50 protein-coding genes and 1 pseudogene (2 of these 51 only partly in view) are annotated in these 56,334 nt (G+C 72.6%); 27 read left to right on the forward strand and 24 right to left on the reverse strand.

Annotated features, from left to right (window positions below):
• On the forward strand, positions 1-325 hold the 3' portion of the coding sequence (locus ACIOGZ_RS35230; RefSeq protein WP_400988914.1) for a peptidase inhibitor family I36 protein. Its footprint begins 308 nt before the window's first position; only the last 325 of its 633 coding nucleotides appear in the window; its start codon lies beyond the left edge, outside the window; the stop codon is at positions 323-325.
• 46 nt (positions 326-371) lie between these two features.
• On the opposite strand, the gene ACIOGZ_RS35235 is transcribed toward ACIOGZ_RS35230, so the two are convergent.
• The 5 genes from ACIOGZ_RS35235 to ACIOGZ_RS35255 form a co-directional block, all read right to left on the reverse strand.
• Positions 372-1,073 carry a PIG-L family deacetylase gene (locus ACIOGZ_RS35235; RefSeq protein WP_363581306.1) on the reverse strand — a complete coding sequence of 234 codons (702 nt, stop codon included), beginning with the start codon at positions 1,071-1,073 and terminating at the stop codon, positions 372-374.
• A 207-nt stretch (positions 1,074-1,280) separates the two neighbouring features.
• On the reverse strand, positions 1,281-1,463 hold the full coding sequence (locus tag ACIOGZ_RS35240) for a hypothetical protein (protein WP_363581077.1): 183 nt from the start codon (positions 1,461-1,463) through the stop codon (positions 1,281-1,283).
• Between the two features lie 157 nt (positions 1,464-1,620).
• Positions 1,621-2,919 (reverse strand): glycosyltransferase 87 family protein, encoded by a 1,299-nt coding sequence (locus ACIOGZ_RS35245; RefSeq protein ID WP_363581079.1) that lies wholly within the window; start codon positions 2,917-2,919, stop codon positions 1,621-1,623.
• A 400-nt stretch (positions 2,920-3,319) separates the two neighbouring features.
• Entirely contained in the window at positions 3,320-3,709 is a 390-nt protein-coding gene (locus ACIOGZ_RS35250; protein WP_363630863.1) for a hypothetical protein, read from the reverse strand.
• Positions 3,710-4,152: 443 nt separating this feature from the next.
• Positions 4,153-5,466 (reverse strand): UDP-glucose dehydrogenase family protein, encoded by a 1,314-nt coding sequence (locus tag ACIOGZ_RS35255; protein ID WP_400988917.1) that lies wholly within the window; start codon positions 5,464-5,466, stop codon positions 4,153-4,155.
• Positions 5,467-5,800: 334 nt separating this feature from the next.
• Between ACIOGZ_RS35255 and ACIOGZ_RS35260 the strand changes: the two genes are divergently transcribed.
• On the forward strand, positions 5,801-7,192 hold the full coding sequence (locus ACIOGZ_RS35260) for a sporulation protein (RefSeq protein WP_400988919.1): 1,392 nt from the start codon (positions 5,801-5,803) through the stop codon (positions 7,190-7,192).
• Positions 7,193-7,214: 22 nt separating this feature from the next.
• On the opposite strand, the gene ACIOGZ_RS35265 is transcribed toward ACIOGZ_RS35260, so the two are convergent.
• Positions 7,215-7,808, reverse strand: a complete 594-nt coding sequence (locus ACIOGZ_RS35265; protein ID WP_363581087.1) for a helix-turn-helix domain-containing protein — start codon at positions 7,806-7,808, stop codon at positions 7,215-7,217.
• A 125-nt stretch (positions 7,809-7,933) separates the two neighbouring features.
• Between ACIOGZ_RS35265 and ACIOGZ_RS35270 the strand changes: the two genes are divergently transcribed.
• Positions 7,934-9,061: an FAD-dependent oxidoreductase gene (locus ACIOGZ_RS35270; protein ID WP_400988921.1), complete on the forward strand. Its 1,128-nt coding sequence runs from the start codon at positions 7,934-7,936 to the stop codon at positions 9,059-9,061.
• A 27-nt stretch (positions 9,062-9,088) separates the two neighbouring features.
• Here the strand turns inward: ACIOGZ_RS35270 and ACIOGZ_RS35275 are convergent, their stop codons facing one another.
• Entirely contained in the window at positions 9,089-9,433 is a 345-nt protein-coding gene (locus ACIOGZ_RS35275) for an SDR family NAD(P)-dependent oxidoreductase (RefSeq protein ID WP_400988923.1), read from the reverse strand.
• A gap of 259 nt (positions 9,434-9,692) precedes the next feature.
• On the opposite strand from ACIOGZ_RS35275, the gene ACIOGZ_RS35280 reads away from it, so the two are divergent.
• Positions 9,693-10,388 (forward strand): DUF4190 domain-containing protein, encoded by a 696-nt coding sequence (locus tag ACIOGZ_RS35280; RefSeq protein WP_400988925.1) that lies wholly within the window; start codon positions 9,693-9,695, stop codon positions 10,386-10,388.
• Between the two features lie 8 nt (positions 10,389-10,396).
• The gene (locus ACIOGZ_RS35285) at positions 10,397-10,747 is read left to right on the forward strand and encodes a hypothetical protein (RefSeq protein ID WP_400988927.1); all 351 of its coding nucleotides are present in this window, start codon (positions 10,397-10,399) and stop codon (positions 10,745-10,747) included.
• A gap of 225 nt (positions 10,748-10,972) precedes the next feature.
• Here ACIOGZ_RS35285 and ACIOGZ_RS35290 read toward each other — a convergent pair whose 3' ends face one another.
• Positions 10,973-11,665, reverse strand: a complete 693-nt coding sequence (locus ACIOGZ_RS35290; protein ID WP_400988929.1) for a hypothetical protein — start codon at positions 11,663-11,665, stop codon at positions 10,973-10,975.
• Positions 11,666-11,700: 35 nt separating this feature from the next.
• Positions 11,701-12,375: a hypothetical protein gene (locus ACIOGZ_RS35295; protein WP_363581095.1), complete on the reverse strand. Its 675-nt coding sequence runs from the start codon at positions 12,373-12,375 to the stop codon at positions 11,701-11,703.
• A gap of 418 nt (positions 12,376-12,793) precedes the next feature.
• Here ACIOGZ_RS35295 and ACIOGZ_RS35300 point away from each other — a divergent pair, with 418 nt between their 5' ends.
• From ACIOGZ_RS35300 to ACIOGZ_RS35330, 7 genes are read left to right on the forward strand one after another with little or no spacing between them, the layout of a single operon-like run.
• Complete coding sequence (locus tag ACIOGZ_RS35300) at positions 12,794-13,618, forward strand: alpha/beta fold hydrolase (protein ID WP_363581097.1); 825 nt, start codon at positions 12,794-12,796, stop codon at positions 13,616-13,618.
• A gap of 53 nt (positions 13,619-13,671) precedes the next feature.
• Positions 13,672-14,637, forward strand: coding sequence for a 3-oxoacyl-ACP synthase III family protein (locus ACIOGZ_RS35305; protein ID WP_400809357.1), 966 nt, complete (start codon positions 13,672-13,674; stop codon positions 14,635-14,637).
• Positions 14,634-16,334 carry an AMP-binding protein gene (locus tag ACIOGZ_RS35310; protein WP_400988930.1) on the forward strand — a complete coding sequence of 567 codons (1,701 nt, stop codon included), beginning with the start codon at positions 14,634-14,636 and terminating at the stop codon, positions 16,332-16,334. The genes ACIOGZ_RS35305 and ACIOGZ_RS35310 overlap by 4 nt, the downstream gene beginning before the upstream one ends.
• On the forward strand, positions 16,331-17,326 hold the full coding sequence (locus ACIOGZ_RS35315) for an NAD-dependent epimerase/dehydratase family protein (protein WP_400988932.1): 996 nt from the start codon (positions 16,331-16,333) through the stop codon (positions 17,324-17,326). Before ACIOGZ_RS35310 ends, ACIOGZ_RS35315 begins: the two co-directional genes overlap by 4 nt.
• Positions 17,327-17,360: 34 nt before the next feature.
• The gene (locus ACIOGZ_RS35320) at positions 17,361-17,633 is read left to right on the forward strand and encodes a phosphopantetheine-binding protein (RefSeq protein WP_350876141.1); all 273 of its coding nucleotides are present in this window, start codon (positions 17,361-17,363) and stop codon (positions 17,631-17,633) included.
• Positions 17,630-18,853: a beta-ketoacyl-[acyl-carrier-protein] synthase family protein gene (locus ACIOGZ_RS35325; RefSeq protein WP_400988934.1), complete on the forward strand. Its 1,224-nt coding sequence runs from the start codon at positions 17,630-17,632 to the stop codon at positions 18,851-18,853. The genes ACIOGZ_RS35320 and ACIOGZ_RS35325 overlap by 4 nt, the downstream gene beginning before the upstream one ends.
• Positions 18,825-21,077 (forward strand): MMPL family transporter, encoded by a 2,253-nt coding sequence (locus ACIOGZ_RS35330; RefSeq protein ID WP_400988936.1) that lies wholly within the window; start codon positions 18,825-18,827, stop codon positions 21,075-21,077. Before ACIOGZ_RS35325 ends, ACIOGZ_RS35330 begins: the two co-directional genes overlap by 29 nt.
• 124 nt (positions 21,078-21,201) lie before the next feature.
• Here the strand turns inward: ACIOGZ_RS35330 and ACIOGZ_RS35335 are convergent, their stop codons facing one another.
• The 3 genes from ACIOGZ_RS35335 to ACIOGZ_RS35345 form a co-directional block, all read right to left on the reverse strand.
• On the reverse strand, positions 21,202-21,336 hold the full coding sequence (locus ACIOGZ_RS35335) for a hypothetical protein (protein WP_400809349.1): 135 nt from the start codon (positions 21,334-21,336) through the stop codon (positions 21,202-21,204).
• Positions 21,336-21,761 (reverse strand): hypothetical protein, encoded by a 426-nt coding sequence (locus ACIOGZ_RS35340; protein ID WP_400988938.1) that lies wholly within the window; start codon positions 21,759-21,761, stop codon positions 21,336-21,338. The genes ACIOGZ_RS35335 and ACIOGZ_RS35340 overlap by 1 nt, the downstream gene beginning before the upstream one ends.
• 382 nt (positions 21,762-22,143) lie before the next feature.
• Entirely contained in the window at positions 22,144-22,704 is a 561-nt protein-coding gene (locus tag ACIOGZ_RS35345; protein WP_363622031.1) for a hypothetical protein, read from the reverse strand.
• A 294-nt stretch (positions 22,705-22,998) separates the two neighbouring features.
• On the opposite strand from ACIOGZ_RS35345, the gene ACIOGZ_RS35350 reads away from it, so the two are divergent.
• Positions 22,999-23,907, forward strand: a complete 909-nt coding sequence (locus tag ACIOGZ_RS35350; RefSeq protein WP_400988940.1) for a hypothetical protein — start codon at positions 22,999-23,001, stop codon at positions 23,905-23,907.
• Between the two features lie 206 nt (positions 23,908-24,113).
• On the opposite strand, the gene ACIOGZ_RS35355 is transcribed toward ACIOGZ_RS35350, so the two are convergent.
• Together ACIOGZ_RS35355 and ACIOGZ_RS35360 are read right to left on the reverse strand one after the other, a co-directional pair.
• Positions 24,114-24,863, reverse strand: coding sequence for a hypothetical protein (locus ACIOGZ_RS35355; RefSeq protein WP_400988942.1), 750 nt, complete (start codon positions 24,861-24,863; stop codon positions 24,114-24,116).
• A 51-nt stretch (positions 24,864-24,914) separates the two neighbouring features.
• Positions 24,915-26,225 carry an MFS transporter gene (locus ACIOGZ_RS35360; protein WP_363630886.1) on the reverse strand — a complete coding sequence of 437 codons (1,311 nt, stop codon included), beginning with the start codon at positions 26,223-26,225 and terminating at the stop codon, positions 24,915-24,917.
• A gap of 698 nt (positions 26,226-26,923) precedes the next feature.
• Here ACIOGZ_RS35360 and ACIOGZ_RS35365 point away from each other — a divergent pair.
• Positions 26,924-27,913 carry a hypothetical protein gene (locus ACIOGZ_RS35365; RefSeq protein ID WP_400988944.1) on the forward strand — a complete coding sequence of 330 codons (990 nt, stop codon included), beginning with the start codon at positions 26,924-26,926 and terminating at the stop codon, positions 27,911-27,913.
• A gap of 38 nt (positions 27,914-27,951) precedes the next feature.
• Here the strand turns inward: ACIOGZ_RS35365 and ACIOGZ_RS35370 are convergent, their stop codons facing one another.
• Positions 27,952-29,304 carry a hypothetical protein gene (locus ACIOGZ_RS35370; protein ID WP_363581123.1) on the reverse strand — a complete coding sequence of 451 codons (1,353 nt, stop codon included), beginning with the start codon at positions 29,302-29,304 and terminating at the stop codon, positions 27,952-27,954.
• A gap of 336 nt (positions 29,305-29,640) precedes the next feature.
• On the opposite strand from ACIOGZ_RS35370, the gene ACIOGZ_RS35375 reads away from it, so the two are divergent.
• From ACIOGZ_RS35375 to ACIOGZ_RS35425, 11 genes and pseudogenes are all read left to right on the forward strand, one after another.
• Positions 29,641-30,720 (forward strand): acyltransferase domain-containing protein, encoded by a 1,080-nt coding sequence (locus ACIOGZ_RS35375; protein WP_363581125.1) that lies wholly within the window; start codon positions 29,641-29,643, stop codon positions 30,718-30,720.
• Positions 30,717-32,654, forward strand: a complete 1,938-nt coding sequence (locus ACIOGZ_RS35380) for a hypothetical protein (protein ID WP_400988946.1) — start codon at positions 30,717-30,719, stop codon at positions 32,652-32,654. The genes ACIOGZ_RS35375 and ACIOGZ_RS35380 overlap by 4 nt, the downstream gene beginning before the upstream one ends.
• Before the next feature lie 17 nt (positions 32,655-32,671).
• Complete coding sequence (locus tag ACIOGZ_RS35385; RefSeq protein ID WP_400988948.1) at positions 32,672-33,754, forward strand: 3-oxoacyl-ACP synthase III family protein; 1,083 nt, start codon at positions 32,672-32,674, stop codon at positions 33,752-33,754.
• 29 nt (positions 33,755-33,783) lie between these two features.
• Complete coding sequence (locus ACIOGZ_RS35390) at positions 33,784-34,623, forward strand: SDR family NAD(P)-dependent oxidoreductase (RefSeq protein WP_363630894.1); 840 nt, start codon at positions 33,784-33,786, stop codon at positions 34,621-34,623.
• A complete protein-coding gene (locus ACIOGZ_RS35395; protein ID WP_363581133.1) occupies positions 34,620-35,756 on the forward strand; it encodes a beta-ketoacyl-ACP synthase 3 in 1,137 nt (378 codons plus the stop codon). The genes ACIOGZ_RS35390 and ACIOGZ_RS35395 overlap by 4 nt, the downstream gene beginning before the upstream one ends.
• Complete coding sequence (locus ACIOGZ_RS35400) at positions 35,753-36,073, forward strand: phosphopantetheine-binding protein (RefSeq protein ID WP_363630896.1); 321 nt, start codon at positions 35,753-35,755, stop codon at positions 36,071-36,073. The genes ACIOGZ_RS35395 and ACIOGZ_RS35400 overlap by 4 nt, the downstream gene beginning before the upstream one ends.
• A complete protein-coding gene (locus ACIOGZ_RS35405; RefSeq protein WP_400988951.1) occupies positions 36,070-37,314 on the forward strand; it encodes a beta-ketoacyl-[acyl-carrier-protein] synthase family protein in 1,245 nt (414 codons plus the stop codon). The genes ACIOGZ_RS35400 and ACIOGZ_RS35405 overlap by 4 nt, the downstream gene beginning before the upstream one ends.
• Positions 37,315-37,394: 80 nt before the next feature.
• Complete coding sequence (locus tag ACIOGZ_RS35410; protein WP_363581139.1) at positions 37,395-37,748, forward strand: antibiotic biosynthesis monooxygenase; 354 nt, start codon at positions 37,395-37,397, stop codon at positions 37,746-37,748.
• Positions 37,749-37,875: 127 nt separating this feature from the next.
• Positions 37,876-38,694 (forward strand): maleylpyruvate isomerase family mycothiol-dependent enzyme, encoded by an 819-nt coding sequence (locus ACIOGZ_RS35415; protein ID WP_400988953.1) that lies wholly within the window; start codon positions 37,876-37,878, stop codon positions 38,692-38,694.
• A gap of 118 nt (positions 38,695-38,812) precedes the next feature.
• Positions 38,813-38,962: pseudogene (locus tag ACIOGZ_RS35420) on the forward strand (Uma2 family endonuclease); the annotation flags it as partial.
• 138 nt (positions 38,963-39,100) lie between these two features.
• Positions 39,101-40,564 (forward strand): DUF4157 domain-containing protein, encoded by a 1,464-nt coding sequence (locus tag ACIOGZ_RS35425; protein WP_400988955.1) that lies wholly within the window; start codon positions 39,101-39,103, stop codon positions 40,562-40,564.
• Between the two features lie 117 nt (positions 40,565-40,681).
• Here ACIOGZ_RS35425 and ACIOGZ_RS35430 read toward each other — a convergent pair whose 3' ends face one another.
• From ACIOGZ_RS35430 to ACIOGZ_RS35460, 7 genes are all read right to left on the reverse strand, one after another.
• Positions 40,682-44,986, reverse strand: a complete 4,305-nt coding sequence (locus tag ACIOGZ_RS35430) for a trypsin-like peptidase domain-containing protein (protein ID WP_400988957.1) — start codon at positions 44,984-44,986, stop codon at positions 40,682-40,684.
• Positions 44,986-45,357: a CU044_2847 family protein gene (locus ACIOGZ_RS35435; protein WP_400988960.1), complete on the reverse strand. Its 372-nt coding sequence runs from the start codon at positions 45,355-45,357 to the stop codon at positions 44,986-44,988. The genes ACIOGZ_RS35430 and ACIOGZ_RS35435 overlap by 1 nt, the downstream gene beginning before the upstream one ends.
• A 412-nt stretch (positions 45,358-45,769) precedes the next feature.
• The gene (locus tag ACIOGZ_RS35440; RefSeq protein WP_363581149.1) at positions 45,770-46,939 is read right to left on the reverse strand and encodes a pyridoxal-phosphate dependent enzyme; all 1,170 of its coding nucleotides are present in this window, start codon (positions 46,937-46,939) and stop codon (positions 45,770-45,772) included.
• Between the two features lie 213 nt (positions 46,940-47,152).
• Entirely contained in the window at positions 47,153-47,284 is a 132-nt protein-coding gene (locus ACIOGZ_RS35445) for a hypothetical protein (RefSeq protein ID WP_400988962.1), read from the reverse strand.
• A 378-nt stretch (positions 47,285-47,662) separates the two neighbouring features.
• Complete coding sequence (locus tag ACIOGZ_RS35450) at positions 47,663-48,199, reverse strand: hypothetical protein (protein WP_400988965.1); 537 nt, start codon at positions 48,197-48,199, stop codon at positions 47,663-47,665.
• A complete protein-coding gene (locus tag ACIOGZ_RS35455; RefSeq protein WP_363581151.1) occupies positions 48,174-48,746 on the reverse strand; it encodes an SMI1/KNR4 family protein in 573 nt (190 codons plus the stop codon). Before ACIOGZ_RS35455 ends, ACIOGZ_RS35450 begins: the two co-directional genes overlap by 26 nt.
• The gene (locus tag ACIOGZ_RS35460) at positions 48,740-49,408 is read right to left on the reverse strand and encodes a DUF1963 domain-containing protein (RefSeq protein WP_363581153.1); all 669 of its coding nucleotides are present in this window, start codon (positions 49,406-49,408) and stop codon (positions 48,740-48,742) included. The genes ACIOGZ_RS35455 and ACIOGZ_RS35460 overlap by 7 nt, the downstream gene beginning before the upstream one ends.
• 594 nt (positions 49,409-50,002) lie before the next feature.
• On the opposite strand from ACIOGZ_RS35460, the gene ACIOGZ_RS35465 reads away from it, so the two are divergent.
• On the forward strand, positions 50,003-51,154 hold the full coding sequence (locus tag ACIOGZ_RS35465) for a DNA gyrase subunit B (RefSeq protein ID WP_400988968.1): 1,152 nt from the start codon (positions 50,003-50,005) through the stop codon (positions 51,152-51,154).
• 757 nt (positions 51,155-51,911) lie between these two features.
• Here ACIOGZ_RS35465 and ACIOGZ_RS35470 read toward each other — a convergent pair.
• Positions 51,912-54,164 (reverse strand): MMPL family transporter, encoded by a 2,253-nt coding sequence (locus ACIOGZ_RS35470; RefSeq protein ID WP_400988969.1) that lies wholly within the window; start codon positions 54,162-54,164, stop codon positions 51,912-51,914.
• Positions 54,165-54,283: 119 nt separating this feature from the next.
• Entirely contained in the window at positions 54,284-54,928 is a 645-nt protein-coding gene (locus ACIOGZ_RS35475) for a hypothetical protein (RefSeq protein ID WP_363581161.1), read from the reverse strand.
• A 362-nt stretch (positions 54,929-55,290) separates the two neighbouring features.
• Here ACIOGZ_RS35475 and ACIOGZ_RS35480 point away from each other — a divergent pair, with 362 nt between their 5' ends.
• Positions 55,291-56,334, forward strand: partial view of a polyprenyl synthetase family protein gene (locus ACIOGZ_RS35480; RefSeq protein ID WP_400988971.1) — the 5' end (the start) only. 1,059 nt of this gene lie beyond the right edge of the window; 1,044 of the gene's 2,103 nt are visible here — the first part of the coding sequence; the start codon lies at positions 55,291-55,293; its stop codon lies beyond the right edge, outside the window.

Genomic DNA, 56,334 nt, shown 5'->3' on the forward strand with positions numbered 1-56,334 from the left:
GTCCGCCAGGGGCGCGGACTGGAAGAAGTGCCCGGCCCCGACCAGCGAACCCTCCTACTACTGCTTCTACGCCGACAAGAACTGGGGCGGTAGGAGGCTGCAGTTCAACCTCTTCCACGAGGACAGGCCGGTGTACTTCGCCGACTACGGGTTCCGCGACCAGACCAGCAGCTGGGTCAACACCGCCCGCGGCCTGGAGGTGATCGTGGACAACGACCCGGGCGACGGCCAGTGGCAGATGCTCTGGAAGGAGCCGCCGGAGTCCCTGTCCGCGTCGGTCGGCTTCGACAACATGGCCGACCGTTTCTGGGCCGTTCGTCAGTAGCCCTACCGCGCGCCGGCTGAGCTCGTGGCCCCGACCGGCTACTCGGCTACGCCACCGGCCCCGGCTTGTAGTCCGAGGGGAGCGTGTGGACGAACTCCCGCGGGTCGGAGTGCGACTGTTCCATCCAGACGGGCACGCTGCGGTAGCCGAGGGCGTAGAGGTTCCGCTTGGGGTCCCATGTGTTGGAGGCGAGGATCGAGGCACGCTTCTTCGCCATGTGGGCGTCCGGGATGTCGAGGACGTAGGAGGAGGCGGCGTCGCTGCATGCCTTGTGCGTGGGGTTCCCGTCGAGTCGGCCCGCGGCGAACTTGTGCGAGGCGCCCGGGTACTGCTTGGCGAGCGAGCGGACCTTGGCGATGACCTTCTGCACGAAGCCGTCGAAGTCGCCGCTCGCCTCGTCGGAGAGGTCGAAGTTGATGACCTTGTCGACGCCCAGGGCCTTGGCGGAGAGCTTGAACTCGGCCGTACGGCCGACGACGACCTCAGGGGTCGGCCAGGTCTCGGCCCAGCCGAGGGCGTGGTAGTGCCCAGGGGCGGAGCAGTTGTTGCCCAGGCTCTGGCATGCGCCCTGATTCATGTACTGGGCGAGCCCGCCGTTCTCGCCCCGGGTCACCAGCACGAGATAGACCGGTCGCCCGGAGGCCTTGTGCTCCAGGATCGAACCGGCGAGCCCGATCGCCTCGTCGTCCTGGTGCGGCGAGTCGAAGATCGCGGGAGCCGTCGCCGCGTGGGCGCCAGGCGCGGCCAGTGCTGGCCGGTTCCTTCCGCATCACAGCAGCCGGCGGCCCCGCCGCGGATCGCGCACCGGCAGCGGCGCTTCGATCACCGCCCACTGGGCGTCCGCCCACGACGAGTCATAGGAAGGTCTGCACGAAGGGACACACATGGCGGTGATCTTCGCGGACACCCCGCCGCGAAGATCGCCGCCAGCGCATCACGCCACGATGTTGATCGGTTACCGAACACTTTCCGAGGCGGGAGGGGAGATCGTGCCCGCGGTGACCGGCTCCGGCGTGACCGTGATGTAGGTCGGGGCCGGAGCGGTCTCCCGGGCGCGGGCCGTGTACCAGCCGGCGCCGAACGCGAGGATTCCGATCAGGAGGCCTGCGAGGACCATGGTGACGTACTGCTGTTTCATGGCCCCAAGGGTAGAGCGCCCGTGGTCAACTCCCGTGCCGCCACGGCATGATGGCCACCTCTTGCGTCAAGCGTGGTTGACGCGAGAGGTGGCCATCATGCCGCGGGAGGGAGGAAGGTCACTGTCCGAAGCCGTGTGACCGGGCGATCCGGCGAACCTACGCGGTCAGCGCCGCCGCCCCTGCGGCCGGTTCGAGGTCGCCCGGAGTCCACGAGCGCCGGAACTCCCCGATGGTGGCCCGGAGTACGGCTATCAGCGCCAGCAGCATCAGCGCGCCGTGGGCCGGCATCGACAGGTACGGCGACACGCTGGGGGCGATGAACTTGAGGTAACTGCCGAAGGACGACAACTGGACCAGGACCGGCACGTACCAGAGCCGCCGGGGCAGCTGGAAGGCGATGATCACGCTGATCACGTCCGCGACGTAGAAGTAGCGCTCGTGCATGGACGGCAGCAGGAACGGCACCGCGATCGCGAAGACGGCGGCCAGCAGCAGGATCCCCGTGTCCGTGAGCTCGGGCCGCCCCTCCCGTACCGCCGGTGCCTCCCGCCCGTCCCCGGCCTTCAGCGCCGCCGCCCCGCCGGCGCGGTGGATGGCCCAGACCGCCAGCCCGATCAGCACCAGCACCAGCGCGCCCGCGACCAGCACACCTGCGTGCCGTACGGCGTCCTGCTCCTCGAACGGCACCGAGACGAACTGGTAGACCGATGGCGCGTTGAGCGTGAGGTCCTTGTACGTGTCCGGCTGCCGGGCGTACACCGTCAGCAGCTGCCAGGGGTCGGAGCCGAGCAGGACGGCGGGGATGTCGAGCGCCACGTACACCGCCGGAAGGGCCAGCAGGCTTCGCCACGGGATCCGTCGCGCCAGCACCAGGACGAGCAGGAGCGGGAACAGGAAGACCGCCTGGAGCTTGAACGCCAGCGCGATCCCGAAGAACGAGCAGGCCCACCACGGCCGGTCGCGCAGGATGTGGTAGACGCCGCCGACCAGGAAGGTCGTGAAGATCGCGTCGGCCTGGCCCCACCAGCCGCTGTTGGTCACGACCGTGGGGAGGAAGAGGACGATCACCGCCGCGCCGAGGGCCCGCCAGGGCTGCTGCGGCGACCGCAGGGAGACGATGCGGAACGTGTAGTACGCCAGTGCCAGATCGAACAGGATCGAGACGCACTTGATACCCGTCAGCGCGGCCACCGGAAGGTAGGTGAGCGCGGCCATCAGGTACAGGTAGGGGACGTTGTAGTCCGAGAAGCCGGTGCCGCTGAGAGCGTGGAACCCGCCGTTGTTCGCGATGTACTGGTACCAGGGCCCGAGGAAGTAGTAGAAGTCCGTCGACTCGTTGTCCAGCATCAGGATGCGGACCGAGAGCGCGGCCATCACCGCCGCCATCGCGGCCAGAATCAGGACCGTCGGGTCGGCCGTGCGCTGGCGCGGCTCCTCGGCGGTTATCTCGGACATCGGTCTCCATTCGGGTCGGCGGTGCGGTGGGCCGGCCGGGGTGCGTGTCGTGGGTCGGACGGCGAGGCCGGTACCGCGGCCCTCCGCGGGGGAGCCCCGTCCGCAGGGCGGCAGCCGGACCCGAAAGCCCTCCGTGCCCCACCCCTTGGTCCGCCCCCGTGGCCCGTTCCCGTGATCCGTTCCCGTGAGCCGGCCCCGACGGTGGCATCCGGCGGGTGGTGCGCGAACGGGCGGATCCGCCCCCGGCCGATCATAGGCGCCCGTGTCCACCGGCACTCTGCTGGCCCCGGACCGTCAGGACACGGAGAAGAGCCGACCCGGGCGGCACGGACGACACCGGCCCCGGGGCGGACCCTTCGACGCCGGCCCACAGCGCCTGCGGCCGCCGATCCTCCTACTGCTACTCCGCAGAAGTCGGTGGAGGGGTGTTGAGCTGGGCCGCGTATTCGTCGGTGAGGATGCTGCAGGTGCACCAGTCGCTTGTGCACGGGGCGCCGGCCTCGGCGCCGTAGGGGCCGAGACCGGCCATGAGGTGGAGTACCTCCGTGCGCTCCGGCGCGGAGAGAACGGGGAGCGTCGCAGAAGGCGGCGACTGCTGCCAGACGGCCGGATCATCGGCCACGTCACCGATGACCCGTGCGTCGATGAACAAGGTGTAGAGGGGATGCTCGGGAAAGTCGTTGAGTCGCAGGACCCACCAGTGCCCTTCGACCCGGGCCGCGTAGTAGAAGACACCTGTGCCGGTGCCGCGCCACGTGGCCCCCGGGGGCAGCGCAGGGAGAGGAATCATGCCCGCGTCGTCCGGGCTGCCGTGTCGAACGGGGGCGGACCGGCGGGGTCGCCCGGGTGCACACCGCAGGCGCAGCCGAGTGCCTCTTCGGGGGAACCGGTGGGCAGTCCGGTGGTGAAGCACCGGCACCACGGAGGCTGGGGCTCCTGGGTGGGCAATTCGGCTGCTACGTAGGCGAATCCGGCTCGGAGGCGGACCGTGACGGCGTTCACGTGGGGCCGGCGTTCACGGGCGTGGCCCTTCAGGCACCGACGCAGGTGGTGCTGCATCGATTTCGGTGGGTTCTTCGGCACGGGCCCATCCTGCCGGGTGCGGCGTCGGCCCGCCATGGCCGTCGGCTGTGAGTGATGGCCATGGGGTGGGGCGGTGCTTGCGGCCGTGCTCAAAAGGCAGGTTCGCGAGAGTCGGACGGGATACACGTGGCTGCCGGGGCTCCGCGTTGCTCAGGGGCGGCCGAGGGCGCGGAAGGTCCAGCCGGCCGCACGCCAGCGAGCGGCGTCGAGGGTGCCGCGGGCGTCGATGACCTGGGGGACGGCGATGTGTCGGGCGAGGTCGGCCGGGTCGGCGTCGGAGTACTGGGGCCAGTCGGTCAGGTGCAGCAGCAGTTCGGCGCCGGTGACGGCCTGGGTGGGGTCGTCGGCGTAGTCGAGCCGGGGGTAGGCCCTGCGGGCGTTGTCCATGGCGGCGGGGTCGTGGACGGTGACCTCGGCGCCGGCCCGCTGGAGGGCGTCGGCGACGGCCAGGGCCGGGGAGTCGCGGATGTCGTCGGTGTGGGCCTTGAACGCGGCGCCCCAGACCGCGATCCGCTGGCCGGTCACGGCGTTGCCGAGGACTTCGCGGGCGAGTTCGACGGTGTGCTCGCGCCGGCGCCGGTTGATCGCCGCGACCTGGCGGAGTAGGCCGGTGTCGGCGCCGAGCTCTTCGGCGCGGTAGGTGAACCCGGCCAGGTCCTTGGGCAGGCAGCCGCCGCCGAACCCGAGGCCGGGCCGCATGCCCTCGGCGCCGATCCGGTGGTCGTAGCCCAGGGCGAGGACGATCTGCCGGACGTCGGCGCCGGCCAGCTCGCAGAGCTCGGCCATCGCGTTGATGAAGGAGATCTTGGTGGCGAGGAAGGCGTTCGCGGCGCCCTTGATCAGCTCGGCCGTCGCGATGCCGGTGACGATCAGCGGGGAGCCGGCGGCCAGGATGTCGGCGTAGACCTGCCGGAAGGCGGCCTCGCTGCCGGTGTCACCGTCCTCGACGCCGAGCACGATCCGGTTCGGCTCCAGGGTGTCCAGGAGGGCGAACGACTCGCGCAGGAACTCCGGCGACCAGGCCAGGCCGACGCTCACCCCGGCGCGGAGGTGCTCGTCCAGGGTCTGCCGCAGCTCTGCGACCGTGCCGACCGGGACGGTCGATTTGCCGATGATGACCGCGCCGTCGCCGAGCCGGGGGGCCAGGCGCCGGACGGCGGTGTGGAGGTGGGTGAGGTCGTAGGCGCCGCTGCCGTCCCGCTGCGGGGTGCCGACGCCCAGGAAGTGGACGTCGGCGAAGTCGGCGGCCTCCGCGTAGGAGGCGGTGAAGCGGAGCCGTCCGGTGGCGGTGTGCTCGGCGAGCAGGTCGTCCAGGCCGCGCTCGACGAACGGGGCCTGGCCCTTGTTCAGCGCGTCGACCTTGTCGGTGTCGGTGTCCATGCCGAGGACCTGGTGGCCGAGCTCGGCCATCGCGGCGGCGTGGGTCGCGCCGAGGTAGCCGCAGCCGATCACGGTGAGTTTCACGAACGTGTCCTTCCGAAGGGGCGGGCGGTGTCCGCGCCGGCCGGTCCTGCGATTCCGCGCATCCGGTTGTCACCCCTGAGCGTGAATCGGTGGTGGCCCCGACGGGAGGAGGTTTCCACAGGTCCCGGCGGAGGCCCGGAGCACCAGGCAACCGCCTGGCAGCCCGTGCGGGGAGGGCTCGCAAGGGGGCTCACACATCGTGCATCCGATTCACCATGAGCGACGGATGCCCTACCCTCGGTGATCCGTCCTCGGGTGCCGGACACGCGACTTCTCGTGGCCGGCCGTGTACGACTTCCCCGTGCCCGCGCGGGGACCGACTGAGGGGGACGCCGTGGCGCCGACCACCCGCCGGACCAAGCCGCCGAACGACGCACTGGCCCGGATGATCGACAAGTGCGAGGGCGCCAGCCACAAATCGCTGGCCCACCGCGTGAACCAGCTCGCCCACGAAGCCGGGCTGACCACGACCTACACGCACACGTCCGTTGCGAACTGGACGGCGCGAGGCATGGTGCCGGACTGGCCCGTGCCGAAGTTGCTGGCCCGGGCGATCGGCGAGCGGCTCGGCCGGCCCGTGGAACTCGGCGAGATCGGTATGGCCGATGCCGGGACACCGGACGCCGCGATGGGGTGGGATTTCCCGAGGGACCCCGCCGAGGCCGTGCGCACGGCCACTTCGTTCTGGACCAGCGTGAACCGCCGAGACTTCCTCACCGGTGCGGGCTTCGCCGTCTCCGCGTTCACCACCCCGGTCACCCGCTGGCTGGTCACCCCCGCCGACGACACCGCCGCCCACCGCGGCCGCGGCCGGGTCGGCGCCGCCGACCTCGCCGAACTGCGGGACGCCGCAGACGAGGCCCGGCGCTGGGACTCCAGATACGGCGGCGGGAACTGGAAGGCCGACTCCGTCACCGCCTGCCTCCGGGAACGCGCGGTCCCGCTCCTGAACGGCTCCTTCGGCGACGAGGTCGGCCGCCAACTGTTCTCCGCGACGGCCGAGTTGTCCCGCCTGGCGGGCTGGACCGCCTTCGACGTCGGCCAACACGAGGTCGCTCAACGGCACTTCATCCAGGCCCTCCGCCTGGCCCGGGCCGGCGGCGACGTCCAGCTCGGCTGCTATGTCCTGACCACGATGGCCATGCAGACCCTGCTGAGGGGATTCGCCGGCGAGGCCATCGACATGACCCAGGGCGCCTTCGAGCGGGCCAAGGGCCGGGCAGCCCCCAGGGTGCTCGCGTTCACCAAGCTCATCGAGGCCCGGGCCCACGCCCGGGACGGCGACGCCCGGGCCGCCTCCGCCGCGCTCGCCGCCTCCGAGAGCCTGCTCGACCAGGCCCGCGACGGCGCCGAGGAGCCGGCGTGGATCGACTTCTACCACCACGCGCGGCTCTCGGCCGACGCCGCCGAGATCTTCCGCGACCTGAAGCACCCCGAGGCCGCCCTCGCGTGGAACGCGCAGGCCGCCGCCATGCCGCCCGGGGTGTTCACCCGCTCGGTCGGGATGCGGCTGGCCATCGTCGGAACCGCCCACCTCCAGAGCAAGGAACTGGACCAGGGCCTCGCGTTCGGCCACCAGGCCGTCGACATCCTCGCCCGTGTCCAGTCCAGCCGGGCCAAGGACTACGTCCGCGAGTTCAACACCGCGCTCACCCCTTGGCGCCGCGAGCCGCGGGTCGTCGAGTTCCTCCGGCGGACCGGCAAGGAACTCGGCGTCGCGGCATAGGGCGAGAGGCCGCGTGGCCGGGTCAGGTGCCCGGGCGGGAGGCTGCCCAGCCGTGTTCGAGCAGGGCGAAGGCCTCGTCGGCGGCTCGGCGCGGTTCGGCGTGCCGCAGGATGAGGCTGCGGCTCTCAAGGGCGAAACGGGCGAGGGCGGCGCAGCTGACGTCGTCCTCGGGGGCGTTGACGGCCTCGGCGATGGCTCGTGCCAGGGCGGTTTCGTGGCGCGTCCACATGCGGTGGGCGTAGTCGCGCAGCGCGGGGGTCTCCTGCACCATGCGCGTGAAGTCGGCGAACCGCGGGTCCGCGGTGTGGACGGCGAACTGGGTCTGCGTCAGCAGGAGGTGCTCGCGCAGCGCCTGCGGGATCGACGTGCCGGGGGTGCGTTCGCGTACGGCGGCGACGAGTGCTGCTTCGATGTCGTCCTCCTGGTCGAAGACCAGGGCTTCCTTGCCGGAGAAGTGCTTGAACAGGGTGGTCACCGAGACGTCGGCGGCCTCGGCGACGTCCTTGACGCCGACCTGGTCGTAGCCGTGTTCGAGGAAGAGGTCGAGTGCGGCGTCGGCCAGGGACTGGCGGGTCTGGGCCTTCTTGCGCTCGCGGCGCCCGGTCGGTTCGGTCACGTGCCCACCATACCGACATAGTGCATCCGCTGCAAAAGTTTAGTCGTTGCGCTTATTTAGCGAGTGTGCTTTCTTGGTGGTGCCGGGCCTCCCAACGGCCCACCCACCTCCCGAGGGGCACTCCCATGAACTCTGCCCGCAATCCCCGTGATCCCCGCCGTCCCCGCATCGCGATCGTCGGCGCCGGCCTCGGCGGCCTCACCTGCGCCCGGGTCCTGCAGCAGCACGGTCGCTCCGTCACCGTCTTCGAACGCGAGGCATCCGCCGGCGCCCGCCCGCAGGGCGGCACCCTCGACCTGCACGCCGACACCGGCCAGGCCGCCCTGCGCGCGGCGGGGCTCCTCGACCGGTTCCACGCCCTCGCCCGCCCCGAAGGAGACGCGTGGCGCGTGCTCGACTTCGCCACCGCCGCGCTCCTGGCGCAGCAGGGGCCTTCCGCCGACGGCGGCCGGCCGGAGATCGACCGGGGCCAACTGCGCGGCCTGCTTCTGGACTCGATCGCCGAGGGCACGGTGCGATGGGACCGCGCCGTCAGTGGGGTCACCCCGCTGGCGGACGGCACCTGCCGGCTGTGCTTCGGTGACGGTACCGCCGAGGACTTCGACTTGGTGGTCGGTGCCGACGGCGCCTGGTCGCGCGTCCGCCCGGCCCTGTCGCCCGCCGTACCGGGCTACACCGGTGTCACCTTCGTCGAGACCGGATTCGACCACTGCGACACCCGTCACCCCGACCTCGCGCGGCTGGTCGGCAGCGGATCGATGCTGGCGAAGGGCGTCGGCAGGTCCCTGGTCGCCCAGCGCAACAGCAACGGCCACATCCGCGCCTACATCGCGCTGCGCGTGCCGGAGGACTGGCACACGGCCGCCGGTATCGACCTCGGCGACCAGCGGGCCGTGCGGACGCACCTGCTGAGGGCGTTCGACGGCTGGGACGAGAGCCTGCGCCACGTCCTGCGCGACAGCGACAGCGGGCTCGTCAACCGGCCCCTGTTCGTCCTGCCCGCCTCGCACACCTGGCAGCACGTCCCCGGCGTCACGCTGCTCGGCGATGCCGCGCACCTGATGCCCCCGGTCGGACTGGGTGCCAATCTCGCCATGCTCGACGGTTCCGACCTCGCCCACGCCCTCGCCACCGAACCCAGCGTCGACGACGCCGTCCGCGCCTACGAGAGCATCATGCTGCCGCGCTCGATCAAGGCCGCGACGGGCAGCGCGCAGGGACTCGACCACCTCGTTCCCGCGACGGCCCCCTGAACCGACTCCACTCGGGCTCTGACTGTCTCAGCTCAGGCACCGGCTGTTCGGGCGCTCACAGCTGGAGTCGTCCGGGGCGGGTCGAGCGACTGTCGGCTTCCACGGGCTGTCCGGGCCCTTTGGTCGCTGCGTATTCACGCAGGTCAGGGCAGCGGCAGGGACTGAAGCGACTGAGACTGGGGATTGGGTGCACGTTGTCGCTCGGGCCGCGTGCCCGTCCCGGCGCGGTCGGGCGGCCGGCGACTCTGCCGTGGAGTGGTCACGGGCGGTGAGGATGACGTGGTAGCCCTGTTCGGCGAGCTCGCGGGCGACGGCGAAGCCGAGTCCGGCCGGGCGGCTGGTCCCGGTGACGAGTGCGGTCCTGACGGCCATGGCGGGTGTTGCCCTTTCAGGTGGCTCGGCCGTTCCTGGTTTGAGCTTGGACCGCGACGTCGGAGCTGTCACCGGGCACCTGTATGTTGATCACCCGCCGACCCTGTCGGTGTCCCGTCCCGGGGTGTCGACGTGCGGGTCCGGCCTGGGGTGGTGATCGCTTCGCGGAAATCCGGTCGCTGTCGTCGGGGGATCAGGTGATCCTTTGGCGTCGAGGCTGAACAGCCGCTCATCGTCTCAAGCGCTTGAAGGATTTTGCATGACCGTTCCTGCCCCGCCTGACAGCCCGCAGTCCGCCGAGGAGCCGGCCGACACCAACGCATGGGCGGCACCGAGCCCGGGTCAGGGTGAGGACGAGGCCCGGGTTCAGGGCGAGGCCACGGTGCCTGCCCCGACCGCCGCCCCCGCCCCTGCTGCGCCCCCCGCCGCGCCCCCAGTCGCGGCTCCGAACGGCCCGTACTGGCCGCCGTACGCGTATCCGATGCCGGCGCCGCAGCCTCGCAACGGGCTGGGCACCGCGGCCATGGTGCTCGGGATCGTCGGTGGCGTCCTCAGCCTGGCCGTCATCTTCTTCTGGCTGTCCTGGCTGCCGGCCCTGCTCGCCGTGGTCTTCGGTGCCATCGGGCTGGGCTACGTCCGCAAGGGCCTGGCGACCAACCGGGCGATGGCGCTCGCGGGCGTGATCCTGGGCATTTCCGGTCTGCTGGTCTCGGTCGGCGCCGGGGTGTTCGTCGTGACGCGGGTGCAGGCGGCCGACGAGGAACGGCGGGCGGAGGAGAACGCCGCGCGCGCTCGCGCCGATGCCGCGACTCAGGCCGCCAACGAGCGGGCGGCGAAGGAGCGGGAGCGGATCGAGGCCGAGCGGAAGAGGGCCGAGGCCGAGCAGGAGAAGGCGGCCGCGAGAGGGCCCGGCGTCTGTCGTTCGGCCAGTCCTACACGTACGGGGACGGCCTGAAGGTCACGATGGCCGCGCCGACGCCCTACGTTCCGAGCGACAGCGTGTCGGACACCCCCAAGAACGCCAAGATCATCCAGGTTCGCATCACCGTCGTCAACACCGGGTCGGAGGAGGTCTCGCTCAACGGGTCGGGGCTGCCCACCATCAGGGACGCCAAGGGCAACCTCGTCTTCACGCTGATCGACGGAAGCGGACGGATGAAGATCCTCAAGGGCTCGCTGGCCCCGGGCGAGGAGGCCACCGGTCTGACGGCGTACGCCCTGCCGGGCAGCGCGGCCGACCGGTTCTCCGTCCAGTTCGACTACGGTCTCGGTCGGCTGCGCAAGGACGTCATCTGGTCCGGCTCTCCGAGCTGACCCGGGGCCGCTCCCCCCGAAGCCTGTTGCGCAGGAGGCATGACCTGCCACCACCCTGCCACCGCCGTCACCTGGCTCGTTTCACCCCGTCCACCAACGGCGTCGAGAGCGTCGGGCCGGGCGTCCGGCGGTGATCGGCGACTGCTTCGGGCGGAACTCCTGATCCGGATGATCCGAGACCGGGGCGCGGCACGTGCCACGCCCCGGCCGGGTGTCGAGGGAGCCTCAGAGTTTGAAGCGCATGACCATGCGACTTCCCGGGAGGCTGGAGATGGTCCCGCTGCTGCAGTCCGTGATGTCGGCCCCCGGGAAGAGGGTGCCGGTGACGGTGGCGCCGGGCAGGACGGAGCTGTCGAGGGACACCGTGCCGTTGAGGCTGTTGGAGATCTCGTTCTTCGAGGGGTCGCCCTCGACGTCCTGCATGCCCGCGGCGTTGATGGTGGAGGTGCCGGCCGGGTTGCCGTTCGCGTCGGCCCAGTCGACGACGATGGTGCCGGTGAGCTGGCCGAGCTGCTTGCAGGAGAGGGTCGCCGACCCGGTGAGGGTGATCGATCCGGCGGACAGGTTGGGGCCGCCGTTCTTCGTCAGGCACCTGGTGATGGTGCCGTTGTTCATGGACAGGTCGACCGCGGCGGGGGTGTCCGTGATCGGCGTGGTGCTGTTGACCGTACCCTCTGCGGCGCACATGAGCCGGAGCAGCGGGTTGGCCCGGGTTTCGGCGACCCCGTTGGCCCCGTCGGTCACGACCGGCGTGTCGGCGGCGGCCGAGGCGGGGGCGGGCTGCTGGAGGAGCACGGCCGAGGTGGCGGCCACGGCGGCCAGGGCGAGCGGGACGGCGGCCAGGCGCCACCGGCGGGGCCTGGACGGCGCTGCTTCACGCGTCGGCACGGGGTCGGAGTCCCAGGAGTGCAAGGGCATGGTGTTCCTGTTCTGTGAAGTCGGGCGGCTGAGGGTCAGAGGAGTTCGGAGAACTGGGCGTCGTGCTTCGCGGTGAGGCTGCTCAGGCCGTTGGAGCAGTGGCTGATGTCGCTGGTGGGCTCGAAGGTCGCGAGGACGCCGGCGAGCGGCAGGACCTTGCTGCCGAGGGACACCGTGCCGTCGCTCGAGTTGAGGATGTCCCCGCGCGCGGGGTCGCCTTCGACGTCCTGTGCGCCGTTGGTGGTCACGGTGGAGGTTCCGACGACGCTGCCGGTCTGGTTCAGTCCGCTGTACCAGGTGATGGTCTCGGTGCCGCTGAACGTACTGGGGGAGGAACACGAGAGCGTGCCGGTGCCGGCGAAGGTCAACGTCGCCGACAGTACGTCCGTGGGCCCGCCGTTCTCGGCGAAACACTCGTCGAACGTGCCGACCCAGGAGAGGGACACGGTCCCGGCGGTGTTCGTGATCGGCGCGCTGCTGGTGCCGACGGCCTGCCCGGAGCAGGTGAGCTTGGTCAGGAGAGTGTCGCGGTGGCCGGTGGACTCGCTGGCGGCGGCCCGGGTGGGGGCGGCCTGCTGGAAGAGCAGGCCGGCACCGGCGGCCGTGGCGACCAGGGCGAGCGGAACGGTGGCGAGACGCCACCGCCGGACCGAGAGATTTCTGGTGTGCGGCCCCGACGGCGTGCCCGGGGCGGTGGGCTGAGCGCCCATAGTTGCTCTCCTTCTGTTTATGTATACGAACTGCTGCTGTCAGAATCACCGCCAGTGGGGCACTGTGCGATCCAGGAGGAGCCGGATTCGTCTTTGCGGTGCGACATTGACCCGACTGCCACAGTGCGCCCTCGGGCTCCTATGGAGCTTCCTTTTTGCTACTGAAGATCGTGAACGACCTTTACTATCAGGCAGTCGAGGGATAGCGGCGTGTGCCTGCCGGGTCTTCCGCCGGTGTCGGGCTACGTTCTGCGGCAGACCTTTTCAGAGTCGGCCCGCCGGGTCGCCCGACGGATGAGGGGAGACATCAATGCCGCCCAGTCCACCTCTTCCGCCCGGCGGCCCCCGGATTCCGGCCGTGGATCGGCTGCCCGGTTTTCCGGGTGCGGAGCACTGGCGGCGCGAGGCGGAATCCGGATTGCACTACGTCGACCACGGATCCGGCGACGTCGTGCTCATGCTGCACGGAAACCCGACGTGGGGATATCTGTGGCGGCGTCTTATCACCGCGCTGGCCGAGGACTTCCGTTGCATCGTGCCGGACCAGTTGGGCATGGGGCTCTCTCAGCGCAGGACCGGTGCCGGTCCGATTCCGCTCGCAGAGCGGCTGGAGCACCTCGACGCGCTGGCGGCCCACCTGATCGAGCAGGGCCGGGCGCCGTCGGCGGGCTGGACCCTGGCGGTACACGACTGGGGAGGGCCGATCGGCCTGGCGTGGGCGAGGCGGCATCCCGGGTTGGTCACGAAGCTGGTCGTGCTGAACAGCGTGGGTTTCCGCTGGCCCGAGGGCTACCGGCTGCCGCGCTCGCTGGCCCTGCTGCGCGACGTCCGACCGCTCGGCGAGGCGGCGCACCTGCTGAACGTCTTCCCCCGGGCGGCGCTGCGCGCCGGAGTGGTCCGGCCGCTGCCCGCCGAGGTCCGCTCCGCTTACCTGCGGCCGTACCGCGGCGCGTGGCAGCGCCGCGCGGTACGGGACTTCCTGCGGCAGATCCCGCGCAGCGGCGCGGACCCCGCCTGGTCCCTTGTCGATCCCGGTGACGACAGCGCCGACCTCGCCGGGCTGCCGGTGTTCATCGGCTGGGGCCTGCGGGACCCGGTGTTCACCCCGCTCGTCCTGCGGGAGTGGCGGCGCAGACTCCCGCACGCCGAGGTGCACGCCTTCGCCGACGCGGGCCACTTCGTCCTGGAGGACGCCGGCGATTCCCTGATCAGGCCGCTTCGGCGCTTCCTGTCCACACGATGACGAACCATCACGGAAAGGTGCCCATGCCCTCGCCCCACAGCAGGATCAGTCTCGTGCGGGTCCATGTCCCCGAGGCCCGCCAGAGTTCCCGCGAGATCGAGGAGGAGCTGCGCCGGCAGAGCCCCGGGGCCGCGCTGCCGGCGGGACTGCTGGAGCACATGTTCGGGCTGCGCGAGCGGTGCGTGGCGGCGCCGGAGGAAATGCCCTCGGACCTGGCGGCCCGGGCGGGCGCCGCCGCCCTGCGCGACGCCGGCCTCCCGCCCGAGGCGGTCGACCTGCTCGTCTACACCGGGATCAGCAAGGACCTCGACGAGCCGGCGACCGCGAACGTGGTGGCCGCCAAGCTCGGTGTCACGGCACCGGTCTTCGATCTGATGAACGCCTGCAACGGCGTGCTCAGCGCCTTGGAGAGCGTGGATGCGCTGATCAGGCTCGGCTCCTACCGGCGGGTGCTGGTGGTCACCGGGGAGGTGCCCAGCCGGATGACCCGCTGGCGCATTCCGGACCGCGGTCGGCTCGCATCGGCGCTGGCCAGTCTCACGCTGGGCGACATGGGGGCGGCCGTGCTGGTGGAGGCGAGCGAACGGCCCGGCATCCTCGGCAGCCGCTTCTTCGCCAACCCGGCCGCGTGGCCGAGCGCGGTACTGCGCAGCCCGTACGCCACCGGCCGGATGCACGAGTTGGAGGTCGACGACGCCGCGTTGACGGCCTCCTTCGCGGAGCTGCGGGGACAGGCCTTCAAGGCCGCGGGCGAACTGATCGATTCCGTGGCCGACTGTGCGCTGTTCTGCGTCCACCAGCCCTCGGCGGCCATGACCCGCGACCTCTGCTCATCCGCCGGCATCCCCGCCGAGGCCGTGATCCCCACCTTCCCCGACTACGGCAACGTCGCCACCGCCACCATCCCGCTGCAGCTGGTCCTCGCGCAGGAGCGGGGCCGGCTGCACGAGGGCGATCTGGTGGGGATCCTCGGCCTGGCCAGCGGCACCAGCCTCGGCGTCATGGCCCTGCGGTGGTGAGCGCGGTCCCCGGGGCGACCGAGGAACGGGACGCCTGGCCGGAGACGCTCGCCGCCCACCTGGCCGGCTGGGCCGGCCTGCAGCCGGACCGCACCGCGCTCGTCTGGCCCGCTCCGCGCGGCCGGTGGCACACCGTCGACTTCGCGACGCTGGAGGCCGCCTGCCGGGCGCGCATCCGCGAACTGCGCGAGGCGGGCGTCGGCGCCGGGCAGAAGGCCGTGGTGATGGCCCGCGACCCGTACGACCTGGTGACCACCGTGTACGGGCTGCTCGCCCTCGGTGCGGTGCCGGTGCTGATCGACCCGGCGCTGCCCCGTCCGGCGCTGCGGGCCTGTCTGGACGAGACGCGGCCCGAGGTGTTCATCGGCGACCCGCTCGCCCAGCTGGCCCGGCTGCTGCTCGGCTGGGCCCGCCCGCACGTCACCGTCTCACTGCTCACGGGCCGCGCGTGGCGCGCGTGGTGCGCGCGTCGGCCGGAGCTGGAGACGGAGCTGGAGACGGAGCGGCCGGAACCGTCATGGCCGAGCCCGCCGCCCGCCGCCTCGCTCGCGCTGATCGCCTTCACCTCCGGCTCCACCGGAGTGCCCAAGGGCGTGGAGTACGAGCACCGGCAGCTGGCCGCCCAGGTCCGCTCCCTCACCGGGCTGCTGGGGCTGGGCCCGGGCGAGGTGCTGCTCGCCGGGTTCCTGCCCTTCGCCCTGTTCGGGCCCGCCACCGGCGCCACCACCGTCGTCCCGGCCATCGACCACCTCAGACCGGCCCGCACCCGGGGCGCCGACCTGGCGCGCGCCGTCACCGAACACTTCACCTCGGTGGTGTGTGCCTCCCCGGCGGTGCTGCGGGCCCTGGCCGGGGAGTGCGAGCACGGCCAGCTGTCGCTCGCCCCGGTGCGGCTGGCCTGTTCCTTCGGCGCCCCGCCGTCCGAACGGCTGGTGCGTGCGCTGCGCCGGGCGCTGCCGGAGGAGGCGACGCTGCTCAGCGCGTACGGCGCCACCGAATGCCTGCCGGTCAGCGTGATCGACAGCGCCGAACTGGCCGCCGCGCACGCGGAACCGCTGCACGCCCACCGCGGGGTCTGCCTGGGCCGCCCGGTGCCCGGCATCGCGGCCCACGTCCTGGTGCCGGTCGGCCCCGTGTCGTACAACCGGACAGTGCCGCAAGGGAGTTACGGGGAGATCACGGTCGGCGGCCCGCAGGTCAGCCGGGCCTACCATGCCCGCCCGGGAGCGAACGCGGCCGCCAAGGTCGGCACCGGGGAGGACGTACTGCACCGCACCGGCGATCTCGGCTGGCTCGACGAGAGCGGCCGGCTGTGGTTCCTCGGGCGCTCCGCGCACCGGGTGCACGGAGCCGGGTTCGCGCTCGACACCGCCGTGGTCGAGCGGGTCGCCGACGCGGTGCCCGGCATCGGCCGCACCGCGCTGATCGGCCTCGGGCCCGCAGGCCGTCAACGGCCGGTGCTGTGCGTGGAGTTGGCGCCATCGGGGGCCAACTCGGCGACGGCCGTCCTCCAGGGGCTTCGGCACGCCCTGTCGGCGGTGCCGGGCGGCCACCGGGTTTCCACCGTCCTGCTCCACCACCGGCTGCCCACCGACCCGAGGCACAACTCGCGCGTCGACCGCGACCGCCTCGCCCGCTGGGCCCGCCGCCGGCTGCGCCGACGACGCCCGGGCGGCGTGCTGGGAGGCCGGCGATGAGGATCCTGGTCACCGGGGGCAGCGGCTTCCTCGGCCTGGAGCTGTGCCGCCGCCTCGCCGGGCGCGGCGACGTGGCGGTCTCGCTGAACCGCCGCTGGAGTCCGGAGCTGGAGCGCCTCGGGGTCCGTCAGCACCTGGGCGACATCGCCGACCCGGATACGGTCCGGCGAGCCCTCGACGGGTGCGAGGCGGTGATCCACAACGCGGCCCTGGCCGGCGTCCGGGGCCCCGAGCGGCCGTACCGCGCGGTCAACGTCGACGGCACCCGGCACGTGCTGACCGCCTGCCGCGCCCTCGGCATCCGCCAACTGGTCTATACCTCCACCGCGAGCGTGGCCTTCACCCCCGAGGGCGTCACGGGAGCGGACGAGTCCCTGCCCGGGCCCCGGAGCCACTCGGCCGCCTACCCCCGCACCAAGGCCGAGGCGGAGGCGGCCGTCCTCGCCGCCAACGGCCCGGACCTGGCGACCACGGTGCTGCGGCCCCACCTGATCTGGGGGCCCGGCGACCCGCACTTCCTGCCCGCCCTGCTGCGGGCGACCGAAACCGGGCGACTGCGGATGCCGGGCCGCGGCACCAACCTCGTCGACACCTGCCACCTCGCCACCGCGGCCCACGCCCACCTGCTCGCGCTGGACCGGCTGCGACCGGGCCACCCGGCGGCAGGGCGGGCCTACTTCATCGCCCAGGGCGAACCGCGGCCGCTGCGCGAGGTGGTGGCCAGGCTCCTCACCGCGGCCGGACGCCGCGCGAGCTGGCGCCCAGTGCCCTACCCCGTCGCCCTGGCCGCCGCCGTCCTGGCCGACGCCACCACGACGGTGCTCCGCCGCCACACCGACCACGGCCTCAGCCGGTTCCTGCTCCACCAGCTCACTCGGCCGCACTGGTTCGACCTCACGGCGGCCCGGCGCGACCTCGGCTTCGAGCCGCCCACCACCTTCGACCAGGCCATGGCCGAGCTGACCCGTCACCACCGCACCACCGGCGGCTGAGCCCGCCCCCCTCACACTCCGGAAAGGAACCACGATGGACACGACGCTCTCCGTGGACGACGTCTGCGACACCGCCCAGACCCTGCTCGTCGAGCGGTTCGGCGTATCCGCCGACGTCATCAGCCCCGACGCCACGTTCGAGGAGATGGACGTCGACTCGCTCGCGCTGGCCGAGTTCGCCTTCGTGCTCCAGGACGAGTTCGGCATCCTGATCAGCCAGGAGGACGCCGACCGGCAGAGCACGCTCATCGACGTCGCCCGGATTGTCCAGGCCCGACTCGGCGACGCGACCGAACCCGTCGCGTGAACCGCCCCGAGATCGCCGTCACCGGCCTGGGGCTCGTCACCCCGGCCGGGTTCGGCGCCGAGGAGACCTGGCAGCGGGTCTGCGCCGGCACACCCACCGCGTCACCGGACCCGGACCTCGACGCCGCCCCGGTGACGTTCTCCTGCCGCATCCCCGCCATGGACCTGGACACGGCGGTCGGGCGCAAGAAGGCCTGGCGGATCGGACGGTTCAGCAAGCTCGCGCTGCTCGCGGCCCGGGAGGCCGTCCAGAACGCGGGACTGGACACCGGCGGGTGGGACGGCGCCCGGGTCGCCGTCGTGCTCGGGGTGGGCTTCGGCGGCGCGCCGCACTGGGAGGACCAGCTGCGCCGACTCCATCAGCGCGGGCCGGCCCACGTCTCGCCGACGGTGATCCCGATGGTCATCGGCAACATGGCCGTCGGCGAGGTGGCCCAGGAGTTCGGCGCGCGTGGTCCCACGCTCGCCTGCGCCACCGCCTGCGCCTCCGGTGCCACGGCGCTGGCCATCGCCCACGACCTGCTGGTCGCCGGGTCCTGCGACATCGTCCTGGCCGGTGGCGCCGAAGCCGCCCTCAGCCCGCTGGTGGCGACCGGGTTCCACCGGATGGGCACCCTGTCGGCGCGCGGGCACGACGTGCCGGGCGCCTCCCGGCCGTTCGCCGCCGACCGGGACGGCTTCGTCCTGGCCGAGGGCGCCGCCGTGCTCGTCCTGGAGCGCGCCGCGGACGCGAAGGCGCGCGGTGCCCGGGCGCGCGCCGTGCTCGCCGGACACGGCGCCAGCAACGACGCCCACCACCCGACCGCGCCGCCCCAGGGCGCCGCCGGTGCGGAACAGGCGCTGCGTACGGCGCTGCGCAGCGCGGGCCTGGACGCCGGCGACATCGGCCACGTCAACGCCCACGGCACCTCCACCCCGCTCAACGACGCCGCCGAGGCCGGCCTGATCGCCCGCGCCCTGCCGCACCGGCCCAGCGTCACCGCCCCCAAGGGCGTGCTCGGCCACAGCCTCGGCGCGGCCGGTGCGATCGAGGCGGCGCTCACCGTGCTGACCATCGAACGCGCACTGGTGCCGCCGGTCGCCAACCTCACCCCCGACATCGCCGAGTTCGACATCGACTGCGTCACCGGGACGGCGCGCCGGCAGCGCATCGACGCGGCGCTCAGCCACTCCTTCGGCTTCGGAGGCCACAATGTCGTCCTCGCCCTGCGCCGGGGCTGACCCCCGGGCGGGCACGGTCCGAACCACCCCGGCGCCGCCCGGCGGCAGCGGGGCCAGGCTCGGCGCACTCGTCGCCCGCCACCGCTGGGCGGTGCTGTGGACCACCGCCCTGCTACTGGCCGTCGCCGCGGTCGTCGGGGCCGGGCTGCCCGCGCGACTGTCCCACGGCGGCTTCACCAACCCCGGGGCCGAGTCCGGCCGGGCGCTCGAAGCCATCGAACACCACTACAACGCGGGCGGGACCAGCACGATCGTGGTCTTCCGCAGCGAAACCCTCACCGTGGACGACCTGGAGTTCGGCGAAGCCGTGCGGTCCGCGCTCGCCACCGTGCCCAGATCCGTGCTGACGGGTGCCCAGCACTACTGGAACACCGGCAAGCGGGAACTCCTCTCCACCGACGGGCACGCGGCCTGCGTGGTCGTCGGACTGGCCGGCACCGGCGACCAGGCCAAGACCGCCTCCTACGAGCGGCTGCGCCGGCTGCTGCACGCCGACGGACTGACCGTCGCCTACGCCGGGCAGGTCCCGCTCGAGGCCGACCTGGACCGGACCGTCGACGACGACCTCACCCGGGCCGAACTCTACGTCTTCCCCCTGCTGTTCCTGCTGCTCCTGCTCTTCTTCGGCAGCCTCGCCGCGGCCCTGCTGCCGCTGGCCGTGGCCGGCGCGAGCCTCGCGATGTCCTTCGCGGTGCTGCGGCTCCTCTCCCCACTGGTACCGGTCAGCTACGTCACCCGCAACGTCGTCGTCATGATCGCTCTCGGGCTGTCCGTCGACTACGCCCTGTTCGTCGTCGTCCGCTTCCGGCGCGAGCTGCGCCACCGGGGCGACCCGCACCGGGCCGTGGCCGCGACCATGGCCACCGCCGGGCACACCGTGCTCTACTCCGCGACGGCCATCTCGCTCGCCGTCCTGGGCCTGACCCTGCTTCCGTTCCCCATCACCCGCTCCCTCGGCATCGGCGCCGCCGTCACCGTCGCGCTGGCCGGCGCCGTCAGCCTCACCATGCTGCCCGCCGTACTGGCCGTGCTCGGCCCGGGCGTCGAGGCCGGGTGCGTCCGGCTGCCGGGCTTCGGGCGGGCCGGTCTCGGACGGGCCTGGGCGGCGGACCAGGAGACGGGGTTCTGGTACCGGCTGGGCCGGAGCGCCGTCACCCACCCGTGGGCCTGGCTCACCGCCGCCGTCGCGGTGATCGCCGTGCTGAGCGCCCCGGTCGTCGGGCTGCACCTCGCGGCGAGCGACCAGCGGACCCTGCCCGCCGGGGCGGCCAGCCGCAGGGCCCAGGAACTGCTGCACGAGGACTTCCCGGCGGCCGCGCTCGACCAACTCCAGGTCGTCGCCCACCTGCGGGACGACATCGGCGGCGAGCCGGGCAAGGCCGAACTGGCCCGCTGGCAGGAGCGGCTCGCCGGACTGCCGGGTGCCCAGGACGTCCGGCTGCGGGTCAGCACCGCGCACAGCGCGCTGCTGACCGTCGCCACCGACGCGGCTCCGGACGCTCCCGCCGCCGAGCAACTGGTGCGCGCCGTGCGGGCGCTCGACCCGCCCGACGGCGGCCTGGTCCTGGTCGGCGGACCGGCCGCGGCCAACGTCGACGTCCTGGACACCCTGAAGGCCAGGCTCCCGGCACTGGTCGGGTACCTGCTGGTGGTCACGCTCGGCCTGCTCTTCCTGGCGTTCCGGTCGCTGCTGGTCCCGGTCAAGGCCGTCATCACCACGACGATGTCCCTCGGCATCGCCTACTCCGCCGTCACCTGGACCGTCCAGGACGGCCACGGCGCCCGGCTGCTCGGCCTTCAACCCACCGGGTACGTCGGCGCGTTGGAGGCCGCCATCATGCTGATGTTCGTCTTCGCGCTCTCCGTCGACTACGAACTCTTCCTGATCGCGCAGATCCGCGAGCTCCACCGCGGCGGCATGGACAACGCGAGCGCCGTGGTGACCGGCCTCGGGCGCACCGGCGGGCTGATCTCGGCCGCGGCGGCCCTGATCGTGCTGGTCGCCGCGGCCTTCGCGACCAGCCCCGTCGTCACCGTGAAGGAGATCGCCCTCGGTGTCCTGGTGGCCGTGGCCGTCGATGCCACCGTGGTGCGCATGCTGCTGGTTCCCGCCACCATGCGCCTGCTCGGCGAACTCAACTGGTGGACACCGCGCTTGCGGCGGCCGGCGGCGCCGGGCGGTCCCCGTCCGGGGCCGTTGCCGGGCCTGGAAGCGGTGGAGTGAGCGTACGAGTGGGTTCCGGGCGGGCCTGGCGCTGGGAGGCGTGCGGAGCGGGCTCGGAGCACTGGTGTCCTGCGCCGGAGATCCGGCGCAGGACACCAGGAGCAGTACCGGTGATCCGACCGGGCTACACGGGGGTGTTGATGACGGAGACCATGCCGAAGTGGTGGTGGGCGATGGAGAGGTCGCCCTGGGTGTCGCCGCCGGTGGGGGTGATCATGGCGGAGGAGACGGTGTACTCCCTCGGGCCGCCGCTCTGCATCAGGTAGGGGATGCCGATGGTGGCGGGGCTCTGCGGTCCGAGGGCGCCGAGCCCCGGGGGACGGAGAGCCGGTAGGAGAGCCGGTAGACGGAGGGGGCGGCGGGTCGTTGTTCTCGTAGAGCGTGGTGAGGCCGGGTGGGCGGCCGGTGGTGGGGATCTGGGTGTAGAAGGGGATGGAGAAGGTGAAGTTCGCGGGGCTCTCGGGAGGTGCCGTCGCTGACGGACGGCAGCGTCGCGACGTTGGCGTAGAACGGGGTGATGACCTTCAGTGACACCGGTCCGGTGGCCGCGGTGCTGCTGAAGTTGCCGATCGTGACCTGCACGGTGGCCGTCCCGCCGCCCATGTAGGTGCCCGCGTCCGCCGAGCAGTACAGGTTCACGCTGTTGAGCGCGTCCGGCCGACGGGTGGCACCTGCGGGGGCCACGGACCGGTCCTCGGCTGCGGCTGCTGCTGGCGCGGCTGCGCCCAAGCCCACCACGGCCGCGCCCAGTCCTGCTGCCCTGAGGAGGCTTCGGCGTGCCACCGGTGTTGCCCCCGGCCCGCCGGACTCGTCCTCTTCGCGGATTCCATCGACCATGTCTGCGCCTCCATCGGCACGTAGCGGTGAAGCGGGCTTCCAGCCCAGTGGTTCGTACTCTGACATGTGGTCATGTCGCAGGGCGGTCAACGCGCTTGACGGCATCCGGTCCGCCACCGTGCCGGAGTCGACGCGGCAACGGTGCACGCCTTCCGAGCAGTGGCCACAGGAATGGCGCGCCCCCGGGCGTCGGATGTTGCCCGGGGGCGCGGGAGCGCGTGCTGTGCGCTCAGAGCGAGGCGAGGCTGAAGTCCACCTCGTGTTTCCCGGTCAGGGCGGTCACCCCGGTGTCGCAGGAGCCGGTGATGCCGGACAGGTCGAAGCTGCCCTGGTAGCTGTTGAGGGGCAGGAGGGTGCTGGTCACGTCCGTGATGCCGGTCTCGTCGTTGGTCACCTCGCTGCCACCCGAGTTGCCCTTCTCCCCGCCCTGGAAGGAGACGGTGGTGCGGCCGAGGTCCCTGTTGTCGACGTCGTACCAGGTGAAGGTCGCCGTTCCGGAGAAGGGATGGTAGGACACGCAGGAGAACGTCCCGGTGCCGACCGAGGAGATCGTGCCGTGGTCGACGTTCGAGTTGGTTCCGGCGGCGCTGTAACAGTCGTCGAGGCTGCCTTCGACCGTGTACGAGTTCGATGCCGCCGCGTCGGTCACCGGGTTCTTGAACGTCAGCGTCACCGGCCCTGAGCAGGTCAGGTCCTTCAGTACCTCCGTCGCGTGCGCGGACCCGGCCGCCCCCGGGATCGCTACGGCCAGCAACCCGCCCGCGGTCGCCGCCACCATCAGACGCCTCATCGTGTGCTCTTCTTCCTGTTCGTCGGTGTCGTGCCTTGGCGCCAAGAATCCCCGGTACTCGATCAACCGGTACATGCGCGCTGCCGGCGCACTCCGTGTCTCATCCGGACAGGCGTACCCAGTCGACCGAGAAGCCTTGCTGCCGTTCGGCTGTTCGTCTACGTGCGCGAGCCCGGGGCGCAGCGGGGCGGGCGGGCCCGGTGGCCGTTGCCGGCGCCCCGCTGAGGGCGGGCCGGGTCACCCGATCTCCCCTCCGGTGTCGCGGGAGAACCGCGGCCGCAGCACTGTTTGAGCATGAGCTACGACCATGGGGTGACGGCCGGAGCCCGTGTGAGGCCTGCCCGCCCCCGGAGGGTGCGTGCCGCCCTCGGTTCCGGATGCCTCGCGGGGGCGCTGGTCCTGCCGGCCGGCGTCACCGCGCCCGCCCGGGACGCGACCACCCGGACCTTCACCACCGACGCCACGTTCACCGTCCCGGACGGTGTCACCGGCATCACCGTCACCCTCGTCGCGGCGGGTTCCGGGGGAGGCGGCGGGGGCGGGGGAGGTGGCACCGGCCTCTTCAAGAGCGGCGGCGGGGGCGGGGCGGGAGGCGGCGGCGGGGGAGGCGCCCGGGTCACCTGCACCCTGGCCGTCACCCCCGGCGACGTGCTGACCCTCACCGTCGGCACCGGCGGAGCCGGTGGGGCGGGAGGCGCCAGCGGTGAGGAGGCCGACCCGGGTGCCGACGGCGGTGCCGGGGGCGCCGGGGGCCGGTCCACTCTCACCGGCGGCGCAGCCGTCCTGGCAGCCGTGGACGGCGGGTCACGGCCCGGGGGCGGGGGCGCGGGCAGCGTGCTCGGAGGCGCCCGGGGCGAGGGAGGCCACGGCGGAGGGAGCGTCCCCGCCTCCGCCTGCAAGGGCGGAGGGCCCAGCGGCACAGGCGGATCCGACGGTGACCTCGGCGCCGGTGGTGAGGAAGGCGTCGACGTGACACCGGCCACCGTCGGCGAGACCGTCCCCGGCAGCATGGGCGGCGTGGGCGGCGAAGGCGGTGCAGCGGGGGCTCCTGTGCCGGCCGCCTGCCCCGTGGGCACCGGCGACGGCGGGGACGGCGGCGACGGCCAGGACTACGTCGGCAACTTCGACGACCCCCAGACCCCCGGCGAGGACGGCACCGCGGGCACCGAGGGCGGCAGCGGCTGCATCACCCTCGTCTATTAGGGCCTGTCTGGCGGATCTTGCCGGACAGGCCCTGGACCAGCGGGCCGGGCCCCGACGCCGGCTTGATCGGCGTCGGGGCCCGGCACTTCGTCAGGCCGCCGTGTCCAGGAGACTCGTCCCGCCCGGCCCGAGCCTGCCGGGCACCGCTCGCTCCGCAGCGAGGGGCGGGGTTTGCGGGAGCGCGGCGGTGGGGCGCCCGTTCGGGATCAGGCGTCCTGCGCGGGGACGAAGGGGACGGGCATGGGCCTGGCCGTGGGGGTGGCGGTGGGGGTGACCGTAGGCGTAGGCGTGGGCGTGGGCGTGGGCGTGGGCGTGGGGGTGGCGGTGGAGGTCGGGCTGGATGTGGAGGTCGGTGTCGGTGTGGGGGACTGCGTGCCGGTGGGCAGCGTGATGGTGACCGTCCCGTCCAGCGTCATCGACTTCAGGCCGGTCGGGGTGTTGCAGGCCGTGAGGTCGATGTCGGACTTGACCGGGTCGAGGACCACCGTCCAGGTGGCGCCCTTGTAGCGGCCCGCGGTGATGCCGCCGCTGAGGGGGTTGCTCGACTTGAGCAGGTCCTGGATCGGCTGCATGTCCCAGGTGAAGTCGGTGGTGCCCGGGTCCTCCGTGGTGGGCTGGCCGTTCGCGGTCTCCCAGGTGACGCGCTGCAGGGTGCCGGGCGCGTTCTGGTAGTTGCCGGCCGCGCAGGTCACGCCGTTGCCGAGGCCTGTCCCCACGTAGTCGGCCTGGGTGATGGGGGCGTCACCGGTGCAGTTGAGCAGTTTGGGGTTGCCGAGGGTGGCCGTGATGTTGTCCTGGGGGACGAGCGTGAGGCCGGAGCTGAAGGTCATCGTGAAGCTGTCCTCACAGGTGATGACCTGGGGCACTCCGGCGGCGGAGGTGTCGTACACGAGCAGTCCGCCGACCAGGGTGCCGGCTGTGAGGGCGGCGGCCGCGATACCGATGGGGTGTTTCATGGGGTCGTGCCTTTCTCGGGGTGGGGGAACCCGGTGGTGCTGCGGGCCGGATCACCCGGGGAGTCCGGGGGCCGGTGCTGGGGGACGGCTCGACGGGGTGGGGAGCCCGGAGCCCGACGGCCCGGCCACTGCGGGGGAGCCGTCGTCCTCGCCGTGGCGCGCGAGGGTGAGGAGCGCCGTACCGCTGACCACCAGGACGGCGAGGACGTAGAGCGGGGTCACGGCCGGGGACTTGAACCAGTCGGCGGCCTCGGCGGTCAGGTAGGTGGCGAGGGTGCCGCCGAGGAGTCCGCCCAGTTGGTAGCCGACGGCGGCTCCGCTGAGGCGCACGCGGCTCGGGAAGAGCTCGGAGACCAGGGCCGCCTGGGGGGCGTACATCGCGGCGAATCCCACCAGCGACAGCAGGTAGGCGAGCACCAGGACCGGGGGAGAGCCGAAGCGCAGCAGGGGCGCGAACGCGGCGGCCCAGAGCGCCATGGTGATGGTCCCGGCCAGGCAGACCCGTCGTCTCCCGTAGCGGTCGGACAGCGCGCCGAAGAACGGGATCAGGGCGATCAGCGCGAGCGGGGCGAGGAGCGAGAGCGCGATCAGGGCGTTGAGCGACAGGCCGGCGACGCGCAGCAGGGTCAGGACGTAGTTGAACGAGAAGCCGAAGAGCACGACGTCGGCTCCGGCGGTGATCGCCGTGGTGACGAGCAGCTGCCTGCGGTGCCGGGCGATCAGTTCGACGACCGGCCGCCTGCTGCGGGCCCCGGTGAGGGCGAGCGTCCGGAAGGCGGGGGTCTCCTCGATCCGGGCCCGGGCCCACAGCCCCACCACCACCAGCACGGCGGAGAGCAGGAAGGGCAGTCGCCAGCCCCAGGTCATGAACTGTGCGGGCGTCAGCGCACCGGAGACCGCCGTCATGGCCCCGAACGCCAGCAGGTTGCCCGCCGGTGCGCCGATCTGGGCCCAGCTCGACACCAGCCCCCGGCGCCCCGGTTCGGCGCACTCGTGCGCGACGACGGTGGCGGCTCCCCACGCACCGCCCAGGCCGAGCCCCTGGAGCAGGCGCAGCGTGACCAGCAGGAGCGGGGAGGCGAAGCCGATCTGGCCGTATCCGGGCAGCAGCCCGACCAGGCCGGTGGAGGCCCCGGTCAGCAGCAGCGCGCCGACCAGGGCGGGGCGCCTGCCGTGGCGGTCGCCGAGGTGCCCGAAGAGCGCCCCGCCGACCGGCCGTGCCACCAGCGCGGCCCCGTAGAGGCCGATGCCGGTGAGGGTCGCCGCGAAGGGGGAGAGGTAGGGGAAGAACTGGTGTTTGAAGACCAGCACGGAAGCGTTGACGTAGAGGAAGAAGTCGTACCAGACGAGCGTGGTACCCATGAGGCTGACGATGACCGAGCGGCGGACATCGCGCGTCGCGAAGCGCACATCGAACTCCATTGCGTGTGACTGCCGTCACTTCTAGCAATATTCCAGCGCCGGTGGCATCGCGCCACGCAGGCCGCCGCGGGCTGGACTATTCGCGTGCGTACCGTACCTGCGCCCCGAACTCCGGAGACTCGCCTGGGCGCCCGGCGCGACCGGTCGGCCCTTCGTTCAACTCATCTCCACTGCAAGGGTGTTCGCGGCCCACTTGGTCGACTCGGCCTCTTGTCCGAATGTGGCGTTCAGGTTAATCCTGTCGCTGGTGAACCATTGTGGTGTGGGGTGGATTCCGGCCGTCCGGCCGTCCGGACAATGCGACTTCCATTCGTATACGGCGAACCAGCGGGTCGGATTCATGGAGAATCCGACTTTCACATCCGGCCCGTCGCCCGCTCCAGCCCCCGCCGCCCCCGCCGGAGCGCTGCCGGCTGCGCCCGCCGGACACCCGCCGGCGACACCTCTGTCCACGGCGCTGTCCGCAGCTCGCCGACGCGGCTCCACCGGGCACACTCGGAAGATCACCAACGGCATCCGCGACCTTCGCCGGAGCCGAACGACGTGGCCATCCACCCTGGGGAGGAGCCGGCATGAACCGGTCCCGGTTGACGGAGCAGTCCGACGTGGCATCGGGCCCTGACGGTCCGATCACCGTCTTGTCCGGCTACGTCCATCCGACGCGCGGACCGGTGACCTGTCCGGCGGCCCCGCTCGTGGCCGGGTGGCTCCACGAGCGCGGGTTCGCCGCCCGGATCGGTGCCGGCGGGATCCTGCCGGCGGGCCGGGGTGGGCGGCTGTTCGCCACGACCTACATCGACCTGGACGGGGCCGTGGTGGGGATCGCCGTGATCGCTCCGGCCCGCCAGGAGGCGGTGGCGGCGGAGGCCGTCCGCGTCTGGTCGGCCACGGTGCGGACCAGGCGGCTGATCGTCTGCGCGTCGGCGCCCGCGTGCGGGCCGACCCCGGTCGTCCCGTCCCAGCCCCTGAACCGGCTTCCCCCGTCCGCAGGGGGCGCCGGGCAGGCCGAGTGCCCGCGGGCGGCCGCGACGTGGGCCGCCGTCCGGCAGTACGAGGTTCGCGGGGACACGGTCCTCGTGCTCGGCGGCGGTTTCGCCCCGGCTGACCCCGCCGCGCAGCAGGCGGGGCGGGTCCGGGTGCCCGACGTGGCCGGGGCGCAGGCCCTGCGGTCCGTCGATCCCGAGCGGCTGTCCTTCGTCCAGCACCCGTGCTCACCGGTCGAGGAGGTCGCGGAGATCCTCGGGGTGCTGCGCGCGCGGTTCCCGCTGCTTCGAGGCCAGCACCCCGATCAGTGGTGCTACCGCTCCTCCGACCGGCGGCGCGCCGTCCGCGCGGTGGCGGAGTCCAGCGACCTGGTGCTGGTCTCCGCCGGCAGCACCCTGGCGGCGTCGATCCGCTCCGGCGCGTTCGTGGCGTTCAACGGTCTGAACGCCCTGCGGCCGGAGGAGATCGCGGCGGCGGCGACCGTCGGTGTGATCGCCCCGCTGCGGGCTGCCGAGGGCGCTGTCGACGCGACGGACGCCGTGGTCGGGGCGATCGGCGGCCTGGGGCCGGTGAGTGTGGCCTACCACCGTACGGTCACGGAGGTCGCGACCGACGTCCTCGCGCGGACTCCGCGCCGGCCCTGACGGGGAGAAGGCTCGGCCGCTACCGCGTGCGCGAATCGTCAGGCACGCCCCAGGGCGGTGGCCCGTTGGATGAGGTGGTCCGCGGCCGGCCGCCGGCGGTGGGGGAGCAGGAGCCCGGGCATCCGCGCCCTGGCCAGGTGGGCTCGGCGGGAGGCCAGTAGCGGGTAGACGTCGAGGAACTCGTGCCAGGTGGCGCAGGCGGCTTCGATGTGTCCGGCCGCCAGCTGGCGCTCGGCCAGTCTGCTGAGGACGACGGCACGGGAGCGGGACTCGCCCCGGGGCCTGCGGGCGGCGGACACCTCCAGGAGCTTGATCGCCCCGGCGGGGTCGCCGAGTTCGACTCCGACGAGGGCCCGCTGGTGGTCCCACGAGGCGCGGTGGTAGTCGCCGATCGGCGGTGGCGGGCCCGTGGCGTTCGTGAGGAGGTCGCGGGCGTCGCCGATGTGGCGCAGCGCGGCCGTCCGATCGCCGAGGGCGGCCTCGGACAGGGCGAGCTGCCCCAGGACGGAGGCGCGCAGCCGCGGCGCCGAGGAACTGATGCGGCAGTCGGCGGCGGCCTGCGCCAGGCGCAGGCTCTGGCGCCGGTGGCCGAGTTCGTAGGCCTGGGTGGCCATGGCGCGCAGGGTCATCGCCTGGGCGGCCGTGTCGCCGGCGTGCCGGGCCAGGTCGAGGGCGAGGCGGTAGTACTGGCCGGCGAGGCCGTTGAGGTCGTCGTCGATGTGCATGAAGGCGCACAGGTAGCACAGTCGGGCGGTGGCTCCGAGGATGCCGAAGTGCCGGACGGGCGGGGCGGGTGCGGCGAGCATGGGCGCCGCCGTGGTCGCGAGGAACGCGGCGAGTGCGGTGCGGGCCTGGCCTCCGCCGTGGACGCGGTCGATCGCGGAGAAGACGGGCAGCAGCAGGGCGAGCGCGTCCGGCTGGGGCGGGGGCGCCTTCGCGCCCGCGGGTACCGACGCGCCGGTCGGGGCTTCGGTCCGGCCTCCGGTCAGGGCTTCGGCCAGGCCGGTCGGGCTTGCGGGCGGTGCGGGCGGCGGCTGGTAGGAGAGGAGGTTCCCGTGGCGATCGGGTGCGACGGCCGCCGCCGCGAGCCGCGCGAGCACCGCCGGGGAATCCGGCGCCGGGGTGTCCGGCGGCGGATCTCCGAATCCGGCGTCGGCCAGGGTGACGGGCCGTCGGAGCCGACGGCCCAGCGCCGCGCAGACCAGGTGGGGGGCGGGCTTGCGGGGAACGGCTCCGGTGAGCCACTGGTGCACCGAGGCGCGCCCGTAGGCCCGGGCCCATCCGGATTCGGCGCCGATCTGATTGACGGCCCGGGCCAGTTGCTCTCCGGTCCATCGGGCTTCTTCGAGGAGTTCGCGAAGGCGGGCGTTCGGCACACGGCGGACGGCCATGTCTCTCCCGGCGGGTCGTCGACGCCGCGCTCACGGCGGCCCGGTCCGGCCTCCGCGGTACGCGGTCGCGCTGCGCACATCCCGCCATGCTATCCGCTCGCAGCGCCGCCGGGATGCCCGAATGGGATTCTCAACTCGATGTAATTCCCGGGAAGTTGACGCCCGGAAAAGCTTGACGGGCCGGCCGTCGAAAAGGGCCCGCGAGGGCGGCCGCAGCCTCCACCATCGGTGGCGTCGGGGCGTTTCCTTCGAACGTGCCCCAGGGTGGAGGCGGAATCCGTGATGTCCGGCCCGCAGCGTCCGCAGAGTCCCACGGCCACCGGAAAGTTCGTTCACATGTTCCCCGGGCAGGGGGATTTCAGTCTGACCCCGCTGTTGCGGACGCTTCCCCGCGTCGGGTCGCTGGCACGCGCGGTCGCCGAGGTCTTCGAGGAGGCCGACGTGGTCGCCGCCGAGTTCGGGGTGGCGCCGATCGGCCCCCGGCTGGCAGGCGGCTCCCACCTGACCGGCGACTCCCGTTCCGGTGGCGGCTCCCACCTGACGGGCGACTCCCCGCTCAGTGCCGGCGCGCTGGCCGCCGAGCCGGCCGGGACCGTACAACTCGCGCTGTTCGGTGTGTCGTTGGCGGTGCACCGCGCACTCGAAGCCGACGGCTGCCGGGCGCACCGTCTCCTGGCGGTCAGCTTCGGCGAGATCCCCGCGCTGACCGCGGCCGGATGCTGCTCGGTCGCCGACGGGGCCCGTCTGGCCTGCCGGCTCGGGCAGTTGCTGACCGGCCACGGCGGCGGCATGACACTGCTGGGCGCGGGCCCGGCCACAACCCGCCGGCTGCTCGCGGCCGCCGGGCCGGGCACGGGCGTGGTAGTGGCCTGCGTCAACCACGGCGGGGAGACGGTGGTCTCCGGCCCGCTCGACGGGCTCGCCGTCGTCGAACGGTCGGCGACGGCGCACGGCGTGGGGGCGCAGCGGCTGCGGCTCCCGTTCATGAGCCACCACCCGGCTCTCGTCCACGAGGCCGGTGCGTTCGCGCACTTCGCCCGGCGGCTGCGCCTGTCCCCGCCGCGCCGACCGGTGTACTCGGCGGTGGCCGGCCGGTTCTACCGCGCGGACAGCGATCTGCCGAGCGCGCTGTCCGCGTGCCTGGTCAGGCCTTTCGACCTGCCTGCGGTGTTCGGCGCGTCGATGGCGGACGCCTCGCTGGTCGTCGAGGCGGGCACCGGCAGCACGCTGACGAACAGCGTGCGCAGGATCGACCCGCGGCAGGACGCGCTCGCGCCGGTCGCCGACGGCCAGTGGCCGACCGGCCCCCAGACGCCGCTGCCGCCCCCGTGCTCCTGCCCGCCTCCCGCCGCGCCGGGAGAGGGCACGTCGCACCACCACCACCCGACCACGACGGCCGCACGGGGGGACTCTTGAACACCGAACGGAAGCCTGGCGAGGAGGCCGGCGCGATCGACGTCCTGACCCGCCTCTCGGCGCTGCTCCCTCCCCGGCGGGCCTCGGAGTTCGGACAGCTCCTGGCGGACCACCGGGCCGAACACGGGGCGGCAGCCCTGCGCACGGACGTCAGCGCGCACCGGCGGCTGGCCCGCCTGGCGGCCTCGCTGCCGCCGGCGGTCGAGGTGGTCGCCGACGCGGAACTGCTGGCCGCGCTCAGCGAGGCGACGGCGCTGGCGGATCCATCGCTCTACCAGACCTTCCTCTCCCACTACACCCTGTGCGTCGGCTCGCTGGTCCTCCTGGGCGGCAAGGCCGCGGACCCGGACGGCGCCCTCGCACACGCACGCACCAAGGGATCCTTCCTGGTCACCGAGATCGGCGACGCCGGCAGCCACCTCGGGATCCGCACCGAGGCCCGGTTCGACCCGGCCCGCCGCGCGTTCACGCTGCACACCCCGGACCACCGGGCCGCGAAGTTCTCCTCCGTCGCGGCGTTCGGCCTGCCCCAGCAGGCGGTGGTCTGCGCACGGCTGCTGACCGGCGCCCGGGACGGGGGAGTGTTCTCCTTCCTCGTCGACATCACGGGGGTCGACGGCCGCCCGGCACCGGGCGTGTCCGTCTCCGGCCCGCTCCCGGTGGGCGCGCTCCCGCTGCCCTACGGCCTCGTCCGGTTCCACGGCGCCCGAATCCCGTACGACCGCTGGCTGGCGGACGGGGCCGGGATCGACGCCACGGGCGTGCTGCACGACCCGCAGCCGAGCGCCGACGCCCGCCTCCAGCGGACCCTGAGCTGCGGCCAGGGGCTGTGGGCCACCCTGCCGTCCGCGATGGCGGGCCTGGCGGGCCGTAGCGCGGCGATGGCCTGGCGGTTCAGCGCGGGCCGCCGCTCGCACGGCCGGCTGGCGCCCGGGAGCCCGGTCCTGGAGTACCGCACCCAGCAGCACGCCGTCGTCGGAGCGCTGGCCGCCGCCTTCTCCCTGCGCTGCACGGCCCGGGCGGCCCTGTCCACGTGGGCGGGGCTGCGCGCCGCGAAGCCCTCCGACGGGCCGGGCACGGCGATGACCTTCTCCCCCTGGGCCGCGGTCGACCGCTCGCTCGCCCTCCACAAGGCGCACAGCACCCGGGCCGTGGCGGAACTCGTCGACTCCCTCCAGCACCGCTGCGGGGTGTCGGGCCTCTTCGACCACAACCGGCTGCCGGGCTACCTCGGCTTCGCCCGCGCCTTCGACAACGCCGGCGGCGACAACACCCTCATCCTGCTCGACGCCGGCCGCGCCCTCGCCGAGGAGCGGGCACGCCCCGATCGGCGGAGGGCCGGTCCGGGCCGGTTCCCGGCCGACCCGGGCCCGTCTTCGGCCGACCCGACCGACGCGGCGTGGTGGCCCGCGGTCGTCACCGCGCTGCAGGACCGGCTCGCCGACGACCTCGCCGCCGCGGCGTCGGCCCGTACCGAGGCGCTCCACGGCTCGCTCCAGCGAGACCTGGAGCTGTGGAACCCGCTGCTGGAGGACGCCCTGGAGCTGGGGGACGTCCAGGCCCGCCGGCTCGCGGCCGAGGCCGCGGTGGAGGGGACCGCCGCGCACGGGTGGCCCGTTCCGCAGGCGGCCGACCTCGCCGCGCTCGACGGCCTGCGCCAGGCCCGGCGCCTGGCCGGCCCCCTGCTGGCGACCGGCGTGCTCACCCCCTCGGCCGTACGCGCCCTGCCCGCCGCCATGGACGCCCTGTGCGACCGGTTGCGTCAGGCCCTGCCGGACATCGTGGCCGCCCTCGACCCCGGGGCGGGCCTCGCCCGCACCGCCCTCGACGAGCCCGACTACGCCGCCGCGCTCCTGGCCGCCCACGGCGCCCCTGCCGGCGCCCCCGCCAGTTCCTCCACCGGCTCCTCCGACCGCACCGGGAGCACGTCGTGAACCGAAGGAAGCCCCCCATGACCGGCGTCCTGGGCATGGGCACGTACCTGCCCGCCGAGGTCCGGGGCAACCACGAGGTCGGCCCGCCCGCCGGTGTCTCGGCCACCTGGATCACCGAGCGCACCGGCGTGGTCGAACGGCATCGGGCCGCACCCGACGAGGCCGCCTCGGACCTGGCAGCGGCCGCCGTACTGGCCGCCTGCGAGGCCGCCGGCATCCCGCCGGACCGGCTCGACCTCGTCGTCGCGGCGACCTCCACCCCCGACGAACTCGGGCCGGCCACCGCCTGCCGCGTCCAGGCCCTCACCGGCGCCGGCAACGCCGTCGCACTCGACGTCAGCGCGGCCTGCTCCGGCTGGCTGTTCGCGGCCAAGATCGCGCACGCCTGGCTGGCCACGACCCCCGGCGCCCGGTACGCGGCGGTCGTCGGCGTCGAGGCCTACTCGAAGTTCGTCGACCCCGCCCACCGCGGCACCGCCGTCCTCTTCGCCGACGGCGCCGCCGCGGCCGTCCTGGGCCCCGTCCACGACGACGCAGGCTTCCACGGCTTCCGCCTCGGCTCGGACGGCCGCGGCGCGCACCACGTGCTGATCCCCGCGGGCGGCAGCCGGATACCCGCCGGCCCCGGGAGCCTGAACGCCGGGCTGCACCACATCCACATGGACGGCCGGGTCGTGCGCGACTTCATCGCCGAGATCTTCCCCCGCCTCGTCGACCAGGCCCTCGCCGACCACGGCCTCGCCCTCAAGGACATCGACGCCTTCATCACCCACCAGCCCAACCCGCTGCTCCTGCGCGCCGTCGCGGACCGGATCGGCATCCCGGCCGAACGCCTGCACATCACCGGAGACCTCACGGGCAACATCGGCGCGGCCTCCGCCCCCTTCGCGCTGGCCGACGCCGCCGCCCGCGGCCTGCTGGCCGACCGGGCCCGCGTGCTCGTCTGCGTCTTCGGCGCCGGCCTGACCTGGGGCAGCGCCCTGCTCACCTGGACGGGCGCCCGCTCCCTGCGCGCGCCCGTCCGGTCCAGCAGCGACCTGGACACCCCCGCCCGGGACACTCCCGTCCGGGACACCCCCGCCCGGAACGCCACCGACTGACGCCCCGCCGGAACCGGAGGAACACCCCCATGACCATCCTCAACCGCTTCCGCCTCGACGGCCGCCGCGCCCTGGTGACCGGCTCCTCGCGCGGCATCGGCCAGGCCGTCGCCGTCGCGCTCGCCCAGGCCGGGGCCCGGCTCGCCCTCTCCGCCCGCACCGGGCCCGCGCTGAAGCACACCGCCGACCAGGTGGCCCGCTACGGGGGCACCCCCGTCCTGGTGCCCGGCGACCTCGCCGACACCGGGCAGGCCGCCATCGTCGACCAGGCCGCCCAGGCGCTGGGTGGCCTCGACATCGTCGTCCACAACGCCGGCATCCTGCCCACCAACCCCGACGGCAGCACACTCCTCGCACCGCTGCAGCACCTCCCGCAGCACGTCTGGGACGAGGTGGTCGCGGTCAACCTCAACGCCACCGCCGCGATCTGCCGGCACGCCCACCCGTACCTGGCGCAGTCGGACGGCGCCAGCCTGGTGCTGATGTCCTCGGTCGCGGGTCTGGTCGGCACGCCCATGATGGAGGTCTACGCCGCGACCAAGGCCGCCCAGGTCTCCCTCGCCCGCAGCCTCGCGGTCGGCTGGGCCCGCAGCGGGATCCGGGTCAACGCGCTGTGCCCCGGCTGGGTGCGCACCGACATGACGGCCGCCGTCCACACCAACGCCGCGCTCACCGACTGGCTGCTGGCCCACGTGCCGATGGGGCGCTGGGCCGAACTGGAGGAGGTCGCCGCGGCGGCGCTGTTCCTGGCCTCGCCCGCCTCCGCCTTCCTCACCGGGCAGGCGATCGCCCTGGACGGCGGCCTCTCGGTCCCCGACGGCGGCCTTGCGGGCACCCCCAAGCCGCCCTCCCCGTTCGCCGCGGCATGACCTCCCCACCCCCCGTCCCCGCCCCCACCCTCGCCTCCGCCCCCGGTCGCCGTGCCACGGCGGTGATCGCCGGCCTCGGATCCAGCCTCCCGCCCCGGGAGGTGACCAACACCCAGGTCATCGCCCGGGGCGGCCTGGACACCACCGACGAGTGGATCACCGGCCGGACCGGCATCCACCGCCGGCGGCTGGCCGGACCCGGCGTCAGCACCGGGGACCTGGCCACGGCCGCCGCGCGCGCCGCGATCGACTCCACCGGCTCCCCGGGCCTGCGCCCGGACCTGCTCCTGCTGGCCACCACCACGCCGGACCGCCCCTGCCCGGCCACCGCACCGGAGGTCGCCCACCGCCTCGGCCTCGGACCGGTCCCCGCGTTCGACCTCGCGGCCGTCTGCTCGGGCTTCCTCTACGGCCTGGCCACGGCCTCCGCCCTGCTCCGCAGCGGCGCCTGCCGCACCCCCCTGGTGGTCGCGGCCGAGAAGTACTCGGCCATCGTCGACCCCTTCGACCGCGACACCGCACCGCTCTTCGGCGACGCCGCCGCCGCAGTGGTGCTCCGCCCCGGGGACACCACCGAACCCGGTGCCCTGCTGGAGACCGACTGGGGCAGCGACGGCGGCGAGAGCGACCTGATCACCGTGGCCGCAGGCGGCTCCCGACTCCCCGCCACCGAAGCCCCCGGGCGCGATGACCGCTACTTCCGGATGCGCGGGCGCCAGGTCTACGCCCACGCCGTACGCCGGATGGCCGCCTCCGCCGGGGCCGCCCTGGTCGCGACCGGCTGGCAGGCCCGCGAAGTCCAGGCCTTCATCGGGCACCAGGCCAACCAGCGGATCCTGGACGCCGTCGCCGACCGCCTCGGCATCCCGCCACGGCACCGCTTCGGCAACATCCGCGACGTCGGCAACACGGCGGGCGCCTCCGTACCGCTCGCCCTCGCCGACGCCGCCGCCCGAGGGGCCTGCCGCCCGGGCGCCCCGACCCTGCTCACCGCCTTCGGCGGCGGTCTCACCTGGGCCTCCGCCACCCTGCTGTGGCCGGACGCACCCGTACGGACGGCCGCCCCGGAACCCCGGCCCCCGCACCACGGCCACGACCACGACCACGACCACGAGGAGGTCAGCCCACCGTGAACCCCGTCCGCGAGCACCTGGTCACCCTGCTCACCGAGAAGTTCGACACCCCCTCCGACACGATCGGCGACGACGCCGCCCTCGACGACCTCGACCTCGACTCCCTCGCCCGGATCGAACTCGTCGTCACCCTCCAGGACCACTGGGGCGTCGCCCTGGACGACGACCTCGACTCCGCCGCCGACGTGACGGTGGGCCAGCTCGTCGGCCGCATCCACGCCCTGCTCGCGCAGCCCGTCCGGCCCGTCGAGCCCGTCGCGTCCGTCGAGCCCGACCTGTTTGTCGACCCCGAGCAGCCGCCCGGCCCGGCCGCATGACCGCGTCCCGCCCACCGCTCGCCGTCACCGGGATCGGCCTGGCCACCCCGGCCGGTCACGGGGCGGAGCCGACCTGGCGAGGCGTCCTCGACGCCCGCAGCACGGCAGCACCCGACCCGGCGCTCGCCGGGCTCCCCGTCGTTCTCTCCTGCCGGGTCCCCGGCGACTCCGCCGCGCTGGTCGGCGGTCGCCAGCCCTGGCGGCTGGACCGCGCCACCCGCTTCGCCATCGCCGCCGCGCGGGAGGCCGTCGCCGACGCGGGCCTCGAACCCGCGCGCTGGGACGGCGCCCGGGTCGCCCTGGTCCTCGGCTCCGCCGCCGGAGGAGTCGGCAGCTACGAACACGCGGCGGAACGACTCCGCACCCTGGGCCCCTCCGCCGTGTCCGCACTGGCGCTCCCCGCCTTCCTGCCGAACATGGCAGCAGCTCAACTCGCCATCGAGCTCGGCACGACGGGCCCGGTGCTGCACACCGCCACCGCCTGCGCCTCCGGGGCCGCCGCCATCCACACCGCAGCCCTGCTGCTCCACACCGGAGCCTGCGACATCGCCCTGGCCGGCGGCACCGACGCCATGATCACTCCGGTCTGCGTCGCCGGATTCGCCCGGATGAAGGCCCTCTCCCGCAACACCGACCCCGTCCGCGCCTCCCGCCCGTTCGACGCGGACCGCGACGGCTTCGTCATCGGCGAGGGAGCGGGCTTCCTCGTCCTGGAACGCCGGCCGGACGCGACGTCGCGGCAGGCCGCGCCCAGAGCCCTGCTGGTCGGCACCGGAACCGCCGCCGACGCCTACCACCCCGTCGCACCGCACCCGGAAGCCCGCGGACTCGAAGCGGCCGTCCGGCTGGCCCTCGCCGAGGCCGGCTCCTGCCCCGACGACGTCGACCACGTCAACGCCCACGGCACGAGCACCCCGCTCAACGACTCCGCGGAGGCCCGCCTGATCGTCCGGCTCTTCGCCCGGCGCCCCCCGTCCGTCACCTCCGCCAAGGGCGCGCTCGGCCACACGATGGGCGCCGCCGGTGCCATCGAAGCCGCCCTGACGGTGCTCACCGTGCAGCACCAACTCGTCCCCGCCACCGCGGGGTTCGCCGTCCCCGACCGGGACACCGGCGCGATCGACCTGGTCCACGGCGGCCCCCGCCGCCAGCGCCTCCACCTCGCACTGAGCACCTCGGCCGGATTCGGCGGCCACAACACCGCCCTCGCCTTCGCCCCCGCCGCCACCCCCGGGAGCTGACACCGGGACGAGGACGTCATGCGCGTCGCCGTTCAGGAAAGAGCTGGATCGTTCGGCGCATCCCGCCTTACGGTGGCGCCATGAGTGATCACCCCGAAGCACCTGTCGTGCCCGTCGAGGCCTATGAACCCCCCTACTACCTGGCCGTCTTCACGACGGTGCGAACCCAGGACCAGAACGGTTACAGCGAGACCAGCGCACGCATGGAAGACCTGGTGAAGGACGTCCCCGGGTACCTGGGGATGGACCACGCCCAGACCCCTGGCGGTCTGGGCATCACCGTCGGGTACTTCCGCGACGCCGACGCCCTCACGGAGTGGCGGAGCAACGTCGAGCACCGCGCGGCGCAGAAGCGCGGGCAAGCCGAGTGGTACCAGAACTACACGCTGCACGTGGCGAAAGTGGAGCGCAGCCACGGCTTCAGCCGCGTGTAGGGGTCTGCGGGCCCGATAGCGGGCTGACCGGCTCTCGTCGTCCGGGCGGGCCGCGATGGTCAGGGGCCCGCCCGGACCGTGCCGCGGGTCTGGACAGCGGTGCGGGGGTCGGCCAGTCTTCACCAGCATGACCCTCCCGCTCCCCGAGCACGTCCCCGGTGCCGCGCGCACCGCGCTCTTCGAAGCCGTCACCGCCGTCGGCGACGAGGCCGTCGCCCTGCTCGCCGGCGGTCGCGGTGACACCCCGATACCCGGCGCCGAGTGGACGGTCGGCGAGGCCGCCGCCCACCTGGCGATGGCCAACGAGCTGATGGCCGATTTGGCCGCCGGCGAGGAACGGCCGTACGGGGACGGCACTCCGGGTTCGCTGGCTGCCGCGAACGCGGCCTCGCTGGCCAGGCGGCCGGAGCGGGACCTGACCGTGCTCGGCGGGGAGATCGCCCGGCAGGCACGGGAGTTCACGGCGGCGGCCGGCTCGCGTGCCGGCACCGAGCCGGTGCTGACCCCGCTCGGCCCGATGGACCTGGACACCCTCGGCGCCTACCTGCTGACCCACATGCTGGGCCACCTCTACGACATCGCCCTCGCTCTCGGGCGGCCGCACCCGATCGACCGGCACCGCGTGGGGCTGACGATGCCCTTCCTGCGGACGGCGATGCCCCGGGTGCTGGACGCGCGCGCCGCGGCGGGCCACAGCGCCTGCTACCGGCTGCGGGTGCGCGGTCTGGACGGGTTCGCGGTGACCTTCACGGACGGTGTCGCCGTGGTGAGCCAGGAGCCGCCGCGCCGCCCGGACTGCACGATCCTCACCGGGCCGGTGGCGTTCTTCCTCATCGCGCTGGGCCGCTACACCGCCACCGGCGCCCTCGCCCGGGGCAAGGTGCTCGCCTGGGGCCGCAGGCCGTGGCTGGCCCCGGGCTTCCCCCGGCTGTTCGCGGCCCCCTGAACACGGCCCCCTGAACACGGCTCCCTGAACACGGCTCCCTGAGCGGCCCCCTGAGCGTGGCTCCCTGAACACGGCCGCCGGCCGGGCGCGGGACGCCCGTGTCACACCGACGCATCGTGACCTGGCCGTCGTGCCCGCCGAGCCGGCGAAGACGGAGGGAGCGCTCCTCCCGGACCAGACCGTGCTCGTCGTCGAAGTGACATCACCGTCGAACGGTGAAACCGACAGGGTTGCCAAGCGCCGGCGCTGCTCGCAGGTCGGCGCTCCCACGCGCGGGTGCGCGCCCCGGCCCTCTCCCGTGCCCTTTGGAGCACAGAACGGTGCCTGATCGTCCGTTGTGCTGCGCGACGACAGTCCGGCCGGATATGTCAGAGGGAACACCTGTCGCGCCTCTGGAGGGGTTCCCATGCACGCGAAAGACCCCGGCAAGCCGTCGGAGCCGCACCGGCGCCGCGACCTGCCGCGCAAGGCCGCTCCGGCGGCCGACGGGCTGGGGCTGAGCCTCGGGGGCGGGTCTGCGCAGACGGCCCTCGCCTTGCAGCGCGGCATCGGCAACGCCGCGGTCTCGCGCGTGATCGAGCGGTCCAGGCACCAGCACGGTGCGGGGTGCGGTCACCCGCAGGCCGCCGTCGGGGCGGGCGCACCAGTACAGCGGTCCACCGTCCACGACGTCCTGAGCACGGGCGGCAGGCCGCTGGACGACGCCACCCGCACCGAGATGGAAGCCCGGATCGGCGCCGACTTCTCCGACGTCCGCATCCACACCGGCCAGGCCGCCCGAGCCTCTGCCGCTGAGGTCGGCGCCCGCGCCTACACCTCGGGCAACCACGTGGTCATCGGCGACGGCGGCATGGACCGGCACACCCTCGCCCACGAGCTGACGCACGTCGTGCAACAGCGCCAAGGCCCCGTCGCGGGCACCGACAACGGCGACGGCCTGAAGGTCTCCTCCCCGTCCGACCGCTTCGAGCGGGAGGCCGAAGCCAACGCGACCCGGGTGCTGAGCGGCGCTGTCCCCGCCCAGCGGAGGACGGGGGACGCACCAGCCGCCCGCCCCGGTGCGCCGGTCGTGCAGCGCGCCATCACCTACGCCAAGGCCGACTGGTCACGGCAGCACCTCTCGCCGGACCGTTTCGCGGACCTGCTCCACCAGGCGTCCGGCGAGCAGGAAGGTGTCCGATTCAGCGTCCCCTACAAGGAGTTGTTCAAGGCCCTGGAGGAGTCCGCCATCACCATCGAGATCGACGAGCAGACGGACATCAAGAGTGCGCGCGCGTTGTTCGCGCTCAGCAACGAGGGAGAGGGCGGCGCGCTGAGGATCACCCCGCCCAAGGACGACGCCTCTCCGCTCGAACTGCGGGAATTCGCCGCGACCGTGACCCACGAGATGCAGCACGCGCTCGACTCGGTCACCGGCCGTTTCAAGTCCCAGGAGAAGCCGCAGACGATGGCGCAGCGGAAGATCTCCACCGAGTTGCGCGCGTTCGGCGAAGAGGCGGCCGCGGCGCTCAAACTCGCCATGGGCGACGGCTACAGCAAGAGCCAGGGGAAGCTCTCCGCGATCCTGAAGACGATCCCCGGGGACCGGCTCACGCCCGAGCGCAGTCGACTCGCCGGCGAGTTCCACATGATGGACAGCTACCGTGCCGCCAACCGGGACCCCCTCGACGCCTTCGGGGCGGGGATCCCGATCCCCGACAGCGTGCTCCTGGAACGTGTGGCGGGCTACCTGTCCTTCTACAAGCTGGTCGTCGACACCCCGACCAGCGCGGAAGCACTCCAGTGGCTGCGCGCCACCCCGGCGGTGGTGGAGAAGGGGCTGGTGGAGGGGATCGTCCTGTTCCACAACCACCGCCCGCAGCCGGAGTGAGGCCGCGGGCGGTCGGGAGGGTGACAAGTGCGACACCACGTCTATCCGTTGCGGGCGGAAGCCCGGATCTGCGCGTTCACCGCGCAGTCGGCGTCGAATCCGGTGCCGTCCGCGGCTTCAGGGCTTGGGGGGAAGGCAGAGGGGACGGTCGGGTACCCGGACTGGCAGGGTGCGTCGTTCATCGGCGGTGAAGGAGCGGTAGCCGATGATGCGGCACAGGTCTCGCTGCCAAGCGTCGGGGTCGAGGACGATCCGGTGGACGTAGTCGTTCTCGGTGCGGATGAGGAGGGTCTTTCCGTCGTTGGTGGCGTCCAGGAACGTGAGCGGCTCCTGCAGACTGTTGTCGGTCACGTTGCGGAAGTCGTAGGAGTCCACGGAAGGTGGGCCGCCGACCTGGTAGATCCGGATGGCGTTGTTGGCCGCGATCATGAAACGACCCTGGGCGTCGACGAATCGGGTTATGGCCGAGTTCTGGCCCGGTGTGCTGGTGGTGGGGAGGGGGCCGATTTCCCTCTGCAGGGGGTCGGGCCGCCACAGTTCGACGACGCTGTTCCTGCGGAGAACGGCCAGGTAGCGGCCGCTCTCGTCGAACCGGGCCGCGATCAGGTCGGTGATGCCCGGGTTCAGCGACGCTACGGTGTGGCCGGTGCCGATGTCGACGACACGGATCACGGGGTCGTCGTGCACGACCACGGTCAGCTTTCCCTCCTGCCAGTGCGGGCCGACGTACATCTGTGGCGTGCCGTGCTTGTCGGCCGGGGGATGGAACGCGGCCGCGTCGAACTGCGCCAACCGGACGCCGGTTCTGGCCTCCCACTGCTGGATCTGGGTGCCGGAGACCGTCACCAGGCGGTCGTCCCCGTCGAAGAAGTAGCTGAAGTCCTCGGCTGCCGAGTCGACCTGGGATGGTGCCGCGGCGATGCGGGCGACCGCTCGTAGGGTGGACGCGTCACGGACGGAGACGGTGTTCGGGCCGTCCCGGAGCGCGATGAGCGTGTCGTCCCGGTTGGACAGGAGGCGGTCGCCTTTGCCCTTCCAGGCGGGCTGTGGCAGGGCTGTTCTGGTCAGGAGCCTTCCGACGTCGAGCCCGGGCTCGCGGAGTTCGAGGTCGGAGCCGCCCGTCAGGCGGATGGTGATCTTCCTGCCGTCCCGGCTGAGGTGGACGGTGTCGGCCACGGCCGTGTCCTCCTCGCCCGCGGGGATCTCGGTGTAGGAGATGGAGCTCCGTCCCTGACCGACGAGATACTCCTTCCCGCCGGTGGAGAGGAGAACGGATGCGTGCTCGTACAGGTGGCCCGGTTCGTCCACCAACGCGACGGCTTTTCCCCGGTCGAGGTCCAGGAGCGTCAGTTTGGCGGCTTCGTTGATCACGATCCGGTGGCCGTCGGCGCTCGCCGCGATCAGTTCGGTCGCCGGGGCGATCGTCTCCGTGGTTTCGTACGGTTTTCCCACCACGGATCCGTCGGACACCCGGATCAGTCGTACGGTGCTCTTCGTGCCGCTGCCCTGTCCGGGTTCGTGGGTCCGGACGACGGCGACGGTGGCCCGGTCCCCGGAGGGCAGGATCCCTTGGTGATCAGCAGGCACCACCACGTTCCGCGCGGCACCGCCGGCCATGTCCACGGAGGCCAGTCCGGTACCACCGTTGCTGGTCTTCACCAGCAGGGAATGCCCGTCGGAGCCGAACCACAGCCCGCTTCCCATGTCCTGAGGTGCGGCAACGCGGCCGGCGACCGCCCCCGCCTCCAGATCCCACCAGACCAGGCTGTCGCGGGTCGGAACCGCGATGTAGCGCCCGTCGGGTGACATCGCGGTCGCGTCGGCAGGAGCCGCGGAGATCTGCAGCACCCCGTCCACTCGGGGCAGCTGGTGAACCTGGCCGATGGGCGTGGTGCTCTCCTTGTCGACGTCGAACCAGCCTCCCGCCCCGTCGTCGGTCACGAATCCGGCGCGGCGTCCGTCCGGGGAGACCATCAGGTAGAAGGCGTACCCGGCCGGGACCGGCCGGCTGTGGACGGTGCCGTCCCGGCCGCGGACGAACAGGACGACGTGGGCCATGGCGTCGCGGGAGAGGACGACGTCACCGTCCCGGCTGGTGCTGAACGTCCCGCCGGTTCCGGACATGCCCGAGAACAGGGAGTCCGCGCCGGCCCGGAGGAGGTACTGCCGCATCAGCTGGTTCCGGGCCTCCGGCGTGGGCTTCGTCCGGTACGCGGCGAGGGCCATCATCACGGCCCGTACCGGGTCGTAGGTCATGTCGTCCTGGGAGGCCTGGACGAGGGCGCGGGAGTCGGAGTCGGCCTGGCGCTCCGCGGCATCGCGGCGGGCCGTGGCGAACAGGACGCCCAGGGCGAGGGAGACGGTGATCACCGCGACGAGGGCGGTCCGGAAGGTACGGCGCCGACGGCCGCGGGCCCGGTGGTGCCGCCTTGCGAGTTCGAGGTAGGTGCGTTCGGCTTCGGACAGCTCGGCACCGCGCTCGCGCTGCCAGGTGCGGGCGGTGGCGAGGGTGGGCCCGGTGGGGAGCAGGTCAGCGGGTTGACCGGCGTGGTCCCAGCGCTGGCGGTCGTGCCGGACGGACTCCCGCCACTCCAGGAACGCGCGGTCCTCGCCGACCCAGTCGCGCAGCCGGGACCAGGCGGTGATCAGGGCCTCGTGGGCCAGCTCAACGGTCTCGACGCCCTCGGCACTGTGATCGATGACCAGGAGCCGGGTGCCGGCCAGACGTTGGGCGATGTGCCATTCGTCCTCGGCGAGCTCCTGGCGGGGAACGGTCCGGCGGGTGGCACCGGGTGCGCCGAGGGGGACGCGGACGAGGCGGGTGAAGAGCCGGCGGGCGGCCGGCTCCTCCCCGGCGGAGACATGTCTGTCCCAGGCTTGCTCGGCGTACTCTCCGAGAGCTCCGCTGACGTGACCGATCTCCTCGTACGCGCGGTGGCTGAGAACCCCGGCCGCCTGACGCTTCCACAGCAGGTCGAGGGTGAAGCCGAGGAGCGGCAGGGCACCCGCCTCACCGCCCGCATCGGTCAGGATGCGGTCCACCAGGTGGGCCTCGTAGCGCACCGACGGAATCGCTGCCACCGGTGCGGTGACGATCTCCCGGAGCTGGTCACCGGTCATCGGCCCCAGCGCGTAGACCTGTCGGCGGCAGGCCCGGCCAAGACTCGGATGGGCCAGCGCGGTCTCCAGGTAGTCGGCCCGGAGCGTGGTGAGCACGTGCACGGTCCGGGGAAGCGACGGGCCGAACAGCACGGCCGCCAACTCATCGACAGCCGCCAGGTCGGTCCCGGTGAGCATCTCCTCGAACTGGTCCACCAAGACGATCAGTTGATCGGTGCCGAGGCGGGCCAGCAGGAGAGCTGCGAGATCTCCGAGCCCCTGGGCGCGCAGAAGGCCGGTGAGCGCCGGAAGGCGTTCTAGGCGTTCCAGTTCGGTCAGATCCGGTTCCAGCAGCGGAGACAGCGCGGCGGCGAGCGCGGACAGCGGGGTCGCGCCGGCGTTGGGCCGGACCACCACGGCGGTCATGCCCTGGGAGTGCAGGCGGGGTATGACGCCGGCCATCGCGAGGGAGGACTTGCCCGAACCGGAGGGACCGACGAGGGTGGTCCACCGTTCCCGGGCGACCAGGGCGGTGACTTCTGCCGTCTCCGCCCGACGGCCGTGGAAGACCGGGGCGTCGGATTCCTGAAGCGGGCGCAGACTTCGAAACGGTGACGGCGGCAGTGCCAGTTCGCGAAGCTCCGGCCATACGGAGGCGAGGCCCTCGGCAGGGATCAAGTAGCCGGATGGAGGGTCTCCGGTCTCCGCCACCGCCATCATGCCGACGACACCGTCGAGCTGTTCGTCCCACACCGGGCCGCCGCTGAACCCCGGGGAGACCCGGTAGCCGTTGGCGGCCAGGTCGGCCTGGATCCACCCGTTGGCCTGTCGGGCCCTCAGTACACCGGAGTGCCAGACACCGCCCGGGCGGCCGCTCGGCAGGCCGTACGCCCGCACCGTGTGTCCCCAGACGTCGGAGGACTCCACCATGCGGATCGGCCGGGCGCCCGGAAGCGGAGCGGACAGGTGCAGCACGGCCACGTCCCCGGCGCCGTGCGGGTGGGCGGGCGCCCACCGTTCAACCGTCGTGGGAACGCGCGTACCGCCTGTACCGCCTGTGCCGTCAGCTGCGGTGAGCGGGTCGGTGAGCGGGTCGCTGAGCAGCGGGAGGTCGACGTCGACGCGGGCGTCGGCGTCCGGCTCGGCTCCCGGAGGGAGGCCGAGCGCGGCGGACACCACGTGCGCACACGTCAGTATCCGATCGGCGGTCACCAGGAAGCCGAGGCCGACCGGGACGCCTCGACGGTCGTGGATGCGTACGACGGCGGAGGCCAGCGCATCGGGCCCGGCCCCGTCGACGGCGTCGGCCCGGGACGCGGACACTAGGCCGGGTCCGAAGCCGCCGGAGGCGCCGATGCCTCGGGGGTCTGCCGGTTCCAGGTGAGCGAGACCTTGAAGTTGGCCTCCGCGGCGGTACTGGAGATCACCACGTCGGCCTCGGCCGACAAGGACAGGCCGAACTCGATGCTGATCTCGTCCGGGGCGTGCGCCAGGCCCCGGAACCCCTCGATGAAGTTCTGTGCGACCGGACGCACGCCGGCCAGCATGTCCCCGAGCGAGCGTGTCGCCCGAGCCACCACCTGTCCGGGCCGGGCGACCTGCACCAGCCCTTCCCCGACCTGCTCGATCTCCACCCGGACCACGTCCTGTCCCTCGCTCACCGAGCCGACGGGCAGTTCCACGAAGTACGCCATGATCCCCCCGGATCTGGTCAAAGTCCCCGAACAGAGCACCGCTTGTGAGGTGTCGCCTGCTCACCGTAAAGGCCTACCGGCCTCCGCGTCCCGGAATCATGACTGTCAGTCAGCTCGGGCTCCCCGTCGCCGGCGGTCCGCGCGGTGGTCCCGCTGGTGAAGGGAGCCGGCGGCCCGGCCGTGGCGCGAGAATCCTGCCGCGACGCAGATTGCCCTCGGGCGCCGCCAGTGGGCCGCCCGCGCCGCATCGGCCCCAGGGCTCCGAGATCCACGCCCCGAACGGCATCCCGGCGCCTGCCTGCCCTTCCCGGACACCGGCGGCCGAGCCGGTCACGATCCCGCCGGGAATCCGTGAACGGGCCCCGGAACGGCTCCACCGCCGTTCCGGGGCCATCTTGTCGGCGCGTAGGCGTCACATGTTCCACAAGGCCGTCGTGGGGCGAGGCGTGGGGGGAACGGAGGTGGGCGGGGCCCAGACGCCGTTCTCGAAGAAGTCCTTGATGGTGGTGTACCAGGGCTTGTAGACGATCTTCTGATCCGCCAGCCAGGCGTCGTTGTAGTACTCGTTCGTGTAGCGGTCGCCCGGATCGCACATCACGGTGGCGACGCTTCCGAGTTGGGGGCCGTCGTTCATGCCGAGCAGGATCTGGATCGCGCTGAACACGCCGGTTCCGGTCGAGGGCCCGGCGTGGATGCCCCATTCCGTCCGGTCGGAGAGGTAGCGCATGGTGGCGACCGACGCCGCGTCGGCGACGCGGATCATGCGGTTGACCGTGGTCGGCACGAACGAGGCCTCGACCCTGGGCCGGCCGATGCCCTCGATGTGCGAGCCCTGGTCGGTCACTGCGGGGTCCTTCCAGTACCAGCCGTCGAAGTACGCGGAGTGCTCCGGGTCGGGCACGCACACCCGGAGCTTCTTGGCGGTGTACCGGGCGTAGCGGGCCACCGAGGTCGTCGTGCCGCCGGTGCCCGCGCCCATGGTGAACCAGTCCAGGTTCGGTAGGCCCTTCAGCAGTTCCGCCGCGAGACTGTGTTCGCCACGCCAGTCGTAGGACCGCTCCGCGTACGTGAACTGGTCCATGAAGTGGCCGTCATAGCGCTTCGCCACCCGGTGGGCGTACTCGACGATGTCACCCGACACCGGGACCACGGTGCCGCCGTACTCCTCGATCTTCTTCTGCTTCTCCGGGGCCGTGGTCTTCGGCACGACCGCGTAGAAGTCGATGCCGAGCTTTTGGCAGTACCACGCCTCGGAGATGGCCGTCGAGCCGCTGGACGCCTCCACCACGGGGCGGCCTTCCGCCAGCCGGCCGCTGGCCAGGGCGTGGGTGAGCAACGCCGCCGCGAGCCGGTGCTTGTGGCTACCGGACGGCTGGTCGGCCTCTCGCTTGATGTGCAGCTTCAACCCGTTGAGCTGTGGGGGCAGCGGAATCTCCTTCACCGCCGTCTCCTTGGGCGCGAGTTCGCCGCGGATGCGCTGGATGCAGGCGTTCACCCACTCCCGGTCGTCCGGGTAGACGTCCGACTCGTCGTCCCCCTCCACCGCCAGGACCTTCTCGTCTACGCGTTCCATCACACTCATCAGCAGTCTCCGTCCAGCTCATCGAGCTCCACCCGCCCACGCGGGGCGGCATCCGCCCCAGCATGGGAGGCGCGACGGCCCCTGGTGGGAACGCGGTGCTTGCGACACGCACTATTCGTCGAGACAGCGCAACGCGCCCGGTCCGCCCGCGAGCTGGAGGAGCAGCTCAGGCAACTCCGTGCGCGGCGTAGCGGAGTCTGTGAAGAGGAACGGTCAGCTCCAGATCAAGGAAGGACCGTCTCGGCCGGGGTTGTCGAGGCCGTTCCGCCAGCGGAGTTGCAGTCGGACGCCCTGGACGAGCAGGTGATCGGGCAGCTGCTCGCCGGTGGCGAACTGGTCGTCCACAACGCCCGAAGCCCTCGGGCCTCGGTTGTTGCCTCGTGCTCCGCCAGGATCGCGGCGAGGTCGGCACCTCCCGTCCACAACCGCAGCTCCCCGTGGGCCTTTTGGTGGTCGGAGGCCAGGTGCACGGCAGTGCGGACTGGGCGGGCCAATAGACCCTTGATGCCGTGAACCGTCTTGTCGTCGGCGCGTGTTGGGGAAGGTCGAGCACTGGTCGAAATGCCTCAGGCCCTGCGAGATGGACGTCCGGACCGATTGAGCAGCCCGAACGGTGGGCAATGTGCGCTCAGCCAGCTCAGCCAGCTCAGCCAGCTCAGCCACCCGGACCGGCGTGTGGCGGAGGCGACAAGTAGCCGAGGAGTGGCCGAGACCAGCGGGAGGTCAGGGGCCGGTGACCCGCAGGCCGACGCGCGTCGGCTCGGGCTGGAGGACGATTCCGGTCGCAGTTGCGACCCGGGCGGCGAGGTCGGCGAGCTCCTGGTCGAACCCGGCAGCCCTGGCTGCCCCATGAGCGGTGACGGTGAGAGTCCGGCGTTCCGGGCAGCGCACGCCGTCGGCGACGGCCCGGCCGGGTCGGCAGCCGGCAGGCTCCAGGAGCCACCCGGCGCTGGCGCGGAGGTCGCCATCGCTGTCCTGATGGGCCGGGCAGCTGCGGTCGGACCAGTGTGTGGCCTGGGCGGTGGTGCGGTCCTGGTCCGTGCTGGCCAGAACCGCGTCGGGGGCGGGGGCGCTCGGGACGACGTACGGGGCACCGAATGGTTCGGGATCGACGGCGTAGGCGCCACGGGCCATGGTGAGACCCGGCTGGTCGCCCTCGTCCTGGTCCGCAGAGCGCTGCTCAGGTAGTTCGTCGAGACTCCGCAGCGGCCCGGCCAGGCCGTTGAGCGAGGGCTCACCCGCGGACCTCGTAGCGTGCACCCGGCCGAGGCCAGCTGGAGTCCATGAAGTCGGGGCGGTCGATCCGGTGGAAGCAGCGGACCAGGAACTCGGTGAACGTTCCGGCGGTCTCGAACCACTCGCCCTCATCACTGCTGATGATGATCCGCCACTCAGTGGGATCGTCCTCGACCGCGCGGAAGAAGTACCGGCTGCCGTGCTCGTCGCTTCCCCATAGCAGTAGCACGCCTGATCGGGCATCGGACTCGTCCACCTCCCAGTAGCCCTCGGCGATCTCGCCGTACCAGGCTGGACGCTCGGGTGGAGGTCCCCAGTGGCGCTCCAACTCGGCCGGTGTGGTGTCCATCGGCCGGTCGATTGTCAGGTAACCGTCCACCGAGCCGGGGCCGTACAGGTCGAGGAACGCCTTGAAGTCGGCCGGCAGCCGGAAACCGAGGTACCGCTCGCTGGCATCCCAGATCGCGGGTCTGGCCCAGCCCCAGCACGAGGGTTCCCCGAGCAGCGTGCGTAGCTGCTCCAGCGCGGTTCGGCTCTCTGGGCGGGGGCGGAGGGTTGCTGCTGTCAGCATTGCCACAGGAACACGGCTTGTGTGCAGGGCTCGCACGCGAAGGCGTAGGCCTCGCCGCGACCGCCGAAGTTCATCGCTGTGGCGTGGTCCCGTCCTTCCTCGAGCTGGACGACGAGCCTCATCTGCCGTGCGCAGGTGGGGCAGGCAGGGGTCTCGTCGTTCTGCAGCCAGGCGGGCTGCCCGCCGAGTTGGCCGAGGACGTCCAGAGGAGTCCGGCCCGGCCGGCTCGCCCACTCGTTGCAGGCCTGGCTGTAGTCCGCTGTCGTGGACGGAGTCTCGTACGTGACGGCGCTCACCGAGCCGAGGGGGACCGGCTCCTGGTCGTCGTCCTCGTCCAGCGTGTGCACCGGGATCGGCTGGAGCGCGGCTGCGGGGAAGATCAGCGCGCGGTTGCCGCCCGCCTGCGGATCCCACTCCTCGCACATGCCCGGATCGTTCTGGCACATGAACAGGGCGAGCGTGCCCCGTCCCTCGGCGGTGCCCTGGCCCGCGTGGCGGCCAAGGTCGTCCAGGAGTACCTGGGCCAGGAACTGCATCGGTCCGTCGCAGGTGGCGCACTGCGGCCAGGTAGTCCCGGCCGGGGCCAGCGGCACGCCGCCGGTACGGGTGGTCGGCGCGTCGGGTTCGGTGGTGCCCGCGTACGTCATCAGGGTCGTTGTCACAGATGGCGACTGTACGACAGGCCGCTGACACCATCTCGGCGTCCCGTCATGACAGCGGGAGATGTTGCACGCCGGGGTCAGCGCCACCGGGACCAGCCGGATCGCGGCGACGGCACCCGGACCATCGTCGACGACCAAGGGCAGCCGACGCCCTGGGGCTCGGCTGATCGCCTCGCAACACACGCCCGACGCCACCCGAGGCCGCGGACTCAATCGCATGCGAAAACGTCGTGCCTCCACGTCCGGCGCCAGGAATCCGGACAGCTGGAACGGCCCACTCATCAGTCGGGCCGTCCGGCTCTGCGGGCCCGAATGGCCGCGGAGCCGGACGGTTCGGGCGTCATCCACGACCGCACCGGGGCGACGTGAAAATTCCTGAAACTCGTGGCCCCGCAGCCGCCCGGAACAGTGCCGCAGACGCCCCTCGGAGGGCCGCGGCCGGATTGCGGCGGCAGTGCGCACCCATCCCGGCCGGGCGCTCGCGATTGCCCCTCAGGGGCCCGTCCGCGGCCTCGCCAAAGTGGCTTTGACCTGGTGTTTTCTCGGAATCTCGTAGGCTGGGGAGCTCTGTCGGACACCCTCGGAGGGGGCATCATGAGCGAGGAATGCAAGGCGTACGACGCCAGCGCGATCGTGGTTATCGAGGGCCTGGAGGCCGTTCGGAAGCGGCCGGGGATGTACATCGGATCGGTCGGTGAACGCGGCCTGCACTACCTGGTGTTCGAGGTCGCCGAGCGGGCGATGGACGAGATCCTCGGCGGCACCGCCAGCCGTGTCGAGATCGCCCTCACCGCCGACGGTGGCGTCCGCGTCGCCGACGACGGCACGGGCCTCCCGGTCGGGCACGCCGGCCACAGCGACGGCCCTGCGCTGGAGAGCCGGTTGGCCGTGCTCTGCTGCGGGGCACAGCCTGCCAACCGGCGCTCGCTGCTCGGCGGCTACTTCGGCGTGGGACTGGCCGTCGTCAACGCGCTGTCGGGCCGTCTGACGGCCGAGGTGCGGCGCGACGGCGCCCGCTGGGTGTTGGAGTACGAGCGAGGCGTAGCTGTCGCGACGCCTACCCGCACCGGACCGGCCGACGACAGCGGGACCGCGATCACCTTCCGGCCCGATGCCGAGATCTTCGAGACACTGGAGTTCTCGTTCGACGCACTGGCCGAGCGCTTCAGGGAAATGTCCTTCCTGAACCGGGACTTGGACATCACCCTGACCGATGACCGCGACCCCGCGGCGCCCCGGGCCGTCCGCTTCCGGTTCCCGGGCGGACCGAGGGACCACATCGCGGAGCAGAGCGCCCCCCTCCACCCGGACGTGATCGGTCTCGAGCGCGAGTACTCCGAAATGGAGGGAACTGTCGAGGTGGCTTTCCGCTGGTGCGACACCCGCGAGGAGCGGGTCGCAAGTTACGCCAACAGCCGGCCGACCACCGGCGGCGGCACGCACGAGCTCGGCTTCCGCGACGGCCTGGCGGCCGCGGTCAACGCCTACGCCCGCGAGCAACAGCTGCTCACCCCGTCCGACCCCGACCTCACCCCCGCCCAGCTCGGCGCGGGCCTGACGGCGGTCGTGTCGGTGAAGCTCGATCGCCCCGAGTTCGAGGGGGCCACCCGCGACCGACTGGGCAACGGGCCCGTCCGCGCCTGCGTGACCGAGGCCGTCCGAGAGCACCTGGCTGCCTGGCTCCGCGCCAACCCGGCACAGGCGACCGCCGTCCTCGCCCGGATCTCGATGACCACCCGCCGCTGACAGCACACCGAAGACACCGAAGGCCAGGTCGGGATTGGTCCCCGGCCTGGGCTTTTCGGTGGGCGCAGCCCGCCTCCGGCCGCCCGGACACCTGGCGCTCCCTCGCCGTCGCCTGGCGGTCCGCCGGCGCCACCCACCTCACCGTCACCACCGACGACCTCTCCCTACTGGCCCCCCTGCAAGCGGCGCTGACCGGGTAGCACGCCGGCTCAGGACACGGAACCGCCGATCAGGCCATCGCACGGTCTCCAGAGGCCCGCGTACGGCCTGGCACTGTGGCGCAGGAGGCGTGACCTGCGTCAACTTCACTCCAGGACTTGATGGTTCGATGCCTGCCGGCCGACTGGGGGTGCTCCCGACCGGTCGCCAAAGGGGAGGTGGGGCGGTCAGAGGGGCAGGCCCTGCCAACCGCCGAGGGGGTCTGTACGGTGACCGGCTCTCGCTCACTTTCGGTGGTGACGTTCGGTAATTTCCGCTACCTGCAGTGATCCACCCGGTTCACGCTGGGAGCCGGCGACTCGACTCTTGGGCGCGCCGCAGACAGGGAGGGCGGCCTGGGGCACGCGAGTGGTTTGACCAGGCACTTTTGCCATGACCTTCCGTCACCACCGAAAGTGAGCCAGAGCCAGTCGCTGGACAGACCCCTACTAGGTGGATCACGGATTCGGAGCGGGTGGGGAGGGTTTCGCGGTCGCGGGCGAGGCGGCGGTGGCCAGCGCCGTGGCACGGATCCCCGCGCTTGGAAGGTAGGACAAGCTCAGGGCTCGGTGATGGTCAGGGCGGGGGGCTGCGGTTGATGTCGGTCGGGGCGCTGCCCCTGCGTCCGACGGGGGTGCCACCAGTTCCACCGCCCCAGCAGGGTCATGGCTGCCGGTACCAGAAGGCAGCGGACGATGGTGGCGTCCACCAGGACACTCACCACCAGTACGACACCGATGAGTTGCATCACCGCGACCGACGATGCGGCGAGTGGCACGAGGGCGGTGATGAGTACGGCGGCGGAGGTGGTGATGAGGCGGCCCGTGTGCTGGACGCCTTCGACGATGGCGCGGCGGTTGTCACCGTGGCGCAGGTATGCGTCGCGGATGCGTGCCACCACGAAGATCTCGTAGTCCATGCTGACGCCGAAGGCGATGCAGAAGATCAGCGGTGGCAGGAGCGGGTTGGTGGTGCCGGGGGGAGCCGAGCCGAACAGTGCCGCGTAGTGGCCCTCTTGGAAGAGGAACACCATCGCGCCGAAGGACGCGGTCAGACTGCACAGGTTCACCACCAGCGCTTTGAGTGCGATGACGGCGCTGCGGGTGAACAGCACCATGAGCACAGCGCTGATGGCACCCACCGCGAGTGCGGCCCGCAGGGTCAGGGTGGCCATCGAGGAGCGGGTGTCCGCCAGCGCGGCGCAGTCGCCAGCCACCATCACCGGACCCGGAGGGGAGTGCCAGGTGCGCAGCGAGCGCACCAGTTCCGCGGCCTGGTCGGAGTCCACGGGGAGTTCGGTGGTGATGGCGAACCAGGTGCCGGTGCCGGTACTGCGCACGGTGGCGCCAGCGGGGGCGGAGGCGTAGCGCAAGCCGTGGACGAAGAGCCCCTCCGGGCCTACGACGGTCAGGACGCCGGCGGTGCGGGATGCCTCGGCGGCGTAATGGGCCGCCTGTGCGGAGTGTGCCGGCACCTCGGGCAGCAGGACCAGTGGTGTGGCCGTTCCGACGTTGGGGAAGTTCTGACGCAGGTGGTCGGCGACGGTGCGCTGCGGGGCGCCCGGGGGCAGCCACCGGTCGTCGATGTAGCCCCAGTGGACACGGGCGAACGGCGCGGCCAGTAGCAGCAGGACGCCCGCGCAGGCGAGCAGGACGGCTGTCGGCCGGCGAACCACCCGGCCGGCCTGACGGCCCCACCAGCGGGCCACGGCATCGTCGGTGTTACGGTGCCGTGCCCACCGCAGGCTCCCCCGGTCCAGGACCAGTCCCAGCCTGGAGAGCAGGCGTGGCAGGACGAGGACGGCGCTCAGCCCGGCGAGGACCGTCACGCAGGCGGCGGCCACGCCCAGCGAGCGCAGCATCGGCATGGGGAAGAGGATCAGAACGCTCAGGCACAGGGCCACGGTGCCGGCCGACATGATGACGGTGCGGCCGGCGATGCGGGTGGTGGTAAGGACTGCGGCCTGGGGGTCCTGGCTCAGGGCGAGTTCCTCCCGGAAGCGGTTGACCATGATCATGCAGTAGTCGACCGAGAGGCCCAGGCCGAGCGCCACGACGAGGTTGGGGGCGAAAGCCGAGACTGGGCTGACCTGTTGCAGGAGCAGGAGGACGCCCTGGGCTCCGGCGATCGCCAGGGCGGCGATGACCAGGGGCAGGGCGGCGGCTGTCAGGGAGCCGAAGGCCCAGAGCAGCACACCGGCGACCAGGGGGAAGCCGAGCATTTCGGTGACGGGAAGTTCGGCTCTGCTGCGTTCCTCCAGGGCACGGTTGTTCAGCGCCCAGCCGGTCGCGGTGACGGCGAGTCTGTCCTCCTGACGGCCGCCGAACTCGTGGGCGAGTTGCACGGCGCGGTCGCTGACGTGCTTGTCATCGCCGCTGATCCGTACCGCGATGAGTGCCTCGCGTCGGCTGCCGGCCAGAAGCCTGGGGTCGTTGAGGGTCCACCAGGACTGGGCATAGACGACGTCGGCGCCGGCGGCAACACGTTCGGTGAGTCGGCGGCCCGCGGCCGCGGTCTGGGGGTCTGCCACGTCGTCAGGGGTGCTGACGATCAGTTCCAGGTTGGGGCTGCCCGCGCCGTACTGGTCCTGTAGGAGTCTCTCGGCCTGTGCGGAGGGGCTTCGGGTGTCGAGGTATCCGCCCCCGGTGGCTTCGGCGCCCGCGAGCACGGTGAGGAGGCCGCAGGCGCCGAATACGAGGAGTGCGGCTGGCAGGGCGCGGATCAGGCTTCGACGGCCGTGGCCGTCGGGCCGAGCGCCGGCCGGTCCGGTGCGGGGTCCGGGAAAGGTCGCGTGGATCCGACCGTCAGCCATGGTGTGATCGATTCTCGGGTAGTGGCCGGCGTTCGTGACCGCCGGTGGGCGCAGACGGCGCGGGTGCGGGGCCTGGCCGGTCGAGGTGTCCGGCCAGGCCCCGCACGGCGCCTTCGTGCTCAGAGCAAGGCGTGGGCCTCGCCGCCGATCACGCCGGTCATGGCGGTGACCGGTGAGGCATTGGTGCAGGCTCCGGTGAGGGACTGCACCGTCTGCGAGAGGGAGACCGAGTCGCCCACGTCCCTGCCGGCGGTGACCTGGGTCCCGTCGGAGTCGTCGGTGATCTGGGTGCCCATCGGTTTGGTGGAGTCGATGGCGACTGTGTCGTGCACGTCCACCGTGCTGGTCGTCCCGTCGCTCCAGGTGACTTTGTTGGTGCGGGTCAGGGGGAACGTGCCGCTGCAACCCAGGACGCTGGTGCCGGTTCCGACGGTGAAGGACACGGGGTGGGCGGTTCCGGCGGACCCGTCGGGCGAGGCGCAGTTCTGGAAGGTGCCCGCGCCGGTGACCGTCTGGGTGGTGGGGGTAGGGGTGATGCCCGGCGAGAAATGGAGGGTGTAAGTCGCCTTGCAGGTCTCGTCCTCCGCTCCGATCAGCACCCGGTGCGCAGGCGTATGCGACTGGGCCCGGGCCTGCCAGGCAGCGCCGACCCCGACCGTCAGCAGGAGGGCGACGGACCCGATCCTGAGCAGGCGTGAGCGCTGGCCGCCGACGGGGGGCTCGGCTTTCGGGCCCTCCGGGGCCGGCCGCTTCTCGAAAACCATGGCTCTTCCTTCCGAGGCTCGGCAGGCCCGCTGGCCCACCGCTCTCAGAGAGTATCCATTCCATTACTTTCTGTTTCGATTCGGCGCTCGGGCGGGTCGACCCAAGTCCTGTGGGTGGTCGTCGCGGTGGCTGTCACCCGGGGGAGGTCGGCCATCGGGGTGATGTCTGCGGGCCCGCTTGCCGAACCTGTCCCCGGGAAGCCCAGGGCGACCTAGGGTGCGGCGTGGCAGAACCTTGATACGTGTGCGGAGTCGAGCTGAACATGGGCAGGCTTGTGGAGGTTCCCGTTACCACGACCGCCACCGGCGGGAACAGGCGGGCGGACGCGGAGCCGGCGCCACGGTGGGCGGACCGGTGGCGCGTGCGTGCCCTGGTACGGACACCGCAGGGGGACCAGTACGCCTTCGAGGTCACGTTCGTCCGCAGCGGCGAACCGCAGGTGCCCGGACCCGCCCGCACCACGCTTTCGTGCGGCACGACCGACATCACCGGCCGTGCCTTCGCCCGCAGTTCGTGGCTGGACGGCCCTGCCCTGCGGGCCTGCCGGACGGCGCTCGCTCACGACACCTCGGTGGACCGGCGGGTGCGGGCCGCGTTCGACGACGCACTGGCGACGGGTGTGCCGACCCTGCCGGACCGGCTGTTCAGCCATCCGGTCACCACGGCACCGGACGGGAAGCTCGACTTCGGCCCCGTCGGCGCGTTCGAATCCCCGGCGGAGGGATCCTGGCGTCTCCGGCTCGCGGACGAAGCACAAGGGCTCGACGTGCTTCTGGAGTTCCTCCCCTGTTTCGACGGGCAGGGGTGGCGCGGTTCGGGCGTGGTCGCGACGTTCACCGGGCGCGACGGTAGCCCGACCACCGCCACCGGCACCGCCTGGTACGAGGAGCCCAGTGATGAATCCCTCGGGCCAGGGGCGGCTGCTGACACGGCGGGGAACGAGCTGTCCCTCTACCTGGACAACGGCTGGCACCTGGACCTGGACAGCTGCTCGGTCGCGGACGGGCCGGGGCCCCATCAGCGGTTCCTGCGCGCGACCGCGCCGGACGGGCGGCTCGGTGTACACACCTGCACGGTCAGCACGGAGGAGACCTGGACATCGTTGGCGACCCTCAACGTCTACCCCGTCCGGTGGCGGTTGAGGGTTCCGGATCTGGCGCTGGACCTGACGGTGCAGGCGCGTGTACCCGAGCAGGAGTCGCGGTCGCTGCTCACGGGCGTGGGCTGGCGCGGTCATGCGGCAGTGCACGGCTCACTGGGTCACCGGCCGGTCGGCGGGGACGCCTTCGCGGCGACCGAGCCGGACGGCGGCCTGGTCAACCTGGAGCGTCACATGAGCAGCATCGGCCGGGTGGTCCGGGAGGAGATCCGGGCCCTGTACCCCGATGCCTGCGACCGCGCGTCC

This window comes from Kitasatospora sp. NPDC088160 (assembly GCF_044741445.1).
GTDB lineage: Bacteria > Actinomycetota > Actinomycetes > Streptomycetales > Streptomycetaceae > Kitasatospora.

What these genes read in the sequence shown, in the direction of transcription:
- ACIOGZ_RS35275 (WP_400988923.1), bottom strand. Translation starts at nt 9,433, where the DNA reads ATGGCCGTCAGGACCGCACTCGTCACCGGGACCAGCCGCCCGGCCGGA.
- ACIOGZ_RS35320 (WP_350876141.1), top strand. Translation starts at nt 17,361, where the DNA reads ATGGACACGACGCTCTCCGTGGACGACGTCTGCGACACCGCCCAGACC.
- ACIOGZ_RS35370 (WP_363581123.1), bottom strand. Translation starts at nt 29,304, where the DNA reads ATGGCCGTCCGCCGTGTGCCGAACGCCCGCCTTCGCGAACTCCTCGAA.
- ACIOGZ_RS35455 (WP_363581151.1), bottom strand. Translation starts at nt 48,746, where the DNA reads ATGCTGACAGCAGCAACCCTCCGCCCCCGCCCAGAGAGCCGAACCGCG.
- ACIOGZ_RS35360 (WP_363630886.1), bottom strand. Translation starts at nt 26,225, where the DNA reads ATGGGTACCACGCTCGTCTGGTACGACTTCTTCCTCTACGTCAACGCT.
- ACIOGZ_RS35435 (WP_400988960.1), bottom strand. Translation starts at nt 45,357, where the DNA reads ATGGCGTACTTCGTGGAACTGCCCGTCGGCTCGGTGAGCGAGGGACAG.
- ACIOGZ_RS35280 (WP_400988925.1), top strand. Translation starts at nt 9,693, where the DNA reads ATGACCGTTCCTGCCCCGCCTGACAGCCCGCAGTCCGCCGAGGAGCCG.
- ACIOGZ_RS35270 (WP_400988921.1), top strand. Translation starts at nt 7,934, where the DNA reads ATGAACTCTGCCCGCAATCCCCGTGATCCCCGCCGTCCCCGCATCGCG.
- ACIOGZ_RS35395 (WP_363581133.1), top strand. Translation starts at nt 34,620, where the DNA reads ATGACCTCCCCACCCCCCGTCCCCGCCCCCACCCTCGCCTCCGCCCCC.
- ACIOGZ_RS35390 (WP_363630894.1), top strand. Translation starts at nt 33,784, where the DNA reads ATGACCATCCTCAACCGCTTCCGCCTCGACGGCCGCCGCGCCCTGGTG.
- ACIOGZ_RS35240 (WP_363581077.1), bottom strand. Translation starts at nt 1,463, where the DNA reads ATGAAACAGCAGTACGTCACCATGGTCCTCGCAGGCCTCCTGATCGGA.
- ACIOGZ_RS35410 (WP_363581139.1), top strand. Translation starts at nt 37,395, where the DNA reads ATGAGTGATCACCCCGAAGCACCTGTCGTGCCCGTCGAGGCCTATGAA.
- ACIOGZ_RS35345 (WP_363622031.1), bottom strand. Translation starts at nt 22,704, where the DNA reads ATGAGGCGTCTGATGGTGGCGGCGACCGCGGGCGGGTTGCTGGCCGTA.
- ACIOGZ_RS35385 (WP_400988948.1), top strand. Translation starts at nt 32,672, where the DNA reads ATGACCGGCGTCCTGGGCATGGGCACGTACCTGCCCGCCGAGGTCCGG.
- ACIOGZ_RS35425 (WP_400988955.1), top strand. Translation starts at nt 39,101, where the DNA reads ATGCACGCGAAAGACCCCGGCAAGCCGTCGGAGCCGCACCGGCGCCGC.
- ACIOGZ_RS35355 (WP_400988942.1), bottom strand. Translation starts at nt 24,863, where the DNA reads ATGAAACACCCCATCGGTATCGCGGCCGCCGCCCTCACAGCCGGCACC.
- ACIOGZ_RS35295 (WP_363581095.1), bottom strand. Translation starts at nt 12,375, where the DNA reads ATGGGCGCTCAGCCCACCGCCCCGGGCACGCCGTCGGGGCCGCACACC.
- ACIOGZ_RS35330 (WP_400988936.1), top strand. Translation starts at nt 18,825, where the DNA reads ATGTCGTCCTCGCCCTGCGCCGGGGCTGACCCCCGGGCGGGCACGGTC.
- ACIOGZ_RS35315 (WP_400988932.1), top strand. Translation starts at nt 16,331, where the DNA reads ATGAGGATCCTGGTCACCGGGGGCAGCGGCTTCCTCGGCCTGGAGCTG.
- ACIOGZ_RS35440 (WP_363581149.1), bottom strand. Translation starts at nt 46,939, where the DNA reads ATGAGTGTGATGGAACGCGTAGACGAGAAGGTCCTGGCGGTGGAGGGG.
- ACIOGZ_RS35245 (WP_363581079.1), bottom strand. Translation starts at nt 2,919, where the DNA reads ATGTCCGAGATAACCGCCGAGGAGCCGCGCCAGCGCACGGCCGACCCG.
- ACIOGZ_RS35415 (WP_400988953.1), top strand. Translation starts at nt 37,876, where the DNA reads ATGACCCTCCCGCTCCCCGAGCACGTCCCCGGTGCCGCGCGCACCGCG.
- ACIOGZ_RS35335 (WP_400809349.1), bottom strand. Translation starts at nt 21,336, where the DNA reads ATGCAGAGCGGCGGCCCGAGGGAGTACACCGTCTCCTCCGCCATGATC.
- ACIOGZ_RS35375 (WP_363581125.1), top strand. Translation starts at nt 29,641, where the DNA reads ATGTTCCCCGGGCAGGGGGATTTCAGTCTGACCCCGCTGTTGCGGACG.
- ACIOGZ_RS35465 (WP_400988968.1), top strand. Translation starts at nt 50,003, where the DNA reads ATGAGCGAGGAATGCAAGGCGTACGACGCCAGCGCGATCGTGGTTATC.
- ACIOGZ_RS35470 (WP_400988969.1), bottom strand. Translation starts at nt 54,164, where the DNA reads ATGGCTGACGGTCGGATCCACGCGACCTTTCCCGGACCCCGCACCGGA.
- ACIOGZ_RS35285 (WP_400988927.1), top strand. Translation starts at nt 10,397, where the DNA reads ATGGCCGCGCCGACGCCCTACGTTCCGAGCGACAGCGTGTCGGACACC.
- ACIOGZ_RS35250 (WP_363630863.1), bottom strand. Translation starts at nt 3,709, where the DNA reads ATGATTCCTCTCCCTGCGCTGCCCCCGGGGGCCACGTGGCGCGGCACC.
- ACIOGZ_RS35475 (WP_363581161.1), bottom strand. Translation starts at nt 54,928, where the DNA reads ATGGTTTTCGAGAAGCGGCCGGCCCCGGAGGGCCCGAAAGCCGAGCCC.
- ACIOGZ_RS35405 (WP_400988951.1), top strand. Translation starts at nt 36,070, where the DNA reads ATGACCGCGTCCCGCCCACCGCTCGCCGTCACCGGGATCGGCCTGGCC.
- ACIOGZ_RS35350 (WP_400988940.1), top strand. Translation starts at nt 22,999, where the DNA reads ATGAGCTACGACCATGGGGTGACGGCCGGAGCCCGTGTGAGGCCTGCC.
- ACIOGZ_RS35290 (WP_400988929.1), bottom strand. Translation starts at nt 11,665, where the DNA reads ATGCCCTTGCACTCCTGGGACTCCGACCCCGTGCCGACGCGTGAAGCA.